The organism is Sphingopyxis sp. sgz302558 (genome assembly GCF_057220455.1).
The window spans coordinates 902334-959599 of sequence record NZ_JBXPUZ010000002.1; the positions used below are offsets into that span (position 1 = coordinate 902334).

The 57266-nt window shown below is 61.3% G+C and carries 55 protein-coding genes and 4 tRNA genes (2 of these 59 cut by a window edge); 15 read left to right on the top strand and 44 right to left on the bottom strand.

Features of this window, described 5'->3' with window-relative positions; translation table 11 throughout:
* The 3 genes from AC2TC0_RS09850 to ettA form a co-directional block, all read right to left on the bottom strand.
* Nucleotides 1-475 carry the 5' portion of a DUF1579 domain-containing protein gene (locus AC2TC0_RS09850; RefSeq protein WP_484717323.1) on the bottom strand. It extends 95 nt beyond the left edge of the window, so 475 of the gene's 570 nt are visible here — the first part of the coding sequence; its start codon is at nt 473-475; the stop codon falls past the left edge of the window.
* A 69-nt stretch (nt 476-544) separates the two neighbouring features.
* Nucleotides 545-949 carry a PaaI family thioesterase gene (locus AC2TC0_RS09855; protein WP_484717324.1) on the bottom strand — a complete coding sequence of 135 codons (405 nt, stop codon included), beginning with the start codon at nt 947-949 and terminating at the stop codon, nt 545-547.
* A gap of 42 nt (nt 950-991) precedes the next feature.
* Nucleotides 992-2671: an energy-dependent translational throttle protein EttA gene (ettA, locus tag AC2TC0_RS09860; RefSeq protein ID WP_484717325.1), complete on the bottom strand. Its 1680-nt coding sequence runs from the start codon at nt 2669-2671 to the stop codon at nt 992-994.
* A 311-nt stretch (nt 2672-2982) separates the two neighbouring features.
* On the opposite strand from ettA, the gene AC2TC0_RS09865 reads away from it, so the two are divergent.
* Both AC2TC0_RS09865 and AC2TC0_RS09870 read left to right on the top strand, forming a co-directional pair.
* Nucleotides 2983-3240 carry a hypothetical protein gene (locus AC2TC0_RS09865; protein WP_484717326.1) on the top strand — a complete coding sequence of 86 codons (258 nt, stop codon included), beginning with the start codon at nt 2983-2985 and terminating at the stop codon, nt 3238-3240.
* Nucleotides 3241-3369: 129 nt separating this feature from the next.
* Nucleotides 3370-3446 (top strand) — tRNA-Pro (locus AC2TC0_RS09870).
* A gap of 122 nt (nt 3447-3568) precedes the next feature.
* Here AC2TC0_RS09870 and AC2TC0_RS09875 read toward each other — a convergent pair.
* The 3 genes from AC2TC0_RS09875 to AC2TC0_RS09885 all read right to left on the bottom strand — a co-directional run bounded on the left by AC2TC0_RS09875 (nt 3569) and on the right by AC2TC0_RS09885 (nt 6171).
* A tRNA-Ile gene (locus AC2TC0_RS09875) sits at nt 3569-3645 on the bottom strand.
* Between the two features lie 22 nt (nt 3646-3667).
* Nucleotides 3668-4696, bottom strand: a complete 1029-nt coding sequence (locus tag AC2TC0_RS09880) for a polysaccharide deacetylase family protein (protein ID WP_484717327.1) — start codon at nt 4694-4696, stop codon at nt 3668-3670.
* 20 nt (nt 4697-4716) lie between these two features.
* The gene (locus tag AC2TC0_RS09885; protein ID WP_484717328.1) at nt 4717-6171 is read right to left on the bottom strand and encodes a histidine kinase dimerization/phospho-acceptor domain-containing protein; all 1455 of its coding nucleotides are present in this window, start codon (nt 6169-6171) and stop codon (nt 4717-4719) included.
* A 338-nt stretch (nt 6172-6509) separates the two neighbouring features.
* Here AC2TC0_RS09885 and AC2TC0_RS09890 point away from each other — a divergent pair, with 338 nt between their 5' ends.
* On the top strand, nt 6510-6983 hold the full coding sequence (locus tag AC2TC0_RS09890) for an Lrp/AsnC family transcriptional regulator (RefSeq protein WP_484717329.1): 474 nt from the start codon (nt 6510-6512) through the stop codon (nt 6981-6983).
* Nucleotides 6984-8599: 1616 nt separating this feature from the next.
* Here AC2TC0_RS09890 and AC2TC0_RS09895 read toward each other — a convergent pair.
* A complete protein-coding gene (locus tag AC2TC0_RS09895) occupies nt 8600-8914 on the bottom strand; it encodes an Hpt domain-containing protein (RefSeq protein WP_484717330.1) in 315 nt (104 codons plus the stop codon).
* 68 nt (nt 8915-8982) lie between these two features.
* Between AC2TC0_RS09895 and AC2TC0_RS09900 the strand changes: the two genes are divergently transcribed.
* On the top strand, nt 8983-11346 hold the full coding sequence (locus AC2TC0_RS09900) for a coiled-coil domain-containing protein (protein WP_484717331.1): 2364 nt from the start codon (nt 8983-8985) through the stop codon (nt 11344-11346).
* On the opposite strand, the gene AC2TC0_RS09905 is transcribed toward AC2TC0_RS09900, so the two are convergent.
* The 23 genes from AC2TC0_RS09905 to AC2TC0_RS10015 all read right to left on the bottom strand — a co-directional run bounded on the left by AC2TC0_RS09905 (nt 11343) and on the right by AC2TC0_RS10015 (nt 31828).
* Nucleotides 11343-11609 (bottom strand): DUF1467 family protein, encoded by a 267-nt coding sequence (locus AC2TC0_RS09905; protein ID WP_484717332.1) that lies wholly within the window; start codon nt 11607-11609, stop codon nt 11343-11345. The two genes, AC2TC0_RS09900 and AC2TC0_RS09905, sit on opposite strands and share 4 nt — an antisense overlap.
* Before the next feature lie 4 nt (nt 11610-11613).
* On the bottom strand, nt 11614-13248 hold the full coding sequence (locus tag AC2TC0_RS09910) for a ribonuclease J (RefSeq protein ID WP_484717333.1): 1635 nt from the start codon (nt 13246-13248) through the stop codon (nt 11614-11616).
* The gene (locus AC2TC0_RS09915) at nt 13245-14030 is read right to left on the bottom strand and encodes a type III pantothenate kinase (protein ID WP_484717334.1); all 786 of its coding nucleotides are present in this window, start codon (nt 14028-14030) and stop codon (nt 13245-13247) included. Before AC2TC0_RS09915 ends, AC2TC0_RS09910 begins: the two co-directional genes overlap by 4 nt.
* Before the next feature lie 20 nt (nt 14031-14050).
* On the bottom strand, nt 14051-14848 hold the full coding sequence (locus AC2TC0_RS09920) for a biotin--[acetyl-CoA-carboxylase] ligase (protein ID WP_484717335.1): 798 nt from the start codon (nt 14846-14848) through the stop codon (nt 14051-14053).
* Entirely contained in the window at nt 14770-16203 is a 1434-nt protein-coding gene (gene nuoN / locus AC2TC0_RS09925; protein WP_484717336.1) for an NADH-quinone oxidoreductase subunit NuoN, read from the bottom strand. Before nuoN ends, AC2TC0_RS09920 begins: the two co-directional genes overlap by 79 nt.
* Complete coding sequence (locus AC2TC0_RS09930; protein WP_484717337.1) at nt 16200-17729, bottom strand: NADH-quinone oxidoreductase subunit M; 1530 nt, start codon at nt 17727-17729, stop codon at nt 16200-16202. Before AC2TC0_RS09930 ends, nuoN begins: the two co-directional genes overlap by 4 nt.
* Nucleotides 17729-19744, bottom strand: coding sequence for an NADH-quinone oxidoreductase subunit L (gene nuoL, locus AC2TC0_RS09935; RefSeq protein ID WP_484717338.1), 2016 nt, complete (start codon nt 19742-19744; stop codon nt 17729-17731). The genes AC2TC0_RS09930 and nuoL overlap by 1 nt, the downstream gene beginning before the upstream one ends.
* A gap of 3 nt (nt 19745-19747) precedes the next feature.
* The gene (nuoK, locus tag AC2TC0_RS09940; RefSeq protein WP_484717339.1) at nt 19748-20053 is read right to left on the bottom strand and encodes an NADH-quinone oxidoreductase subunit NuoK; all 306 of its coding nucleotides are present in this window, start codon (nt 20051-20053) and stop codon (nt 19748-19750) included.
* Nucleotides 20050-20661, bottom strand: a complete 612-nt coding sequence (locus AC2TC0_RS09945) for an NADH-quinone oxidoreductase subunit J (protein WP_484717340.1) — start codon at nt 20659-20661, stop codon at nt 20050-20052. The genes nuoK and AC2TC0_RS09945 overlap by 4 nt, the downstream gene beginning before the upstream one ends.
* Nucleotides 20662-20673: 12 nt before the next feature.
* Entirely contained in the window at nt 20674-21162 is a 489-nt protein-coding gene (gene nuoI, locus AC2TC0_RS09950) for an NADH-quinone oxidoreductase subunit NuoI (protein ID WP_484717341.1), read from the bottom strand.
* Nucleotides 21159-22202, bottom strand: a complete 1044-nt coding sequence (gene nuoH / locus AC2TC0_RS09955; RefSeq protein WP_484717342.1) for an NADH-quinone oxidoreductase subunit NuoH — start codon at nt 22200-22202, stop codon at nt 21159-21161. The genes nuoI and nuoH overlap by 4 nt, the downstream gene beginning before the upstream one ends.
* Complete coding sequence (gene nuoG / locus AC2TC0_RS09960; RefSeq protein WP_484717343.1) at nt 22199-24211, bottom strand: NADH-quinone oxidoreductase subunit NuoG; 2013 nt, start codon at nt 24209-24211, stop codon at nt 22199-22201. Before nuoG ends, nuoH begins: the two co-directional genes overlap by 4 nt.
* A gap of 5 nt (nt 24212-24216) precedes the next feature.
* A complete protein-coding gene (locus AC2TC0_RS09965; protein ID WP_484717344.1) occupies nt 24217-24414 on the bottom strand; it encodes a hypothetical protein in 198 nt (65 codons plus the stop codon).
* Nucleotides 24415-24448: 34 nt separating this feature from the next.
* Nucleotides 24449-25183 (bottom strand): hypothetical protein, encoded by a 735-nt coding sequence (locus AC2TC0_RS09970; RefSeq protein ID WP_484717345.1) that lies wholly within the window; start codon nt 25181-25183, stop codon nt 24449-24451.
* Nucleotides 25183-25887, bottom strand: a complete 705-nt coding sequence (locus tag AC2TC0_RS09975; protein WP_484717346.1) for a hypothetical protein — start codon at nt 25885-25887, stop codon at nt 25183-25185. The genes AC2TC0_RS09970 and AC2TC0_RS09975 overlap by 1 nt, the downstream gene beginning before the upstream one ends.
* Nucleotides 25884-27170, bottom strand: a complete 1287-nt coding sequence (gene nuoF, locus AC2TC0_RS09980) for an NADH-quinone oxidoreductase subunit NuoF (RefSeq protein ID WP_484717347.1) — start codon at nt 27168-27170, stop codon at nt 25884-25886. Before nuoF ends, AC2TC0_RS09975 begins: the two co-directional genes overlap by 4 nt.
* Before the next feature lies 1 nt (nt 27171).
* Entirely contained in the window at nt 27172-27348 is a 177-nt protein-coding gene (locus AC2TC0_RS09985; protein ID WP_484717348.1) for a hypothetical protein, read from the bottom strand.
* On the bottom strand, nt 27348-28016 hold the full coding sequence (locus AC2TC0_RS09990; RefSeq protein ID WP_484717349.1) for a complex I 24 kDa subunit family protein: 669 nt from the start codon (nt 28014-28016) through the stop codon (nt 27348-27350). Before AC2TC0_RS09990 ends, AC2TC0_RS09985 begins: the two co-directional genes overlap by 1 nt.
* Before the next feature lie 174 nt (nt 28017-28190).
* A complete protein-coding gene (locus AC2TC0_RS09995) occupies nt 28191-29408 on the bottom strand; it encodes an NADH-quinone oxidoreductase subunit D (protein WP_484717495.1) in 1218 nt (405 codons plus the stop codon).
* Nucleotides 29409-29443: 35 nt separating this feature from the next.
* Nucleotides 29444-30289 carry an NADH-quinone oxidoreductase subunit C gene (locus AC2TC0_RS10000; protein WP_484717496.1) on the bottom strand — a complete coding sequence of 282 codons (846 nt, stop codon included), beginning with the start codon at nt 30287-30289 and terminating at the stop codon, nt 29444-29446.
* A gap of 2 nt (nt 30290-30291) precedes the next feature.
* Entirely contained in the window at nt 30292-30924 is a 633-nt protein-coding gene (locus tag AC2TC0_RS10005; RefSeq protein ID WP_484717350.1) for a hypothetical protein, read from the bottom strand.
* The gene (locus AC2TC0_RS10010; protein WP_484717351.1) at nt 30924-31457 is read right to left on the bottom strand and encodes a NuoB/complex I 20 kDa subunit family protein; all 534 of its coding nucleotides are present in this window, start codon (nt 31455-31457) and stop codon (nt 30924-30926) included. Before AC2TC0_RS10010 ends, AC2TC0_RS10005 begins: the two co-directional genes overlap by 1 nt.
* The gene (locus tag AC2TC0_RS10015) at nt 31454-31828 is read right to left on the bottom strand and encodes an NADH-quinone oxidoreductase subunit A (RefSeq protein ID WP_484717352.1); all 375 of its coding nucleotides are present in this window, start codon (nt 31826-31828) and stop codon (nt 31454-31456) included. Before AC2TC0_RS10015 ends, AC2TC0_RS10010 begins: the two co-directional genes overlap by 4 nt.
* A gap of 195 nt (nt 31829-32023) precedes the next feature.
* On the opposite strand from AC2TC0_RS10015, the gene AC2TC0_RS10020 reads away from it, so the two are divergent.
* Nucleotides 32024-32533 carry a YbjN domain-containing protein gene (locus AC2TC0_RS10020; RefSeq protein ID WP_484717353.1) on the top strand — a complete coding sequence of 170 codons (510 nt, stop codon included), beginning with the start codon at nt 32024-32026 and terminating at the stop codon, nt 32531-32533.
* Here the strand turns inward: AC2TC0_RS10020 and AC2TC0_RS10025 are convergent.
* The 7 genes from AC2TC0_RS10025 to tkt form a co-directional block, all read right to left on the bottom strand.
* Entirely contained in the window at nt 32530-33348 is an 819-nt protein-coding gene (locus AC2TC0_RS10025; RefSeq protein WP_484717354.1) for an inositol monophosphatase family protein, read from the bottom strand. The genes AC2TC0_RS10020 and AC2TC0_RS10025 overlap by 4 nt on opposite strands.
* A gap of 9 nt (nt 33349-33357) precedes the next feature.
* Nucleotides 33358-33921, bottom strand: a complete 564-nt coding sequence (efp, locus tag AC2TC0_RS10030; RefSeq protein ID WP_484717355.1) for an elongation factor P — start codon at nt 33919-33921, stop codon at nt 33358-33360.
* Nucleotides 33922-34164: 243 nt separating this feature from the next.
* Entirely contained in the window at nt 34165-34791 is a 627-nt protein-coding gene (gene thiE / locus AC2TC0_RS10035) for a thiamine phosphate synthase (RefSeq protein ID WP_484717356.1), read from the bottom strand.
* Between the two features lie 9 nt (nt 34792-34800).
* Entirely contained in the window at nt 34801-35688 is an 888-nt protein-coding gene (locus AC2TC0_RS10040; protein WP_484717357.1) for a fructose bisphosphate aldolase, read from the bottom strand.
* Nucleotides 35689-35773: 85 nt separating this feature from the next.
* Nucleotides 35774-36979: a phosphoglycerate kinase gene (locus AC2TC0_RS10045; RefSeq protein ID WP_484717358.1), complete on the bottom strand. Its 1206-nt coding sequence runs from the start codon at nt 36977-36979 to the stop codon at nt 35774-35776.
* A gap of 23 nt (nt 36980-37002) precedes the next feature.
* Entirely contained in the window at nt 37003-38010 is a 1008-nt protein-coding gene (gene gap, locus AC2TC0_RS10050) for a type I glyceraldehyde-3-phosphate dehydrogenase (RefSeq protein WP_484717359.1), read from the bottom strand.
* Between the two features lie 28 nt (nt 38011-38038).
* Entirely contained in the window at nt 38039-40012 is a 1974-nt protein-coding gene (gene tkt, locus AC2TC0_RS10055; RefSeq protein WP_484717360.1) for a transketolase, read from the bottom strand.
* A 158-nt stretch (nt 40013-40170) separates the two neighbouring features.
* Between tkt and AC2TC0_RS10060 the strand changes: the two genes are divergently transcribed.
* The 4 genes from AC2TC0_RS10060 to AC2TC0_RS10075 all read left to right on the top strand — a co-directional run bounded on the left by AC2TC0_RS10060 (nt 40171) and on the right by AC2TC0_RS10075 (nt 41967).
* The gene (locus AC2TC0_RS10060) at nt 40171-40380 is read left to right on the top strand and encodes a hypothetical protein (protein WP_484717361.1); all 210 of its coding nucleotides are present in this window, start codon (nt 40171-40173) and stop codon (nt 40378-40380) included.
* Nucleotides 40373-40783: a cell division protein ZapA gene (locus AC2TC0_RS10065; protein WP_484717362.1), complete on the top strand. Its 411-nt coding sequence runs from the start codon at nt 40373-40375 to the stop codon at nt 40781-40783. The genes AC2TC0_RS10060 and AC2TC0_RS10065 overlap by 8 nt, the downstream gene beginning before the upstream one ends.
* A gap of 369 nt (nt 40784-41152) precedes the next feature.
* Nucleotides 41153-41740: a 5-formyltetrahydrofolate cyclo-ligase gene (locus AC2TC0_RS10070; RefSeq protein WP_484717363.1), complete on the top strand. Its 588-nt coding sequence runs from the start codon at nt 41153-41155 to the stop codon at nt 41738-41740.
* Entirely contained in the window at nt 41737-41967 is a 231-nt protein-coding gene (locus tag AC2TC0_RS10075) for a DUF2842 domain-containing protein (RefSeq protein WP_484717364.1), read from the top strand. The genes AC2TC0_RS10070 and AC2TC0_RS10075 overlap by 4 nt, the downstream gene beginning before the upstream one ends.
* A 43-nt stretch (nt 41968-42010) precedes the next feature.
* Here the strand turns inward: AC2TC0_RS10075 and AC2TC0_RS10080 are convergent.
* Together AC2TC0_RS10080 and AC2TC0_RS10085 are read right to left on the bottom strand one after the other, a co-directional pair.
* Nucleotides 42011-42087, bottom strand: a tRNA-Asp gene (locus tag AC2TC0_RS10080).
* Nucleotides 42088-42161: 74 nt separating this feature from the next.
* Complete coding sequence (locus tag AC2TC0_RS10085; RefSeq protein WP_484717365.1) at nt 42162-43361, bottom strand: AI-2E family transporter; 1200 nt, start codon at nt 43359-43361, stop codon at nt 42162-42164.
* 253 nt (nt 43362-43614) lie between these two features.
* Here AC2TC0_RS10085 and AC2TC0_RS10090 point away from each other — a divergent pair, with 253 nt between their 5' ends.
* The 4 genes from AC2TC0_RS10090 (at nt 43615) to AC2TC0_RS10105 (ending at nt 51317) form a co-directional block, all read left to right on the top strand.
* Entirely contained in the window at nt 43615-44562 is a 948-nt protein-coding gene (locus AC2TC0_RS10090) for a hypothetical protein (RefSeq protein ID WP_484717366.1), read from the top strand.
* A gap of 8 nt (nt 44563-44570) precedes the next feature.
* On the top strand, nt 44571-45032 hold the full coding sequence (locus AC2TC0_RS10095; protein ID WP_484717367.1) for a hypothetical protein: 462 nt from the start codon (nt 44571-44573) through the stop codon (nt 45030-45032).
* Nucleotides 45033-45097: 65 nt separating this feature from the next.
* Complete coding sequence (locus AC2TC0_RS10100; protein WP_484717368.1) at nt 45098-46150, top strand: hypothetical protein; 1053 nt, start codon at nt 45098-45100, stop codon at nt 46148-46150.
* A 61-nt stretch (nt 46151-46211) separates the two neighbouring features.
* Nucleotides 46212-51317: a DUF7933 domain-containing protein gene (locus tag AC2TC0_RS10105; protein ID WP_484717369.1), complete on the top strand. Its 5106-nt coding sequence runs from the start codon at nt 46212-46214 to the stop codon at nt 51315-51317.
* Nucleotides 51318-51411: 94 nt separating this feature from the next.
* Here AC2TC0_RS10105 and AC2TC0_RS10110 read toward each other — a convergent pair whose 3' ends face one another.
* From AC2TC0_RS10110 to thyA, 4 genes are all read right to left on the bottom strand, one after another.
* Entirely contained in the window at nt 51412-52737 is a 1326-nt protein-coding gene (locus tag AC2TC0_RS10110; protein WP_484717370.1) for a dihydrolipoamide acetyltransferase family protein, read from the bottom strand.
* A gap of 4 nt (nt 52738-52741) precedes the next feature.
* Nucleotides 52742-53746 (bottom strand): alpha-ketoacid dehydrogenase subunit beta, encoded by a 1005-nt coding sequence (locus AC2TC0_RS10115; protein WP_484717497.1) that lies wholly within the window; start codon nt 53744-53746, stop codon nt 52742-52744.
* A gap of 14 nt (nt 53747-53760) precedes the next feature.
* Nucleotides 53761-55056: a thiamine pyrophosphate-dependent enzyme gene (locus tag AC2TC0_RS10120; RefSeq protein ID WP_484717371.1), complete on the bottom strand. Its 1296-nt coding sequence runs from the start codon at nt 55054-55056 to the stop codon at nt 53761-53763.
* Nucleotides 55057-55156: 100 nt separating this feature from the next.
* Nucleotides 55157-56083 carry a thymidylate synthase gene (gene thyA / locus AC2TC0_RS10125; RefSeq protein WP_484717372.1) on the bottom strand — a complete coding sequence of 309 codons (927 nt, stop codon included), beginning with the start codon at nt 56081-56083 and terminating at the stop codon, nt 55157-55159.
* A 177-nt stretch (nt 56084-56260) separates the two neighbouring features.
* On the opposite strand from thyA, the gene AC2TC0_RS10130 reads away from it, so the two are divergent.
* Complete coding sequence (locus AC2TC0_RS10130; RefSeq protein WP_484717373.1) at nt 56261-56635, top strand: JAB domain-containing protein; 375 nt, start codon at nt 56261-56263, stop codon at nt 56633-56635.
* Nucleotides 56636-56733: 98 nt separating this feature from the next.
* A tRNA-Pro gene (locus AC2TC0_RS10135) sits at nt 56734-56810 on the top strand.
* A gap of 160 nt (nt 56811-56970) precedes the next feature.
* On the opposite strand, the gene AC2TC0_RS10140 is transcribed toward AC2TC0_RS10135, so the two are convergent.
* Nucleotides 56971-57266 carry the end of an N-formylglutamate amidohydrolase gene (locus AC2TC0_RS10140; protein WP_484717374.1) on the bottom strand. The gene runs 541 nt beyond the window's last position, so the window shows 296 of its 837 coding nt (coding positions 542-837); the start codon falls outside the window, past its right edge; its stop codon occupies nt 56971-56973.

Genomic DNA, 57266 nt, shown 5'->3' on the forward strand with positions numbered 1-57266 from the left:
GCCGTTCGAACGTCCCCGTTTCGCGCCATGCGCCGCCTGAAACATCGGCCTTATACTTAATCGTTGCACCGCCGGGTCCCGGTGTTTCCCAGTCAAATCCGTCGGCGCGTGGAACCAGTGGAAATTTGCCCGTTCTGCTGTTGCTCCAGCTGGTAATCCAGTAGCGATCGGCGTCGCTGTCATAGGAAATGACAGCAAAGGCATTGAACGCTTGTTTGCCATCTGCAGCATATCCCCCACCCTCAATTACCAGCACGGTACCATCCAGCATCGGCCCTGCACGCTCGGTCTGGATGAGCTCGGCGCCGCCACCGGGGCCCCTGACCGTTGCCGTGCCGCGCCATTCGCCTTGCAGAAAGGCCAGCTTCGCCATGGCGGCCTTTTGCTCCGCCACGGCCGCGCTATTGTCCATGCCCTGCGCCACTGCCACAGGCGCAGCACCCAGCAAGGCAACTGCGACGATCAATGTCCGCATGTCGGCTCTCCCCCAAATTCCCGCTCTGAGAATTAGCAGGGGATAGCGACCATGCAAAGCCACCTCGGGTCAAGGGATGGCGTAAGTCACCGTCGCCTGCCCCGCCGGACGGGGGTCGCCGCCACCGAACAGGCGCACATCGATGACCGCGAGCCGCTTGCCGAGCCGCAACAAGCGCGCTTCAGCGGCAATGGTGCCCGGCAGGCATGGTCGCAGGAAGTGATAATTGAGCGCACTGGTGACCGCCATGGCCACCGGCCCTATGTGCGCCAGCACCATCGCATAGGCCGCTGTGTCCGCGAGCGCCATCTGTGTCGGCCCAGACACCAGCCCGCCGGGACGCAGATGGCTATCCCGGCTGATCAATTCCAACCGAACCTCGCCCGGCGCGACGTGAGTGATGGTGCCGCGACCCTGTGCCGTGCTGCCTGGAAAGGCGGCATCGAGGAATCCATTGAGGGCAGCTGCGTCCATGCGCAATGCATCGGCGCTGGGACTCCCCTCCCCCGCCACGGCTCAGCGCGTCAGTTTCTTATAGGCGAGCGCAGTCGGTCGGTCGGCGGCATCGCCAAGGCGGCGACGCTTGTCCTCTTCATAGGCCTCGAAATTGCCTTCAAACCATTCAACATGGCTATTGCCTTCAAAGGCGAGGATATGGGTGGCCAGGCGATCGAGGAAAAAGCGGTCGTGGCTGATGACCACCGCGCAGCCCGCGAAGTTTTCGAGTGCCTCTTCGAGTGCCGCCAGCGTTTCGGTGTCGAGGTCGTTGGTCGGTTCGTCGAGCAGCAGGACGTTACCCCCCGCTTTCAGCATTTTCGCCATATGCACGCGGTTGCGTTCGCCACCTGAAAGCTGGCCAACTTTTTTCTGCTGGTCGACGCCCTTGAAATTAAAGGCACCGACATAGGCGCGGGTCTGCATCTCGTGCTTGCCGATCGACATCATGTCGTGGCCGCCCGAAATTTCCTCCCACACATTCTTATTGGGATCGAGCGCGTCGCGGCTCTGGTCGACATAACCGAGGCGCACGGTGTCGCCGATGCTGACGGTTCCGCTATCGGGCTCTTCTTTACCCGTGATCAGCTTGAACAGCGTCGACTTACCCGCGCCGTTGGGTCCGATGACCCCGACAATGCCGCCAGGCGGTAGCGTGAAGGACAGATCCTCGAACAACAATTTGTCGCCATAGGCCTTAGAGATATTGTTGACCTCAATCACCTTGCCGCCGAGGCGTTCGGGGACCTGAATGACAATCTGGGCCTTGCCTGGGGTGCGGTTTTCCTGTGCCTCGACCAGCTGGTCAAAGCTCTTGATGCGCGCCTTGGATTTGGCCTGCCGCGCCTTGGGGCTTTGCCGGATCCATTCGAGCTCGTCGCGGATCGCTTTCTGGCGGCCCTGATCTTCGCGCGATTCCTGTTCGAGGCGCTTGGCTTTCTTGTCCAGATAGGTCGAATAATTGCCTTCATAGACAAAATAGCGACCGCGATCGAGTTCGAGGATCCAGCCGACCACATTGTCGAGGAAATAGCGGTCGTGGGTCACCAGAATGACGTTGCCGGCGTAGTCGACCAGGTGCTTTTCAAGCCAAGCGACGCTTTCCGCGTCCAAATGGTTGGTGGGCTCGTCAAGCAGCAGGATCGAGGGTTTTTCCAGCAGCAGCCGGGTGAGCGCGATGCGGCGCTTTTCACCGCCCGACAGATTCTCCACGCTCCAGTCCCCTGGAGGGCAGCGCAGTGCCTCCATCGCGATTTCCAGCTGGTTGTCGAGCGTCCAGCCATCGACCGCGTCGATCTTTTCCTGCAGCGTGCCCATTTCCTCCATTAGCGCGTCGAAATCGGTATCCTCGGGCGGATCGCCCATTATGGTGCTGATTTCATTGAAACGGTCGATCATGTCGGCAACGCCGCGCACGCCGTCCTTCACATTTTCGAGCACCGTTTTGGCCGGATCGAGTTCGGGCTCTTGCGGCAGATAGCCCACCGAAACCCCGTCGCCCGGCCAGGCCTCACCCGAAAATTCGGTATCGATGCCGGCCATGATCTTCATTAGCGTCGATTTGCCGGTACCGTTCGGGCCAACGATGCCGATTTTCGCATCAGGATAGAATTGAAGGTGGATGCCATTGAGCACTGGCTTTTGCGCGCCTGGAAAGGTCTTGGTCAGCCCCTTCATTACAAAACTATATTGCGCGGCCATGGTGCGGTCTCCGGGCGGAAAAGGATTTGCGGTGGACCCGAAAGGGTACCGGACTGCGCGCCGGTTAGCGAAGGCGCTGGCCAAGTGCAATCGGCGAACAACTGGTTTTTTCTGGGTTCAGGCGCGATTCTTGCGGCGCTAATGGCTTAAGGGCTTGTCTCACCTTGCACGAATAATGAGCCAAATCCTGCGCGTTGCAGGCAACTCAATTATTTTTGTTGACCTTTGGATGCGATTCTCTAAATCCCGCGGCTCGCTAAGGGAGAGTTTCTTCTGATGCGGAGTTTAAGTCTCTTAGGGAGCCAAGAGCCATGAAGAAGTTTGCTGTTATTGCCGCTGCTGCCGGCATGTTCGCCCTCGCCGCTTGCGGTGAAAAGGCTGCTGAAGAAGCCACCACCGAAGCTCCGGCCACCGAAGCTGTTGCTGAAGAAGCCGCTCCGGCTGCTGAAGGCGCGATGACCGAAGCTGCTCCGGCTGCTGAAGGCGCGATGACCGAAGCTGCTCCGGCTGCTGAAGGCGCTGCCGAAGCTCCGGCCGCTGAAGGCGCGATGACCGAAGAAAAGAAGTAATTCTTCTTCGGCCCATTCGGGTCTAGAAAAAGAGGCGGTCGACCCTAGGGTTGGCCGCCTTTTTTCATGAACGATATCGTGAGGACCGGCATAGACAGCGCGCTATGCCTTGGCTAAGGCCGCCCGCGTCGGGGAGTAGCGCAGCCTGGTAGCGCATCTGCTTTGGGAGCAGAGGGTCGCAGGTTCGAATCCTGTCTCCCCGACCATTTTTCTATTCCACCTGCGGAGAAGCGACACCGATCCGCAAGCCTACCCGTCCGCCCACGGAGTATGCTGGTTTGGACGGTTGTTTGGTTGTGCGGGCCGACGTGGCGCCAGTCAAAAAGTGTGGTGGGCCCGGAGGGACTCGAACCCCCAACCTAACCGTTATGAGCGGTCAGCTCTAACCAATTGAGCTACAGGCCCCCGTCACCAGGTCAAGCGCGCGTTAGCGGACAGCGGCGGCGCTTGGCAAGTCCGGGCTGTGCCCTGTCACTGCCAGCACCTCGGCAACTGAGGTGGCCCGCACGCTGCGCCGTTGAAGGTGCGCCAGTATCTGTTCCCACCAGCCATAGAAAGCCTCAAGGTCGGCATCTGTGCGGACATAGGGCGTGTGGCCCGGCGCCAGCGATGGCGAATGAAAGGAAAAATTCAGGAGGGGCAGTCCCTGATCAAGCGCCGAGTCAATCGCGGCGCAAGCACGCGCAGCCGGGATGCCCTCGGGCGTCAAAGCAATCCGCTCAACCAACCCGAGTCGCGTCGCAAGTGACAGACTGGTCCCGCCCAGCCGCGCTAGGCGGTGGTAAGCCCTCTCCCCCAATGGTCCGAGGAACAAGCTGGTCAACGGGACTTCAAGCAGCGCTGCGTCCACCCACCATGGCCGCAGAGGAAATTGGCGGTAATTGGGGCCATGGCCGGCGCGATAGTCAAAGCCCGGGCGCACCGACGTGTCACAGCGGAACCCCAGATCGGCCAAAATGCCCGCCGTTGCCTGGCCGAGACCATAGCGACCGGCACGATAGACCAGCGGCGCCACCCCTATTGCTTCGGCAATGCGATCGCGCAGCGCACGTGTCTTGGCCAATTGCAGCGGTTCCGGGAGGTTTCCTGTATAACTGTTGCGGGAATTTACTACCTCTTCAAATGGCGGCGTGACCCATGGGTGAAGCTGCGCGCCCACCTCGGCCACGCCGCGCGCGACGGCGTCGCGCAACAATGCTGTTGCCGCTGATTTGCTCAGCACCGGCCAGTCGACCAGATAGATTGGCGAAACTCCGCGCGTTTCGAAGTAAGTCTGGCAATCAGCCAGCCGCGACAAAGAAGACAGCCCATGATGGACCCGCGAAAAGGGCTTATCCCAGTCGAAGTCCTCTTCGGTATCGATCGTAACCCAAAAGCGGGTGCCAAAATCGGCAGGAAAATGCGCAAGCTGGTCGGCAGCTGGCGGGACCAAAATGTCCGCCCCCGTTGCTGTCACACCTTATCCCCCCGCTGCGCTCAGCCTTCCTGAACGTCGCCTTGCATTTGGACATGCCTAGCGGGCAAATGCAAGGTCAAGGCGTTCGCACCAATGTTGAGCGCACCACCGCAACCACGCGCCAGGTTATCGACCAGCCGCAGCGAGAACCCGAGGCTGAGCAGCGCTGCCGCCGGAGCGTCACCATGCGGGTCGAAGCCGGGGTCAAGCAGCTCGCTGACCTGACTATGCCGGATGGCGCGCGGCCGCACGACCCGCAATTCTTTGCTGTGTGCATTTTCGCCCGGATCGATCAGTTGGGCCATCACCGTTTCGCCATCTTCTGCGACATCGATAATGGCCGTCAGCAACCGGCCGATCATCCGTTTGGCTTCTGCATGCGGCAATTGCGCGAGGAAGGAAGAGCCAACGCGGGTAACCGACCAGCTGATCGCGCGTTCCGCGATGACTGGCGCCAGTTCGGCCTCAATGGAGGTCAGCAATTGGCCAAGGTCTAAGCGCGCGCTGGTGCTGGTGTCCACCGCAACCACGCCGCGAGCCGACGTATCGAGATCATCGATAATTTGCTGCAATATGGCAGCATCGTCCACAATGGCACTCGCCATCGCACGGTAGCGCTGGTTGACCGGCCCGAACATCTGCTCAGCGATAATCTGACTGAAGCCCGAAATGGCATTGAGCGGCGAGCGCAGTTCATGAATCAGCTGGCGCACCGTGTCCCCACCCGATGTTCCGACCGGAGTGCCATAAGCAACCTCGTTGCGGCGCGGGCGGCGCGCGCTACCGCGATAACCACGAAACTGGCCGGTCGATCGGTCGAAGCACGGCCAAGCGGACAACCGCCAGTCGCGACCGATGCCGGCATCATGCCCTAGGCTGAGTCGCGCATTGATTATTTCGCTGCGACGACGAAAAGCCCCCGCGACGGCGCCATCAACGCCCGGCTCATCCCCAATCGCGGGCTGCGCCAGCGTAATGCCAATAACGGCGCCGCGCGCGATGCCCTCGGTCCAGCGGATCAGCCCGTCCGCCCCGGTTTCAAAGATAAAACTGGACGAGGCGGCAGGTGAGGCCTCGCGCTGGTGGCGGCTGCGAAACGTGTCGATACGGCGCACGAGGTCGCGGATCTGGTCATTGCCTGCCGCGGCAACCGGTTGATGATCATTGGCGACCGGCGGGACTGGCATGCTGTCAATGCCAGACGGTGCCGCGGGCAGAGCCGGCTGCGCCGATCCCATGCTGCCAAGGGCACGGCGAACGGCGGGCGACAAATCCCGACGCTGCGCCAAGATGTTGCGCGCGACCGCATTCGTCGAGGGAAGTAGAGCCAGCCAGTCGTCATCGCCTAACTGGGCCTCGGAGAGCATAGCCGCAGCCACCGGGGGGGTATCAGCTGAATAGAGCGCAACAAGCGGTGCATAGCGGCATTGCCCGGCCAGCGTTGCAGCGGTGTCGCGGCGGACGCCCTCACCCACTTTCGGACGAAGCAGTGCAAGTGCATGCAACGCGCGACGGACGTCGGATTCAGCAAGTTGATTCCCACGTTGGGCAAGGATATCGGATAGCTGCCGCCACGCCGCGCTTCGCGTCCTGTCGTCGGCCGGCTTCTGGCGCATTATCGTGGCGATCATCATGTCGTTATGCACGCCAGCAGGCTCCGCCAGATAAATTGGTTACGGACTTGTTACCGGCTAGCGTGAATCTAGCGGTCATGAAAGCCATCGCAAAACTGGCGTTGCAATGTGGGACAATTGCATTAGCCTGAAATAATATTATGCGTGATGGCCATTGAAACCAAAGGAAGTTGCCCCGAATGGCACCCAGTAAATTTGATATCATCGACCTGCAAATCTTGCGCGAGCTGCAAGAAAATGGACGAATGACCAATGTCGATCTGGCCGAGCGAGTCGGACTGACCGCACCTCCATGCCTACGCCGAGTGCGCGCGCTAGAGGATGCCGGGGTCATCAAATCTTATCATGCCGATCTGGATGCATCGAAACTGGGATATAGCATCACTGTTTTCGCCATGGTGAGCCTGCGCAGCCAGGCCGAGAGCGATTTGCGGCAGTTCGAGGATTATGTTGGCACGCTCCCCGAAGTGCGGGAATGCTATATGCTGAACGGCGAGATTGATTTCATCCTGAAGGTTGTCGCGCGCGACCTGCAATCCTTCCAAAGCTTTTTGACGACCCACCTGACCGCTGCACCCAATGTATCGAGTGTAAAAACCTCGCTGACCATTCGCACCGCCAAACAACTGGCCGGCGTACCAGTCGAAGGTTGACCGCAACAGCAACGGAAAAGGGGCCGGAGCAACGGATGCGCCGACCCCAATCATGACCCTTGGCCTTGCCTACCGTCCGGTAGTTACCGGCGCAGCCGCCGCGGCGGCCTTTGTATCAATGTTGACGAGCCACAATTTGGCGAGTCGCTGACGCGGGCCAGCCACGCCAGCCAGCGTTGTTTTGCCCAAGTCGGTCATTCCCGCCAAGTGTTGCGACACGCCAAGGCGAAGCTTGACCAAGTCGGGCTCAGCGTCGCCCTTGTCGAGCGCTATCTGGTACAGCGCGGCAGCCTTGGCATAATCGCCATAGCCAAACAGCGCATCGGCAGTACTGCGTGCGCGGCGGGCCGAGGGCAGCGCGGCGCCGGTCGCTGCGTCTTTATCGAGCGCAGCCTTGTCCCCGACCGTGCGAGCCTTTTGGCCGGCATAGATTTCATTGAATTTCGCATCACTGGCCGGAACAATGCCTTTGGCGCGCGCTTCGTCGATCAGCGCCAACACTTCGCCCGGCAGGCCACCTTCGGTGGCAATGGCGGCATATTCAAGAACTTCACCCTTTTCGCTCATCGCACCTGCGTGCCGCATCAGCCGTAGCGTATCGAGCGTCATATCCTTGTCGGCGCCCTGCATGACTATGAACAGCGTGTTCCGCCAGATCGCGGGCTGGGGATAATCCTGCACGCGCATTGTCAGCAGGTCGAGCAAATCTTCGCGGCGACCGGCGGTCTGCAACGATTTCGCTGGCCGCACATAATAATCCTCTGCCGGCCGGGCCCCCGCGGCACGCTGTGCCGCAATTTCGGCGCGCGCAACGGCGAGCGCTTCGTCAATCCGGTTGGTGCGCAAATAGCTGTCCATCAACAGCAACGGCAGATCGCGTTCCTTGCCGCCAGCCGCCTGCGCTGCTGTCAGCCGCCGGATCGCCTTTTCATAGTCTTTGCCATTGTAAGCGAACTGGCCTGAAAAAAAGTTGAACTTGGCAATGTCGGCTGCAGGTGCCAGCCCCGAATCAATCATGCCGTCCAGCGCGGCGGACTGGAGCGCCTGGTCCGATTTCATAATGCCCAGCTGAAGCCGGAATTGCGATTGGAGATATTTGTCCTGCGGAGTCGTTGCGAACGCATCTGCAGCAGCGAGCGCCGCTTCGAGCGCCACGGCATCTTTGGCCTGGAACGCTGTCTGCACCTTGCGTGCTTCGGGCAGATATTCCTTGCTGGGCGCAATAGCCGGAGCCGCAGCCGCTGCTTCTGCTTCCTTTTCCTTCTTTTTCTTTTGCGCGAGCGCGGGGGGGGNTGCTTCGGGCAGATATTCCTTGCTGGGCGCAATAGCCGGAGCCGCAGCCGCTGCTTCTGCTTCCTTTTCCTTCTTTTTCTTTTGCGCGAGCGCGGGCGATGACGTCATCGCCACCGCACCAAGAACCAGCGCGAGCGTCGCGCGCGAAACCAACGGAATGACCCGCATCTTGTCTCTCCTGTCTCCGATTCGCGCGAACCAAGCTGCGCTACCGGGGATTACACCACGCAAAAACGGCTAGCGTCTGCCCGTCCGAAAAACAAGCAGCGCGCTCGCCCGATGCGACGAGCGAGGCCAATGGCCAAGTGCAGCTGAACGGGAATTTAACTGTCGAACTGGTTAATGTTCAGGTCGTTTATTAGCGCGCGTATGTCGCGCATAATGGCGGGGTCGCCGGGCACTCCGGCCATGGCCTGTTCGGCAAGCTGAATAAGTGGGACCACCCCGAAGGTAGCTGCCAGGCTTTTTAGACGCAGCGCGGCCATGGTCCAGTTGGCGTCGCAGCGCGAGCGTTGCAGCAGGTCGAGCAGATGTTCGACACTTGCAACAAAGGTAGCATGCAGCTCTGCCGCAAGTGCAGGGTCGTCACCGACCGCGCTATGCAAATATCGGTCGAGGGGGCCACTATCAAAAGACATGCCCCCGTATGCCCGTCGCCGCGTTAACTTTTCGTTCCCCAAGCGGCAAAAGCTGCTAGAGTGTGACAATGGCTGGGGAAAAGAAAATCGTCGGATTGTGGCAAGGCCGCACAACAGAAGATATTAGCGAAGCCGCAGTGGCACCGCCTGTCGCGGTGGACGCCGAGTCGGCCCCAAGCGCTATCAATACAACGGCGACAGAGCGGGGCTGGCTTGATCCGTTACCGGCAGCAACTGACGACACGCCTTTTGAAATTGCGGACAGTGAGGCCAGCGGCGGAACTGACGGTTTGTATGCTGCGGTGTTGATGCTGCTCGGCCTGGCCTGGACCGCATTTATTGGCTGGATGGCCAGCGGCGGCGGCGTGCGGGTGCCCCCGCTATCAGAGCTGCCAATGCTCGTGCTCTCGCTTGCTGGGCCGCTTACCATTCTCTTGTTGCTGTGGATCATGCGGCTGCTGTCTGGGCGGGTTCGCACCAAACAATTTGCCCGCGTAGCGGCGGCGCTGCGTGCCGAAAATGCCGCGTTGCAACAATCAGTAGCGGCGCTGGCCGAACAGCTGGAAGGCGCGCGCAATGCAATGCGCGATCAGGGCCAGAGTTTGCAGCAGCATGGCCTGGATGCCGCCAAGCGGATGCAGGATAGCAGCGTCAAATTGTCGGCAAGTGTTGACCGTATCGTTACTGCTAATGCCAACCTGGCGCAGTCGGGCGAAACGGCGATGCAGCGCATGGACGGGCTGCTGGCCGGATTGCCGCGCGTCGATGACGTAGCTCAACGGCTGACCGAGAATTTTGCCCGCGCCGGGCTTGAGGCCCATCAACATGGCGCCAATCTTGAAGCGCAGCTCGCATTGCTCACCGAGCGCGCGGTTGCAGCGGACACTGCAGTGCAGGCGCTAATGGAACAGCTTGGCGGCGGTTTCCGGTCCATGGAAGGTCAGGTCGAGAAACTGTGCAACACGGTCAGCCTGCGGTCGGACGCCGCTGCGGCGGTGCAAAAGCGCGCGCTTGGCCTGATCGCCAAGGAACAGGAAGCCATCGAGGCGCGTGTGGCGGAGGCGCTGGCATCGCTGCAAAGTGTGACAACCGAGGCGCGCGAGCGGCTTGCTGCCGGGACCGAAGAGAGCGTTACACAACTGGAAGCCCGACTGGCAGCCGCCACCGCAACCAGCAACGCGCTTGCAGCCCAATTGGCCGACCATGCCGGCGTAGCAGAACGCCTTGTTAGGGGACTTGAGAATGCGGTTGTTGATGTGGACAACCGGCTCGGCGCCCTTGACGCGGCAGTAAAGGTCCGTTCGGACGCGATCAGCGATGCACTCGCTGGACTCGGATCGGCCGTGGACAGCTTTGGTTCACGCAGCGAGCGCGGTCAGGACGAGGTCCGCAAATTGCTGGAAGGCAGCGAGTCCCTGCTAGTCGCGCTCGACGCAGTTACGCGCGAGCTGGACGACGGCTTGCCCGCTGCCTTTGCGCGGGTCAGCGAGCAAGCCGACTTGGCACGCGGGCTGGTTGCCGGGCTGTCGGAACCATTGTCATCGAGCGCCGAATTGACTGCCAAGGTTGAAGCCGGCCTTGAACGCACTGGCGAACAGGCCGCCAGGGTTCAGGCGATGCTGGGCGGGGTGCACGAAGAAAGTGGACAGCTGGAGGACTTGCAGGCTGCACTGCGTGAAGCCGAGGTACAGTTGAAGGCGCTGGCGCTGGAGACCGGCCAGTTCACCCGCAACGGCGGAGCGGAAGTTATCGCCACTATGTCCGAAGTGCGTGATGCAGCAGCGAGCGCGGCGGGCGAGGCCAGGCGGCTGATTGAAACGGCCGTAAGCGAGGCAAGCGGCGCACTGCGCGAGCGGGCCGCCGAGGCACTTGATGCATCACTTAAGAGCGAAATTGATGCGCAGTTGAGCGCAATTGAAGCCGCCGCCGACCGCGCCGTAACCGCCGCCAATGGCGCCGCAGACAAACTGATGCGCCAATTGATCACAATCATGGATACTAGCGCGCAGGTCGAGCGACGCATTGCCGAAGCCGAATCAGCCATCGCTGCGACGGATCGCGATACGCTTGCAAAGCAGGTCGTGGTGCTCACCGATTCGCTCAAATCCTCGGCCATCGACATCACCAAGATTTTGTCGACCGAAGTGAGCGATGCTGCGTGGGAAGCCTATCTTAAGGGAGACCGCGGCGTATTTTCGCGCCGTGCCATCAAGCTGATTGACAACAGCGAAGCAAAAGAAATCCTGCGCCGCTATCAGGACGATGCCGCGTTCCAGCGCCATGTGAACCAATATATCCATGACTTTGAAGCCATGCTCCGCGCACTGATGGGAACGCGGGACGGTTCGGCGATGAGCGTGATCCTGTTGTCGTCGGATGTAGGCAAGCTATATGTCGCGCTCGCTCAAGCGATTGACCGGTTGCGGACCTAAAGTCCTGAAACTGCTTCGCTGAGCGCGCGGGCATCGACCCAGCCTTGCGTGTAAATCACATAATAGGCTGCAAAGAAGATGGTCGCAACGACGGTCGTCTGGCGCATGATCGCTCCAACACGAAATGTCGCTGGAGCGCCGCGCTCCGCGCCCGCAACGTCATGATCGGGCTGCTCCGCTGGCCGCCCGTGAAAAGGCAGCACGAAGAAGGCGCAGAGCACCCAAAATAGCAAATAGATGGCGAGGGCAGACGTCCAGGCCACAGGGTCAACTGCCCAAAATCAGAACATCGACCATCGGCTTCTTCCCGGTCCATTGGGTTGCGACGCGGCGCACCGCCAGGCGAATGGCTTCGCGCAGCTTTTCGCGGTCGGCCGGTCCGTCATTGGCGGCATCGAGTGCGGCGGTGCTCATTTCGCCGATGAAGTCGTCACGGTCGTCTTCCACCGGCACGCCACGATAGCGCACGTCGGCATCGCGCGCCCTGCCCTTGCTGAGCGATACCGCCACCGAAATCATGCCATAAAGACCCAGCCGACGACGCTCGGTGATGGTTTCGCCATCAGCAGGCAACAACACATTGCCGTCGAGCGCGAGTCGCCCTGAGCGAACCCGGTCGATGCGCTTGGCTTTGCCCGGGGCGAGCCGGATCAGGTCACCATTGGTCTGGTTGAGCGCCGCGGGCACTCCATGCGCCAGCGCAAAACGCGCCTGTTCGTGCATATGGCGGATTTCGCCATGCACCGGCACCAGCAGCTTCGGTCGGAGCCAATCATAGAGTGCGGCGAGTTCGGGTTGGCCGGGATGGCCGCTGACGTGGATATGCGCCTGTTTTTCGGTGACCGTCAGCACGCCTTTCGCCGCAAGCTGGTTCATGATGCGGCCAATGGCGAGTTCGTTCCCCGGGATCTGCTTTGAGGAAAAAATGACGCTGTCGCCCTCTTGCAGTTTGATCGGGTGGTTGTCGTCGGCCATGCGGGCCAGCGCCGCCCGCGGTTCACCCTGCCCGCCTGTGGCAATGACCATGAGGTCGCCGCGGGGCAAGGTCATCGCAGTGTCGAAATCAACCGTTTCAGGAAAATCGGTGAGGAAACCATTGGCCTGCGCCACGCCCAGGATCCGATCGAGCGAGCGCCCGGCAACGCACAAGGTACGCCCACATTCGCGCGCTACGTCGCCTAGCGTTTGCAATCGCGCGGCATTGCTGGCGAAGGTGGTGACGATCGCGCGGCCAGGTGCTTCACCCACGGCCTTCATCAGCCCAGCGCGGACACTGCCTTCGCTGCCCGAGACCTGCGGGTTGAAGGCGTTGGTGGAATCGCAGACCAATACATCAATGCCCTCGTCGCCCAATTTGCGCAGCGCAGCCTCTGCGGTTGGCTTGCCAAGGACTGGATCATCGTCGAGTTTCCAGTCACCGCTGTGAAAAATGCGGCCATAGGGCGTGTCGATGACAACCGCGCTCATTTCCGGGATCGAATGGGCCAGCGGGGTGAAGCGCAGGCCGAATGGGCCGATTTTGAATGCCGCGTCGATATCGACAGCATTGAGCTTTACCGCATCGGCGATGCCCTGTTCGGCCAGTTTGCCCGCGATCAGCCCGGCGGTAAAGCGGTTGGCATAGAGCGGGACGCCTAGGTCGGCGGCGAGATAAGGAAGCGCCCCGATGTGGTCCTCGTGCCCGTGGGTCAGGACGATGGCGAGCAAATCGTCGATCCTGTCCTCAATCCATTCCATGTCAGGCATGATCAGATCGATGCCAGGATATTCCTGTGACCCAAAAGAAACCCCCAGATCGAGCAAAATGAACTTGCCATCGCACCCATAAAGATTGGCATTCATACCAATTTCGCCCGAGCCGCCGAGCGCGAGGAACAGCAATTCCTTGGCAGCACCGCTCATGCTGACAGGGTCCGCTGCGCATAGAGGCGCGCAAGGCCGTTGAGCGTCAGATCGGTATCAACAATATCAAACAAGTGGCTATGCTCCTGAAACAATCCGGCAAGGCCGCCGGTAGCAATCACGATCAAGGGTGCGCCGATTTCTGCCTTCATCCGTGCGCTTAGCCCCTCCACCATGGCGACATAGCCCCAGTAAATGCCGATCAGCATCTGGCTTTCGGTGGTGCGACCGATGACGGTATCGGTTGCGGGGGCTTCGATGGCGATGCGTGGCAATTTGGCAGCAGCAGCAACAAGGGCCTCGAGCGACAAATTGACCCCAGGCGCAATGATGCCGCCGCGATAGCTGCCGTCGGGACCAATATGGTCATAAGTGGTTGCAGTGCCGAAGCTGATCACCAACTTGTCCTTGCCCGGTACCAGCGCCTGCGCCGCGATGGCGTTAACGGCGCGGTCGGCGCCAACGGCGTGCGGTTCATCGACTTTCAGCTGGATACCCCAACTGACGTTACCGCGCCCGGCGACCAGCGGCTCGACACCAAAATATTTGCTGGCAAGCAATTGCAGATTGTGAAGTGCCCGCGGAACGACCGTGGCAATGATGACGTCGGTGATATCGCTGCGCTCATGCCCTTCCATGCGTAACAGCTGGTGAAGCCACACCGCATATTCGTCTGCCGTCCGGCGATCATCAGTCGCGATACGCCAGCGCGCAACCAGTCTGTCACCCTCAAACAGAGCAAATTTGGCGTTGGTGTTGCCGACATCAACAGCGAGCAACATGGCCGCCCTCCCCCTTTTTCCTATTTGGCAAGTGACACATCGCCCGCGTGGACGATTAACCGCCGCCCGTCAGCAAGCACCAGTGCTAAACTGCCGTCCCGCTCTAGGCCATCGAAACGGCCCGTCAATCCAGCATGCTCGCCTTCGCTGAGCGTCAGCGCGGTTCCGCGCGGTAGCGCGGCGGCATGCCACCGCGCCAATATACCATCGGGCCAGCCGCCACCCCGCCAGTCGGCAAGGGCCTGTGTGAAATAGGAAGCCAGCGTTGCGGCGACTGTGTCGCGATCGATTGCGCAACCCAGGGCAGCAAGATGCGTCGTCATTCGTCCGGCAATGTCGGGGGCGCTGACCAGATTGACGCCGACACCGACAACGACATGGTCGCCGGCGCGTTCGAGCAGAATGCCGGCCAGCTTGGCCCCGTCGACGAGCAAATCATTTGGCCATTTGATTACCAGCCCCTCAGGCGCACCGAGGCTGCGCAGCGCATCATGCACCACCAGCGCCGTGAGCAACGCCAGGCCAAGCGGCGGCGGGTCGTCGGCACGCAAGGCTACGGTGACTGACCCCATGAAATTGCCAGCACCGTCGCTCCACGATCGTCCCAAGCGTCCCCGGCCCGCCGACTGGCGGTCGGCGACCAACCAGTGGCCTTCGGGCCATGGCGCTTCTGACGCGACCGCCGCCAGCAAATCAGCGTTGGTAGATCCGGTCGCCGCGACGACAGTAAACGCGCTGTTCAGAATAGCACCGCCGCAGCATGGGCCGTGGCCCCGGCAAGAGGCTGGATGAACAAATAGCCCACAACCGACAGCCAAAGTGCGCTGCCCGTAATCAAGCCGCGCTCTAGCCAGGGCCCCTGCCCGCCCCACTGCACATCGGCGACATCGTCGAAATACATCGTCTTGATGATAGCGAGATAATAAAAGGCGCTGATGACCGAAGCGACAATCCCGACCACTGCCAGCGGCACCAGATCGGCCAGTACGGCGGCCTCGAACACCAGATATTTGGGCCAGAAACCGAACAATGGCGGAATGCCTGCAATGCTGAACAGGAACACCGCCAGCGCCGCGGCTAGACCTGCCTTGCGTTCGGAAAGACCGGCAAGCGCGCTGATTTCCTCGACCGGCTGGCCGTCGCTGTCGCGCAGATTGAGCACGACCAAAAAGGCCCCGAGCGTAGTCACGACATAGACCAGCAAATAGGTCAGCACCGCCTGAACGCCCGCCGGTGTTCCCGCAGCGAGGCCGATCAACATGAAACCGATATTGTTGATCGAACTGTAGGCCAGAAGCCGTTTGACATTCGTCTGTCCAATGGCGCCAACCGCCCCAAGAAGGATTGAGGCGAGCGCCAAAAAGATAATGATCTGCTGCCAAGCGGCAGTACCCGGGCCCATCGCCTCAACGACCAACCGCGTGGTAAGTGCCATGGCCGCAACCTTGGGAGCACTGGCGAAGAAAGCGGTGACCGGCGTAGGCGCACCTTCATAGACGTCGGGCGTCCACATATGAAACGGCACCGCGCTGATCTTGAACGCCATGCCAGCCAAGACGAAGACCAGGCCCAGGATCAGGCCCATATTGGTCCCGCTGGCAAAGGCCCCTGCAACTCCGTCAAAACTGGTGGTGCCACTAAAGCCATAAAGCAGTGAAATGCCGTAAAGTAGCATCCCGCTAGCGAGCGCGCCGAGGACGAAATACTTCAACCCCGCTTCGGCCGAGCGGCCATCGGTACGCATGAAGCTGGCAAGAACATAAGCAGCGAGGCTGTTGAGTTCGAGCCCGATATAAAGCGTCAGCATGTCGCGCGCAGACGCCATCATCCCCATTCCGAGCGCCGCAAAGACAATCAGCACCGGATATTCACCGCGCATCCCAGGCCCGAAAAAGCGCGGCGCAATTAGGATGCAGAGGATGCTGGCGCCATAAATCAGCAGTTTGGCGAAGCTGCCGAATGCATCGACGGTTACTGTGCCCATAAAGGCAGTTGCAGGCGCGTGGCCGATAGTTGCGGTTACCGCCGCAATCGCGGCAGCCAGCGTCAGCACCGCTGCACCCTGATAGAGGGCGACAGCACGGTCGCTGGCAAAGGTAGCAATCATCAGCGTGACAAGGCCGCCGACGGTCAGCAGAATTTCGGGCAACACAAGGGCGAGGTCGGCGTTCAATGGGCTTCTCCCGCATGCGCTTTGGCGGGCTTTGGTGTCGGTTTGCCGGCGGTCAGATCAGCATCGCTAGGGGCGCGACTGTCGGCGACCCGCGCCACCAGCGTCGCCACGTCACCCCGCATCGGCGCGAGGAAGCTTTCAGGATAGACGCCCATCCATAAGGTAACAGCAGCTAGTGGGGCCATGATTGCCCATTCACGCGCGTTAAGGTCGGGCATGGCGCGGACATCATCTTTGGTTAGCTCGCCGAAAACGACGCGGCGGTAGAGGTAGAGCATATAGGCCGCGCCCAGGATGATGCCGGTTGTGCAGACAAAGGCCGCCCAGCTCGATGCCTCGTAAATGCCGGCAAGGCTCAAAAATTCGCCGACGAAGCCGCTAGTGCCCGGCAAGCCAATCGACGCCATGGTGAAGAGCATGAAAAGCATCGCATAGCCCGGCATGTTGATGGCAAGGCCGCCATAGCGGTCAATCTCGCGCGTATGCAGCCGGTCGTAAATGACGCCAACGCAAAAGAAGAGTGCGGCGGAGACAAAGCCGTGGCTGAGCATGACGATCAGCGCGCCTTCGATGCCTTGCTGGTTCATCGCGAACAGACCGGCGGTAACGATGCCCATGTGCGCGACCGAGCTGTAGGCGATCAGCTTCTTCATATCGCCCTGCACCAGCGCGACCAGGCTGGTGTAAACCACGGCAGTCATCGACAGGCCGAACACCAACCACATCAGCTGCGCCGAGGCATCGGGGAACATCGGGATGCTGAAGCGCAGAAAGCCGTAACCGCCCATTTTGAGGAGCACGCCCGCCAGAATCATCGACCCGGCCGTCGGCGCCTGCACATGCGCATCGGGAAGCCAGGTGTGCACCGGCCACATCGGCATTTTGACCGCAAAGCTGGCGAAGAAGGCCAACCACAGCCAGGTCTGCATGTCCTTCGGGAAGTCGTAATTGAGCAGCGTCGGAATGTCGGTCGTTCCCGCCTGTCCGATCATCGCGATCATCGCGACGAGCATCAGGACCGAACCAAGCAAAGTGTAGAGGAAGAATTTGAATGCTGCATATTTGCGGTTCGCCCCGCCCCAGATGCCAATGATGAAATACATCGGGATCAAGCCGGCTTCGAAGAAAAGATAGAAAAGGATCAAGTCCTGCGCGGCAAACACGCCGATCATGATCACTTCCATGAGCAAAAACATGCTCATGTAGAGCGGTACGCGCTTCGAGATCGCCTCCCAGCTGGCGAGGATGCAGAGCGGCATCAGGAATACGCTGAGCAGGATCAGCATCAATGCCATGCCGTCGATACCAAGCGCCCAGGCGAAGCGTCCGAACAGCTCGGCCCGCTCGACATATTGCCATTGCGCGCCGCCGATATCGAAGCCGAACCACAGCTGGATGCCGAGCACGAGGTTGACTAGCGTCGCTGCCAGCGCGGTCCAGCGCGCGGCGCGAGCATCAACGAACAAGCAGGCGATGGCCGCGACCAGCGGCACGAGCAGCATAAGGGAAAGCATGGGAATGGACATCACTGAAACTTCACCATCGCCCAGCTGAGGATGCCCACAAGGCCCAGCAGCATTACAAAGGCATAGCCATAGACATAGCCCGACTGAAATTTGATCGCGAGGCGCGTGCCACCCTGCACCAGCGCCGCGGCACCGTCTGGACCGAACCGGTCGATGGTGCCTTCATCGCCGCGCTTCCAGAAAAAGCGACCGATGGCGAACGACGGCTTTACGAAGAGGAGGTCGTATAGCTCATCGAAATACCATTTACGGTAGGCGAAGTTGTGTACCACACCGAATTGTTCGACAAATTTGGCCGGGAAGTCGGGACGGCGGATATAGGCATACCATGCTATGGCGAGACCAATGGCCATGACCGCGAAGGGCGTCCATTTGACCCACAGCGGTACTTCGTGCGCGAGATGCATGAGATGCGCGTCAAACGCGATGCTGCCGGCCCAAAAGGCCGTGCCTTCCTCGGCATAGATGAAGGGCTTGTAGAACAGGAAACCCGCTAGCAATGCACCGACCGACAAGACGCCGAGCGGAACCAGCATGGTCCACGGGCTTTCGTGGGGGTGGTAACCTGCAGTGCCATCGCCGGGGACGGCATGGTGCGCGTCGCCATGATGATGATCATCGTGCACCGCATGCTGGATATGCTCGCTTGCTTCCCAACGGGCCTTGCCGAAAAAGGTTAGGAAAACCAGTCGCCACGAATAGAAGCTGGTGAGCAGGGCCACAAAAATGCCCGTCCAGAACACCACGACGCCGCTGCCGCCGCTGGCGAAAGCTGCCTCGAGAATTCCGTCCTTTGAGTAAAAGCCAGCGAAGCCAAACACGCCATAGATTCCGACACCGGTGATCGCGAGTGTCCCCATCATCATGGCCCAATAGGTGAGCGGGATATGTTTCCTGAGGGCACCGTAATAGCGCATGTCCTGTTCATGGTGCATCGCGTGGATGACACTGCCTGCACCCAAGAACAGCAACGCCTTGAAAAATGCGTGGGTGAAAAGGTGGAACATGGCAGCGCCATAGGCACCAACACCCGCCGCAAAGAACATATAGCCCAGCTGTGAACACGTCGAATAAGCGATGACGCGCTTGATGTCCCACTGCGTTGTTCCAACGGTGGCCGCGAACAGGCAGGTCGCAGCGCCAACGAAGGTGACAACGCCCAGCGCGATATCACTGGTTTCAAACATTGGCGACAGGCGGCACACCATGAACACGCCCGCCGTCACCATGGTCGCGGCATGGATCAGCGCGCTGACCGGCGTCGGGCCCTCCATCGCGTCGGGCAACCAAGTGTGCAGGCCCAATTGCGCTGATTTGCCCATCGCGCCGATGAACAGCAGCAGGCACAATATGGTCATGGTGTCGAGGCGCATGCCGAGGAAGGTGATGGTCGACCCCGCCATGCCCGGTGCGGCCTCAAGAATCTCAGGGATCGAGACGGTGCCAAACACCAGGAAGGTGCCGAAAATTCCGAGCATGAAGCCCAGATCGCCCACGCGATTGACGACGAAAGCCTTGATTGCGGCGGCGTTGGCACTGGGTTTTTTGTACCAGAAACCAATGAGCAGATAGGACGCAAGGCCGACCCCTTCCCAGCCGAAGAACATCTGCACCAGATTGTTCGCCGTCACGAGCATCAGCATGGCGAAGGTGAAGAGCGACAGATAGGCAAAGAAGCGCGGCTGGTCCGGATCCTCCTCCATATAGCCCCAGCTATAGAGGTGGACGAGCGCCGACACGGTCGTGATCACGACCAACATGACGGCCGTCAGCGTGTCGATCCTGAGTTCCCAGTCGAACGACAGCGCGCCCGATTGTACCCACTGCAGCACCGGCACCACGCCCGCCTCGCCCGTGCCCGCAACAAAGGACAGGAAGATGGGCCAGCTGAGCGCACAGCTGGCGAATAGCGCGCCGGTAGTAACCAGCTTTGCCGCCGTAACGCCAATCCAGCGCTGGCCAAGGCCAGCAACCAGCGCCGCGAGCAGCGGCAGGAAAACAATCGCCTGAAGCACCGGTTACCCCTTCATCCGGTTGGCGTCATCGACCGCGATGGTCCCACGGCCACGGAAATAGATCACGAGAATCGCCAGCCCGATGGCCGCCTCACCTGCCGCGACGGTCAGCACGAACATTGCAAATACTTGCCCCACCAGATCGCCCAGCGCCTGGCTGAACGCGATTAGGTTGATGTTCACCGCCAGCAAAATCAGCTCGATCGACATCAGAATGACGATCACATTCTTGCGGTTGATGAAAATGCCGAGCACGCCCAGTGTGAACAGCACCGCCGAAACCGCGAGATAATGGCCAACACCAATCACAGCTCAACCCCCTGCCCGACCGGCTGGTTGACGAGGCGCGTCGCGTCCTCCGGACGCCGCTGGTTCTGCTGGTTGATGTCTTGCAGCCGCACGCCGCCGCGCTGCCGGTGGGTGAGCACGATCGCGCCGATCATCGCGACCAGCAGGATAATACCCGCCGCTTCGAACAGGAAGATGTAGCGGGTGTAAAGCAGCTCACCGACCTGTTCGATGTTGCTCTTGTTATCGACAATCGGCGCAGCGCGCTGAGCCAAATCGATCCCGCCAGCCTGCCACGCCCCCAGCGCGAACACCAGTTCGGCCGCCAGCACGACGGCGACCAACAGGCCGACCGGCAAATATTTGACAAAGCCGCTGCGTAGCTCAGCAAAATCAATGTCGAGCATCATCACGACAAACAGGAACAGCACCGCGACCGCGCCGACATAGACGATCACCAGCAGCATCGCGATAAACTCGGCTCCCGCGAGCAGCATCAGCCCCGCCGCGTTGAAAAATGCGAGGATCAACCACATCACGCTGTGCACCGGATTGCGCGCGGCAATCACCATCAACGCCGAGGCGATCACGATGGTGGAGAAGAGGTAAAAGGCAACCAGCTGAATCACGTTGCGCGCCCCCTATCGATACGGCGCATCGGCGGCAAGGTTCGCGGCAATGGCGCGTTCCCATTTATCGCCGTTGGCGAGCAATTTCGCCTTATCGTAGAGCAATTCTTCGCGCGTTTCGGTGGCGAATTCGAAATTGGGCCCCTCGACAATCGCATCGACCGGGCAGGCTTCCTGACAGAAGCCGCAGTAGATGCATTTGGTCATGTCGATGTCGTAGCGCGTGGTGCGCCGCGACCCGTCTTCGCGCGGCTCAGCCTCGATGGTGATCGCCTGCGCCGGGCAAACCGCCTCGCACAGCTTGCACGCAATGCAACGTTCTTCGCCATTGGGATAGCGGCGCAGCGCATGTTCGCCGCGAAAGCGCGGTGAAATCGGGTTCTTTTCGAACGGATAATTGACCGTCGCCTTGGGCTTGAAGAAATATTTCAGCGTCAGAGCGTGCGCCTTGACGAATTCCCACAGGGTGAAGGTTTTGATGAGGTGCGCGATGGTGGTCATGAATATCTCGTCAACATCAGATAGCCACTCACTAAGAACACCCAGAGCAGCGAAATAGGCAGGAACACCTTCCACCCCAGCCGCATCAGCTGGTCATAGCGATAGCGCGGCACGGTCGCCTTCACCCAGCTGAAGACGAAGAAGAAGAACAGGATTTTGGCAAACAGCCAGATCACGCCCGGCACAGCATAGAGCGGTGCCCAATCGACTGGCGGCAGCCAACCACCCCAGAAAAGGATGGCGTTCAATGTGCACATCAGGATGACATTGGCATATTCGCCGAGCCAGAAGAGCGCGAAGGCCATCGAGCTATATTCAGTCTGGTAACCAGCAACGAGCTCGCTTTCCGCCTCGGTCAGGTCGAACGGCGCGCGCGCGGTTTCGGCGAGGCTGGAGATCAGGAACATCACCGCCATCGGAAAGAGCAGCAGGTTGAAGCCGAAGGCGTTGACAAAGCCCAGGCCGTGGCCCTGCTGCTGTTTCACAATTTCGTTCATGTTGAAACTGTCGGCGAACAGAACGACCGAAATCAGGATGAAGCCGATCGAGACCTCATAGCTGATCATCTGCGCCGACGCGCGCATCGCGCTGAAAAACGGATATTTCGAGTTGGAAGACCAACCCGACAGGATGACGCCATAGACCCCAAGCGAACTGATAGCGAGGATGTAGAGCAGCCCGACATTAATGTCGGCCAGCACCGCGCCCGAATTGAAAGGGATCACAGCCCATGCAAGCAACGCAACGGTGAAAGTGATGATCGGCGCAATCAGAAACAAGCCGCGGTTGGCGCTCGACGGGATAATGGTTTCCTGAAGGAAGACCTTCAGGCCATCGGCGAAAGACTGGAGAATGCCGAAAGGTCCCACCACGTTGGGCCCGCGCCGCAGCGCCATCGCCGCCCAGATTTTGCGGTCGGCATAAATGATCAGCGCGACTGCAAGCATGACGGGCAGCGCGATAAGGAGGATGCCCGCGATGGTCGCGGTAAACCATGCGGCTTCGAACGACATGCCAAGGCTTTGGAAAAAAGCGGTCATTCCGCCGCCTCCGCAAACGTAACGCCGTGCAATATCTCTTCCGAGCAACGCGTCATCGTCGGCGAAGCGCGGCAGATGGCGTTGGTGAGGTAGAAATCCTTGATCGGCGACGGAATTGGGCCGCTTTCAACCTTGGCGGGCAGCTTGGGTGCAGCCCAGCCATAATCGGCCAGCCCCTCAACGCCGAGCGCAGGCACCGCCGCGATCATCGCCGCGCGGCATTCTTCGAAACTGTCAAAGCCAACCGTCACCCCCAACGCATCGGCGAGCGCTCGGAAAATGCTCCAATCCTCGCGCGCGTCGCCAGGGGCGAAGACGGCCTTTTCGCTGCGCTGCACCCGGCCTTCGGTGTTGACCGTCGTAAAGGCCTTTTCGGTCCAGGCAGCGGCGGGCAGAATGACATCGGCGGCGTGCGCGCCCTTGTCGCCATGATGGCCGACGTAGACGTTGAGTGTTTTCTTGAACGCGGTGAAATCAACTTCATCCGCGCCCAGGAAGAAGGCGAGCTTGGGCTTTGCCGTCACAATATCCGCGATTCCGCCAGCTTGTGCATAGCCGAGCATCAGCCCGCCCATGCGGCTGGCCGCCATGTGTACGACGTTGAAGCCGTTCCAGCCGTCTTTGACCGCACCAATCTTTTCCACAAGCGCCAGCGCCGCGCCATGCACGCCCGGAACCGCGAGCGCGCCGCCGCCGAGGATGATCATCGGGCGTTCGGCCTTGGTCAGCGCTTCGATCACCGCCTTGGGCAGCTTGGTGACCAGCGCGGCATCATTGCCCAGCCATTCGTGGCGGTAGGTGAGGTCAACCTCTGCGCCGATGGCGAACACCTTGGCGCGCTTCTTCCACACCGCCTTGCGCAAGCGCGTGTTGATCAGCGGCGCTTCCCAGCGCAAATTGGTGCCGACGAGCAAGATGACGTCAGCGCTCTCCGCGTCGGCGATGGTCGTGTTGAAATTGACCGCCGCCAGGCTGGTGACGTCATAGCTTAGGCCGGTCTGGCGGCCCTCAAGCATCGTGGAGCCGAGCGCGTTCACCAGCGCCTTCGCCGCGAACATCGTTTCGCAATCGACCAGATCGCCTGCGATGGCGGCGACCGATGATCCGGCATTAACGGCGGCAATGGCAGCAAAGGCCTCCTGCCAGCTCGCGGGTTCCAGCTTGCCATCCTTGCGCACAAACGGCTGGTCGAGCCGGCGACGGGTAAGGCCGTCGACATGGTGGCGCGTCTTGTCGCTTGCCCATTCCTCGTTCACGTCATCATTGACGCGCGGCAGCACGCGCAGCACCTGCCGCCCGCGACTGTCGATACGCACATTGGTGCCGACCGCGTCCATCATGTCGATGCCCAGCGTTTTGGTCAGCTCCCACGGCCGCGCTTCGAACGCATAGGGTTTGCTGGTCAGCGCGCCGACGGGACACAGGTCAATGACATTGCCGCTGAGCTCGCTTTTGACCGCATGCTCCAGATAGCTGGTGATCTGCATATTTTCGCCGCGATATATGGCACCGATATCCTCAACGCCCGCGACTTCCTCGGCAAAGCGAACGCAGCGAGTGCACTGGATGCAGCGCGTCATCACCGTCTTGACGATGGGACCCATATATTTCTCGGTCACCGCGCGCTTATTCTCGTCATAGCGCGACGCTCCGCGGCCATAGGCAATGCTCTGATCCTGCAAATCGCACTCGCCGCCCTGATCGCAGATCGGGCAATCGAGCGGGTGGTTGATGAGCAGAAACTCCATCACCCCTTCGCGCGCCTTTTTGACCATCGGCGAGTCAGTCTTGATCACCTGCCCCTCGGTCGCGGGCAGCGCGCACGACGCCTGCGGCTTCGGCGGGCCGGGCGATACCTCGACCAGGCACATGCGGCAATTGCCGGCAATCGACAGCCGTTCGTGATAGCAGAAGCGCGGGATTTCCTTCCCGGCAAGCTCGCACGCCTGCAGGACGGTCGCGCCTGCGGGAACCTCAATCTCGGTTCCGTCGATGGTGACGTTAGGCAATTGAGTTACTCAAATGTCGCAGCTGGCGAGCGGGTGGCAGGCCAGTCGATAAATGCAAACACCCAATAGGCGATAAGGTTCACTATGGGTACGAACATGAGCAGCGCCCATGCTGGCGAAAAACCAGCCTTCTTCACGATGAAGAAATTTGGAATGAAGAAAATAAGCAGGACAAGCCAGTGCCAGATAGAAAAAGCACCCATCACATCTCTCCCCGATAGTAGATGACAATAGTCATCACACCCCCGCACTCATCCGGTAAAGCGCGTCGGCCACATGGTTGCGGACGTCGCGGATGTTCAAGGAATAAGCGACGCCTTCGGGCATGCACGCCTTTAGTGGCTCGCCGATTGCCAGCATCGCGCGCTTTTCATCGTCGCTGCCGTGCGGCGTAGCAATCAGCGCCACCGACTGCGACGGGGCCGCACCGGCTATGCACTGGCCATAGGCGATGACGAAGGGGCGCGTGCCCGCCGCCGTTTCGCTGATACGCGCGGGTGTCGCACCAACGCGTGCCGCCAACGATGCCAGCCGTGCCGCGTCGCGCAGCAGCGCCGCTTCGGCCAGCGCGCCGCGCATCTCACCGCTGCGCGCGCTGACAAAGGCGCGCCCGCGGGTGCAGCTGTCGAGGCCGACGAACTTGCGCAGTACCTGCCCCTCTTCGCGCGTATTTGGCGTGGTGGCGAGCAATTCGGCGGTCCGCTCCGGTGCTTGGGCCACTGCACAATCGGCAAAATCGGCCAGCGTTGCCTGCTTGTCCTCATAACCCGGCGCGGGCGTGCCTTGCTTCGGCTCGGCAGCGTTCAGCTGGCGCTCGCCATCCAGCCGCCGCTGCTCGTCCTGCCGCGCCCGAAATTCGCCCCAACGGCCCATGCTGCTGGGCGGTGTCGTCGTGGTTGTCGTCGCCCCCTGCGCCATTACCGGCGGTGCAAGCGTCACAAGCAGGCTCGAAGCAATCAGCAGATATTTCATCACACAGGCTCCTTCTGGGGGGACAGACGGTTGTACAGCGGCTCGGCTATGGCAAAGCGCACGACATCGGGGGTGATTTCAATTTCCTGCCCCGCGCTGAGGCAGGCGGAAAGATGAGGAACCAGCTTGCGCATGGCCTTGCCCTGGTCAGGGGTGCTGGTTTCGGATTGGACGAGCTCGACTGCCCCCGCCGTTTCTCTGGTGAGCAAGCAATCGCCCATTTCCATAAGAGCCAGCATCGATTGGTCGATGCGCTTGCGCTCATCGGCCTTCACTTTGGCCATCGGGGCAACGAACCATGGGGCACTGGCGGCAGCCACTGCATCAGGGCCAGTGCTAGCCGCAACGCGGGCGCGCGCCGCCGCAACGCCCAAATGGAGCCGTAACCCTTGCGGATCGAAATAGAGCGTGCGGCCATCGGCGACGAGTTTGTCATCCGACATGCAGATTCCAAACGTGCCTTCATTTGAAATCATCAGTCGGTCTTCTTCATTGCTGCCCGGCAAAGTCGCAAGGATACGTTCGACGATGGCGCCGCGCCGTTTGACCATGCAGGCGGCAATCATGGCACTAACGGTTTCGGCGTCGGCCTTTACGGCGTTGCGGCCCATGCGAGTGCCGGTGCGTTGCGCGAGTGCGTCAGCGGGAACCAAAGTCCCCAACGCGGTAGCGGCCGCCGCCAGAATGAGCGCAAAACGCTTCACTCCGCTGCCTCCATCAGGCCATTGTCGCGGATGCGCCGTTCCAGTTCAGGCCGGAAATGCCGGATCAGGCCCTGGATCGGCCATGCCGCCGCGTCGCCCAGCGCGCAGATGGTATGGCCTTCGACCTGTTTGGTGACATCATATAGCGTGTCGATTTCGCCAATGTCGGCGTCGCCGGTGCGTAGCCGCTCCATCACGCGCCACATCCAGCCAGTACCTTCGCGGCACGGGGTGCATTGGCCGCAGCTTTCATGCTTGTAGAAGTAACTGATGCGGCTGATCGCCTGAACAATGTCGGTCGATTTGTCCATGACGATGATCGCGGCGGTGCCGAGGCCTGAACCCTGTTCCTTCAACCCGTCAAAATCCATCGGACAATCGATAATGTCCTTTGCGGGGACCAGCGGCACGGACGATCCGCCCGGAATGACCGCAAGCAGATTGTCCCAGCCACCCCTTATGCCGCCGCAATGTTTTTCGATCAGCTCGCGGAAGGGGATGCTCATCGCCTCTTCGACAACGCACGGCTTTTCGACATGGCCCGCAATCTGGAACAGCTTGGTCCCGGCATTGTTGGGACGACCGAACGACGCAAACCACGGGGCGCCGCGCCGCAGGATGGTCGGCACGACCGCGATGGATTCCACATTGTTTACCGTGGTCGGGCAGCCATAAAGCCCCGCACCTGCCGGGAATGGGGGCTTTAGGCGCGGCTGGCCCTTTTTGCCCTCCAGGCTTTCGATCATCGCAGTTTCTTCGCCGCAGATATAGGCGCCCGCGCCGCGATGGACGAAGACGTCAAAATCATAGCCCGACTTGGCGGCGTTCTTGCCGAGCAGCCCGGCGTCATAGGCCTGCTGGACAGCGGCAAACAGCGTTTCGGCCTCACGAATATATTCGCCGCGGATATAAATATAGGCGGCGCGCGCGCGCATCGCGAACCCGGCGATCAGCGCGCCTTCGATCAGCTTGTGCGGATCGTGGCGGATGATTTCGCGATCCTTGCAGCTGCCGGGTTCAGATTCGTCTGCATTGATAACCAGAAAGCTGGGGCGGTCGGGCGTCGGGTTCTTGGGCATGAACGACCATTTGAGGCCGGTCGGGAACCCTGCCCCACCGCGGCCGCGCAGGCCTGACGCCTTGATTTCCTCAATAATCGCGTCCTGCCCGCGCTTCATCAGCGCCGCGGTTTTGTCCCAATCGCCGCGCGCCTGCGCTGCTTTCAGGCCCCAGTCCTGAAAGCCGTAGACGTTGGTGAAGATGCGGTCTTTGTCGGCGAGCATGTCAGCGGCCCTTTCCGAAGACGCGTTCGGCCAAGAAATAGAGACCCGCAATCATCGCGATGACCAGCGCAATTTGGGCGATGCCGATGGCGAGGCCCAACACCAGCCGGACAATCACCAACACAACGATGATCGCGACGATCAGGCCGATGAGTTGCAGGATCTTGTTCGTTTCCATCACCAGCTCTTCCGGTAATCATGGTTTGCCGACACCATTTCTTTTAGCGTCGTCGGCCCGCCCTCGGGATCGCTGGTGTGGCGGTTCGGGTTTTGTGTCCCCGGCTTAGGCGTTTCACCTGCCGCCAGCGCGTCAAGGATGTGCGTCATGCTGTCGTAGTCGAGGTCTTCATAATTATCATCGTTGATCTGAACCATCGGCGCGTTGGCGCAATTGCCCATGCATTCGACCTCGGTCAGCGTGAACAGCCCGTCGGGTGTCGTCCTGCCCTTGGCCATGCCGCGATTCTTGCACGCCGCCATCACATCGTCCGACCCGCGCAGCAGGCACGGCGTGGTACCGCACACCTGCACATGGAAACGGCCCACGGGGGCAAGGTTGTACATGGTATAAAAGGTCGCGACCTCATAGGCGCGCATGAACGGCATATCGAGCTGTGCCGCGACATATTCGATCACCGGGACGGGCAACCAGCCCTGCGTCTGCGTTTCCGCCCCCACCTGGCGCTGGGCGAGGTCGAGCAGCGGCATGACAGCGCTGCGCTGCCGCCCGGCGGGGTAGCGCGCGATGATGGTCGCGGCCTGCGCGGCATGGGCCTTCGTCCACGCAAAATCGCCCCAGCGCGCGCGGACTTCGGCTTCATCGGGGATGGTGGGTGCGTCAGCCATTGTTAACATTCATTTCCCGACGGGCCGAGAACCAATCAATTAGAATATAAAGTGCAAGAAAAGGCACGATTAAATCCCAATAGGGCTGCACAAAACTGAAGCCAAAAGCGTACTTCAAAACCAGATATGTTAGGCAAAGCAACCCAACGAACGCACCAATAGCTCGTCGCCAATTCACCGGTCACACTCCCCGAACACAATATCCAGCGCACCGATGATGGCCGTCGTATCCGCCAGCATGTGACCCTTCGACATCATATCCATTGCCTGCAGATGCGAAAACGCCGTCGGGCGGATTTTGCAGCGATAGGGTTTGTTGGTGCCATCGCTGACCAGATAGACGCCGAATTCGCCCTTGGGGCTTTCGGTCGCGACATAGACTTCGCCAGCGGGGACATGGAAACCCTCGGTATACAGTTTGAAGTGGTGGATCAGCGATTCCATCGACTGCTTCATTTCGGCGCGCTTGGGCGGCACCACCTTGCGGTCATCACTGCACACCGGGCCTTCGGGCATTTGTTGCAGGCACTGCTTCATGATGCGGATCGATTGGCGCACTTCCTCGACGCGGACCATGAAACGGTCGTAGCAATCGCCGCGCGTGCCGACGGGAATGTCGAAGTCCATCTTTGCGTAAACGTCGTACGGCTGCGATTTGCGGAGGTCCCATGCTAGCCCCGCGCCGCGGATCATCGGCCCCGAAAAGCCCCACGCCAGTGCGTCTTCTTTGCTGACATAGGCTATATCGACATTGCGCTGTTTGAAGATGCGGTTGTCGAGCACGAGGGCGAGGCCATCCTCGAACAACCGCGGCAACCGGTCATCGAGCCAGTCGCCGATGTCGGTGAGCAGCTTCAGCGGCACATCCTGATGCACCCCGCCGGGGCGGAACCAGGCACAGTGCATCCGCGCGCCCGATGCGCGTTCAAAGAAGGACAGACAATCTTCGCGCGCTTCATAGAGCCACAAGCCGGGCGTCAGCGCGCCGACGTCAAGGATGTGGTGCGCGATGTTGAGCAGGTGATTGGAAACGCGCGTCAGCTCGGCGAACAACACCCGCAGAAACTGCGCGCGCAGTGGCACTTCGAGGTTCAGCAGCTTTTCGATGGCGAGCACATAGCTATGCTCCATCGCCAGCGGCGAGGCATAATCGAGCCGGTCGAAATAAGGGAGCGCCTGCAAATAGGTTTTATGCTCGATCAGCTTCTCAGTGCCACGGTGGAGCAGGCCGATATGCGGGTCGAGCCGCTCGATAATCTCGCCGTCCAGTTCCATAACCAGGCGCAGCACGCCGTGCGCCGCCGGGTGTTGCGGGCCGAAATTGATGGTGTAGTTGGTGACCTGCAGATCGCCGGGCGTTTCGGCCGTATCGACCGGATAGCCTTCGAACATGTCGCTGCCATGATTTTTGACGGTTTGGCTGTCGGTCATGCATCACCCTTGGGTTTACGAGGGCTGCGGGGTTTCGCCGCTGGCTTGGCAGCAGCGCCACCACTACGCTTGGCCGCAGCCTTGTTCGCTGCCTTGCCCGCACCGGTTTCCGACGGCTTCTCGGTTACCTTGGGCGTCGGCGGCGGCGAAGCTTTGACTGGCGCCTCATCCTTGCGGGCCTTGTCGGCGGTCTGCGGCGTCGGCGCGCCCTTGCCGGGTGCCTCGCCTGTGCCGCCTGCCTTCTCATCGCCGGGCAGCACATAATCGGCACCCTCCCAAGGGCTAAGGAAGTCGAACTGCCGGAAATCCTGAGCCAGCTTGACGGGCTCATACACGACGCGCTTCTGTTCCTCGGAATAGCGCATTTCGGTATACCCAGTCAGCGGGAAATCCTTACGGAACGGATGGCCTTCAAAACCATAGTCAGTGAGGATCCGGCGCAAGTCGGTGTTGCCGCTGAACAGCACGCCGTACATATCGAACACCTCGCGCTCGAGCCAACCTGCGACGGGCCAGATGCCCGTCACGCTGGGCACCGGTGTGGCTTCGCTGGCAGTAACCCGCACACGCAGCCGGTGGTTGTGCGTCACGCTGAGCAAGTGATAGACCACCTCGAACCGCTCGGGCCGGTCAGGATAATCCACCCCGGCGATTTCCATCAGCTGCTGATAGTCCAGCCGGTCACGCAGCGCGATCATCACGCCGTCGAGCGCATCACGCTTCACGGTGATGCTGTCTTCGTCGTTGGCAAAGACGTGTGCGAGCAAATCCTTGCCCAGCGCGCCCTTGAGCGCTTTAGCAAGGTCCTTGCGCGGGGCGATGGCAGGGGCGGCGTGGAGGATGCTCATTCCACAAACTCCAGCGAAGAAAGAAAGCGATCGGCTGCAGTGTCGGCCTCCTCACGCGTGCCAGGGAAATCTTCCAGAATGTCTGCTGTCAGCAAAATGATCCCGTATCGCCCGGCCTCAACCACAACAACCTTGCTGCGGCGATCCGCCTTTTCGATGGTGTTGGTAATCGCTCGGCGCCCTTTGAAGGTCGTCTCGGGAATGCCCTTATTCACACCTTGCTGCACAAAGGCCGTGAACATGTCTGGCACCCCCCTAAGGAGGTCATCCGGGGGCGTTGCATCATCCGGCAAAGCAGAGAAACCAACCAAGGTGGCACTGAAACCAGCCGCGGCCTTCATGCAAGAGCGAGTATTGCTGGCCGGAAATTTCGCTCTGGACATGGCTAGCAATTGGCCGAAAGCATCGGCCTGCTTGCCATTACACGGAATTTCAACTGAAAATCCGCCCACCCGCGGTTCAAACCGCTGCCAGGCCCACTGCGCCGGCGGCGCGTCGCAGCCATCGCCATGAAGTGCGCAAAGAGGCTTGGAATCGACCTTGGCAGGCGCAGATTCCTGCGCAGAAGCAGACGCACAAACCGCGCCGATCGCAGTCAGCGCTGAAAATATGATAAGCCCTGCGCGCATTACCGCTCCACCGTCCCGACGCGGCGGATTTTGCGCTGGAGCTGCATGATGCCATAGAGCAACGCTTCGGCGGTCGGCGGACACCCCGGGACATAAATGTCGACCGGAACGATACGGTCGCAGCCGCGCACCACCGAATAGCTGTAATGATAATAGCCGCCGCCATTGGCGCAGCTGCCCATCGAAATCACATATTTGGGGTTGGACATTTGATCGTACACGCGGCGCAGCGCCGGGGCCATCTTGTTGCACAGCGTACCCGCAACGATCATCACGTCCGACTGGCGCGGGCTGGCGCGGGGCGCGATGCCGAAGCGTTCAAAATCATAACGCGGCATATAGCCGTGGATCATCTCGACCGCGCAGCAGGCCAGGCCGAAGGTCATGGGCCACAAGCTGCCAGTGCGCGCCCAGGTGGTCAGGTCCTCGACCGACGTGACCAGAAAGCCCTTGTCGCCAATCTCGGCGGTCAAGTCGTTGAAGAAGGCCGGATCGGGCTGGGTGCCGGGCGCAAGAATGGTTGAATTGCTCATTCCCAATCCAGCGCTCCCTTTTTCCAGGCATAGACCAGGCCCAGACCCAGTTCGGCCAGGAACACCATCATCGTGACCCAGCCGGCCCAGCCGATTTCCTCAAGGCTGACCGCCCAGGGAAACAAATAAGCCGCCTCCAGGTCGAAGATGATGAACAAAATTGCGACCAGATAAAATCGCACATCAAACTGGCTGCGTGCATCCTCAAATGCCGGAAAGCCGCATTCATACTCAGTCAGCTTGGCAGGGTCGGGTTCATGCGCCCCGGTCAAACGCGATACCGCCATCGGCAGGAAGACGAACAGGCACGAAATCCCGAGCGCGACCCCCAAAAACAGGAGGATGGGGAGATATTGCAAAAGGTCGGGCATTTCCGGCTCTTTTTCTCGTTGGCTGGCGAGTCCGGTGGACCCGGTCAATGGGCGCTTTAGGCGACGCAGCACAGGGTCGCAAGCCGATGAATCGGGGAATTTTGCATGGCAAGCGTGATCGCCGCTTGCCATGCGGCATCGCGCCGTCAATGATGAGAAAGCAGGCTAGACATAGCGTTTGGGGGAGAATGGTTGATGCGCAATTTTGCTTTCATGGCAGTTCTGGCGGCAGCCATGTCGGCCTACGCTGTCCCCGCACACGCCGAACTGGTTGGCGCGGGTCGGGCTTCGGTGATTGCCGACATCGTCAAGGCGCAAGGGATGAAGGCCGACATCAAGCAGACCACGGGTGAGCCCGACTATATCGAGAGCAGCCATGAGGGGCTGAAATACCTGATCCTCTTTATGAATTGCGATGACAGTCAGCGCAACTGCAAGACCATCCAGTTCTACATGGGTTATAATGATGCGAAGGACACGACACTCGACGAATTGAACGTGTGGAATCGCGAGAAGCGCTTCGCACGCGCCTATCGCGATGACGAAGGCGACCCGGTACTGGAAATGGATCTCGATCTCGATTTCAATGGCATCCCGCGCGAAAATGTCGGCGAGGCACTAAACACGTGGAAGGCATTGATGGAGGCGTTCCAAACGCACATCCACGGTGACGAGAGCAGCGCCACCAAATCCAGCAGCAGCTAAGCTCCCCGCAGTGCACCCGCGACCAGCTTCTGCAGCTTGCTGTGGACCGCCGCGCTGCCGGCGAGGTATTCGCTGCGCTCAATCGCCCTCTCGCCGCCACGAAAATCGCTGACGAAGCCGCCGGCCTCACGCACTAGCAACATGCCGGCGGCGACGTCCCAAATCGCAAGGTCGCTCTCCCAGAAACCGTCGAAACGTCCCGCCGCAACCCAGGCGAGATCAAGGCTAGCTGCTCCGAAACGGCGGATACCTGCAACTTCCGGAGCAACGGCCCCAAAAATCCGGCTCCACTGGGCAAAATCGCCATGGCCCATATATGGAATGCCGGTGGCAACCAGACATTCGTTCAACTGCCGGCGCGCACCGACGCGCAGCCGCCGATCGTGCAGCCAGGCGCCACGCCCGCGCTCGGCCCAATAGCTTTCGTCGGTCACGGGCTGATACACCAGCGCCGCAGTCACGTCTCCCCAGCCGCCGCCCGGCTTTGGTTCCTGCACCGCAATGGAAATGGCAAAATGCGGGATGGCGTGGAGGAAGTTGGACGTGCCGTCGAGCGGATCGACGATGAAGCGCGGCTTGCCCGGCTCCCCTTCAATCACCCCAGCTTCTTCCATCACGAAGCCCCAGCCGGGGCGCGCGTAAGTGAGTTCGTCGTAAAGCGTGCGTTCGGCGGCCTGATCGGCCTTTGACACGAAATCGGCGGGCCCCTTTTGCGACACCTGCAAATGTTCGATCTCGCCGAAATCGCGGCGCAGCTTCGTGCCGGCCTTCCGCGCGGCGCGCTCCATGACGGTGATGATGCCGGAAACGGCCATGAGTCAGCCTTAATCCGCTCGCCGCACATATTCGCGGTCATAGACGTTGACCACAATGCGGGTGCCACTGGTAATATGCGGCGGAACCATGACGCGCACGCCATTGTCGAGCAGCGCGGGTTTGTAGGACGACGACGCGGTCTGACCTTTCACCACAGCATCGGCCTCGACAATCGTGGCTTCGACCTGTTCGGGCAGCTCGACTGAAATGGGGCGTTCTTCCCACAGTTCCAGCACCACATCCATGCCATCCTGCAGGAATTCGGCAGCTTCCCCGACAATGTCGGTGGCAATGGTGATCTGCTCGTACGTATCCTTGTCCATAAAGACCAGATCGCTGCCTTCGGCGTACAGATACTGGAAATCCTTGGTGTCGAGACGGACTTTCTCGACCGTGTCGGCGCTACGAAAGCGCACGTTGGTTTTGCGCCCATCGATCAGATTCTTCATCTCGACCTGCATATAGGCGCCGCCCTTGCCCGGCTGGGTGTGCTGAATTTTGGCGACCTTCCAGATACCGCCCTCATACTCAAGGATATTGCCGGGACGGATTTCAACGCCGCTGATTTTCATGTGTGCACACTCGTCTGAATAAGGAAGAAAGAGCATGGAGGCGTCGCATGCCCGCGCGCTCCGTGGCGCTGGCCCCTAGCCTCGCACTCGCAAAAGCGCAAGCGCTGGCGATTTTGGCGACTTTATCCTATGGCGATTAGACCGTCGCCAGATACAAGGGTGGTTATGGAAACGGCTCAACTGAAGAAACCGCAATGCCTGCCGCCGGCAGCAGGGCTTTTTGGCCGGACCGAGGAAAAGGCGTCAGCCGCGCACCGCGGCGAGCAGTTCGCGCACAGCGACGTCCGGCCCGGCATCATGGGCCCAGACAGCGCCGGAAACAGCGAGAAAGTCGGCCCCTGCATTAGCTAGCGCGCGCGCATTGGCGGCCGTGATCCCGCCTATGGCAACGCAAGGCAACTCGAATAGCCCTTGCCACCAAGTCAAAATCTCAGGCTCGGCAACATGATCGACATGCTTGGTTGTTGTCGGGAAAAAGGCTCCGAACGCGACATAGTTCGCCCCTGCCTCACCGGCCTCCATGGCCAAATGGCGGCTGTTGTGACAGGTAACGCCGATCTGGGCGTCGGGCCCGAGCACGCGCCGCGCCTCGCCGGGCTCGCCATCGCCCTGGCCAAGATGAACGCCGTCTGCCCCAAGACGCTTGGCCAGCGCAATGCTATCATTGACGATGAACGCCACGTCATGGTCAGCGCAGATTGACTGCAACGGTTCAGCAAGCCTTGCAGCTTCATGTTGGTCTAGGCCCTTGACGCGAAACTGGAATGCGGCGACCGGCCCGGCCCCAAGCGCGCTGCGCAGCTGGTCAGGAAAGCTGCCGCCCGTTTCGAGCGGGGATACCAGATAAAGTTGGCAATCGGGACGCGGCATGATGACCAACTATGCCACCGATGCGGCGTAAATGTCATCAACGGCAACACCCAAAGCCGCGTCAAATTCTGCCTCGCTCATTTGCGCCCGCAAATCTTCCAGCAGCGCACGGCTGAAACTGGCGATGACGCCTTGGTTTTTGGCAAGTGCGGCGCAAGCCTCGGGCCGGTTGTAGCCGCCAGACAGCGCGACCACCCGCAGCACCGCAGGATGCGCCACCAGCTCGTCGAAATGGCCCGGGACCACCGGCAATGACAGCTTCAGCATCACCTTCACCGTATCCGGCAAGGCATTCACCTGCTTCAGGATTTCTTCGCGCAGCATCGTGTCACAAAGTGCGCGCGTCGCGCTTTTGATGTTCACCTCTGGCTCGATGATCGGCATCATTCCATGCGCCATGACCTGCTGTGCGACGGCAAATTGCTGTGCGACCACCGCTGCGATTCCAGCGCTGTTGGCCGAATGGATAACCGAACGCTCTTTGGTGCCGAAAACGCCGAGTGCTTTCGCTTTGGTCAGCAACGCGTCGAGGTCGGGCATGGGCTTGAGCAGCTGGACGCCATCAGCCTCGTCTTCCAACCCCTTATCGATCTTGATGAAAGGGACTACGCCCTTGGCGATCAACGCCGCCGGAACGCTTTGCCCATCGACCATGCCGTCCATCGTGCGTTCGAACAGGATTGCGCCAATGACCTTGTCGCCATTGAAGGCTGGCGAGCGGATGATACGGCAGCGCATCTCGTGGATGAGATCATACATGCCTGCCTCATCCGACCATGCATCCTCACCGATGCCATATCCCTTCAGCGCCTTCGGCGTTGAACCGCCAGATTGGTCAAGCGCGGCTATAAAGCCCTTTCCGTCAGCGATTTTGGCAGTCATTTCGGCGATATTCATGGGGACCCCTGTTGCGGTGCATACGTATGCTGACCGCGCCATAACCGGCACGAAATGACGGCGCAACCAGCGTTAACAACGAAAATCAGGACGCCTTTTCGAGCGCGATGACGCCGGGCAGCGGCTTGCCTTCCATCCATTCGAGGAAGGCGCCCCCTGCGGTAGAAACGAAGCTGAAATCGCCCGCTGCGCGTGCATGATTGAGTGCGGCGACCGTGTCGCCTCCCCCAGCCACCGAAACCAATGATCCATCGCGGGTGAGCGCAGCGGCGGTGCGCGCAAGCGCAACGGTGGCGGTGTCGAACGGCGGCAGTTCAAATGCGCCCAGAGGGCCGTTCCAGACCAGGGTGCGACAGATTTTGAGCACATCGGCGAGCGCCTCGACGGCGGCGGGGCCGATGTCGAGGATCATTTCATCTTCACCAACTTCGTGCACATTGCAGGTGCGCAGGCTGAGAGGATTGGCGGCGAATTCGCGTGCCACCATGACGTCATAGGGCAGATGGATGGTGCAGCCCGCCGTATCAGCGGCATCAAAGATGGCCTCGGCGGTTGGGATTAAATCATGTTCGCACAGGGACTTACCGACATTTATTCCGCGCGCTGCGAGGAAAGTGTTGGCCATCCCGCCGCCGATAATCAGATGGTCGACCTTACCCACCAAATTGGTCAGCACATCAATCTTGCTCGACACTTTGGCACCGCCGACCACGGCGGCGACCGGATGCGCCGGATTGCCGAGCGCGACGTCGAGTGCCTTGAGTTCGGCCTCCATCGCGCGGCCCGCAAAGCTGGGCAGATGGTGCGTGATGCCCTCGGTCGAGCCATGCGCGCGATGCGCCGCAGAAAAGGCGTCGTTGACATAAAGATCGCCAATTTCCGCAAGCGCGGCGGCAAAGGCAGGATCATTCTTTTCCTCGCCGGGGTGGAACCGGGTGTTTTCCAGCACCGCGACATCGCCCGGCGCGAGCACCGTCAGCCCCGCCTTGGCCCCCTCGCCCACGCAGTCGGAGATGAACATCACCCCGCGCCCGAGCACGTCGGCCAGCGCATCGATGACCAGCGACAGCGATTGGGTGGGGTTTTTCGCGCCCTTGGGCCGCCCGAAATGCGCCAGCAGTAGAACAATCGCGCCGCGATCGGCCAATTCGCTGATGGTCGGCACCGCGGCGGACAGCCGCGTCGTGTCTGTAACCGCGCCGTCCGCCATCGGCACATTAAGATCGACACGGACCAGCACGTGCCTGCCCGCGACATCGCCCATATCGTCCAATGTTTTGAAGCGCGTCATTGCCATCACTCCTGAAGTGTGGGTCAGAGCAGCTTGCCCATCGCTCCTGCGGTATCAACCATGCGGTTCGAAAAGCCCCATTCATTGTCGTACCAGCTCAGCACGCGCACCAGCTTGCCATCGATGACGCTGGTTTCCAGGCTGTCGATGGTCGAGCTGGCCGGGCAATGGTTGTAATCGGTCGACACCAAAGGTTCGTCCGAATAAGCAAGAACGCCCTTGAGCGCGCCTTCGGAGGCAGCCTTGAGCAGCGCGTTAATCTCGTCCTTCGTGGTGTCGCGCTTGGGCTCGAAAGTCAGATCGACCACCGACACGTTGGGCGTCGGCACGCGGATCGCCGAGCCGTCGAGCTTGCCCTTTAGCTCGGGCAGCACTTCGCCCACTGCGCGGGCAGCGCCGGTGGTGGTCGGGATCATCGACATAGCAGCGGCGCGCGCGCGACGCGGGTCGTCGTGGATCTGATCGAGGATTTTCTGGTCGTTGGTGTAGGCGTGAACCGTGGTCATCAGCCCGCGTTCGATGCCGACACTGTCATTCAGCACTTTGGCAAAAGGCGCGAGGCAATTGGTGGTGCATGACGCGTTCGACACAATGACATGATCGGCCGACAGCTTGTCATGATTGACACCAAACACGACAGTCAAATCAACATTCTTGCCCGGTGCTGAAATCAGCACGCGCTTGGCCCCGGCAGCGAGATGCTTTTCGCAACTTGCGCGGTCGGTGAAGAACCCGGTGCATTCCAGCGCAATATCCACGCCATTGGCGGCATGCGGCAGGTTGGCGGGATCGCGCTCAGCGGTCACCTTGATACGCTTGCCGTTGATGACGAGGTCGTCGCCGTGGACATCGACCGTGCCCGCAAAAGCGCCGTGCACCGAATCGCGCTTGAAGAGCATCGCGTTGGCCTTCGCCGAGGCGAGATCGTTGATCGACACCAGTTCGAGATCATGGTCACTGCGCTCGAGAATGGCGCGCGCCACGTTGCGGCCAATGCGCCCGAAACCGTTGATGGCAACCTTGATAGCCATAGCGAAAAACTCCTGCTTCTTGTTTGTCTTAGCCGAGGGCGGCGAGAATTTGCGGGGTGATTTTGGCCTCGGTAAGGCCAAAATGATCATATAGCGCATCAATGGGGGCAGATGCACCGAAACCGTCAATGCCAAAGCGCAAGCCGCCGCGCCCGGTGTAGCGTTCCCAGCCAAATGTCGTTCCGGCCTCGATTGAAACCCGCAATGTGGGATCGCCGCCGTCACCCAAAATATCAGCCTGATAGGCGGCGGGTTGTTCGTCGAACAGCTCGGTCGAAACCATCGACACAACATCGGCACCGACACTTTGCGCTTCCAAAGATTTGGCAACGTCAAGCGCCAGCGACACTTCCGAGCCCGTGGCGATCAGCACGACGCGGCGGGCATTTTCGGCAGCTTTCAAACGATATCCGCCCTTGGCCGAGCGATTCTCGGCGATATCGGTGCGCAGCGGCGGCAGATTCTGCCGCGTTAGCGCCAGCAAGCTGGGCCGATCGGTTTGCGCCAGCGCCAGCGCCCAGCATTCGGCGGTTTCCACCGCGTCGGCGGGGCGCATCACCAGCAAGTTGGGCATGGCGCGCAGCGATTGCAGATGCTCGATGGGCTGGTGCGTTGGTCCGTCCTCGCCCAGCCCGATGCTGTCGTGCGTCATGACATAGACAACGCGCTGCTGTTGAAGCGCCGACAGGCGGATCGCGGCGCGGCAATAATCGGCGAAGACCAGAAAAGTGCCGCCATAGGGGATGATCCCGCCGTGCAGCGCCATCCCGTTCATCGCCGCCGCCATGCCGAATTCGCGGATGCCGTAGTAAATGTAACGCCCGCCATAATTGCCTTTGGTGAGCGGCCCGGTCGCGGCGGTTTTGGTGTTGTTCGAGCCGGTGAGGTCGGCGCTGCCGCCGATCATCATGGGGATATCCGCGGTCAGGGCAGTGAGCGCATTTTCGGACGCTTTGCGGGTTGCCACAAGGGGCGGTTTGTCTGCCAGCGACTGAAGATAATCGGCGAAGGCGGCGCCGGGCTTTGCCTGTCCCGCGAGGCGCGCAGTCAATTCGGCACCCTTGGCGTTGACGGCCATGCGAGCCTGCCAGGCCTTGTTGGCTTCGGCCCCGCGCGCGCCAAAGGAGCGCCACGTGGCCGCGATGTCGGCCGGAATTTCGAACGGGCCCGCAGTCCAGCCCAGCGCTTCGCGCGTCGCCGCGACTTCGTCCGCGCCCAGTGGCGAGCCGTGCGTCGCCGACGTCCCCTGCTTGTTGGGCGCGCCATAACCGATCAACGTGCGGCAGGCGACCAGCGACGGGCGCGGATCGGCGACGGCCGCAGCCAGCACGCGGGCAATATCGGCTTCGTCGTGGCCGTCGCAGCTTGTCACATGCCAGCCGGTGGCAGCATAACGGGCCTTTACATCTTCGCTGGTCGACAGATCGGTGCTGCCGTCGATGGTAATGCGATTGTCGTCCCACAGGACGATCAGCCGCCCCAGCCCCAGATGCCCCGCCAGACCGATGGCTTCGTGGTTGATGCCTTCCATCAGGCAGCCATCGCCGGCAATCACCCAGGTGCGGTGATCGACGAGTTCATCGCCGAAATGGGCGTTGAGGTGACGTTCGGCGATCGCCATGCCGACGGCAGTGGCAATCCCCTGCCCCAACGGCCCGGTCGTCGTTTCAACGCCTTCTAGCTCGAAATTTTCGGGATGCCCCGCGCAGGGGCTATGCAGCTGGCGGAAATTGCGAATGTCTTCGATGGTCGGGCGGGCGTAGCCTGCCAGGTGCAGGGTCGCATAAGCCAGCATCGAGCCATGGCCGGCCGATAGCACGAAGCGGTCGCGGTCAGGCCATCTGGGGTCGGCCGCGTCGAATTTCAGGAAATCGCGGTAGAGGACGGTCGCCACATCGGCCATGCCCATCGGCATGCCCGGGTGGCCGCTGTTCGCCGCCTGCACCGCGTCCATCGCCAGTGCGCGAATGGCATTCGCCAGCGAACGGTCGGCGAGCGTCATGGAACCTCCATTTTTGGCCGGGTGCGGGTAAAGCAGTGACCCCGCCGCGATGCACCGCCCCATTGCGACACTGCCCCGCAGAGTCAACCGCCCGCATCGGAAAAATAGACGGCGCTGCACAATTGCCGATGGCCATCGGCGCTGCTATTCGCAAGGCCATGGAACTTGACGCAGCCAGCCTGGCCATCGGGCGTATCGAACGGGCGCTGTCCCGCCTGGAGCGGGCGAATCTGCCCTCTGGCAATGTGCCGCGCCAGGGCGATTTGCTGGCTCCACCCGCCCCGCCGGCCAACGATGCGCTGCGCAGCGAGGTTCGCGCTGTCATCGCCGAGCTCGACAAATTGATTGCGGAGGCGGGCCGTGGCTGATGTGCGCCTGACCATCTGCGGTCGCCAATATGACGTGAATTGCGCCGACGGGCAGGAAGCGCAGCTGGAAAAGCTGGCTGCACTGGTGGACGAAAAGGCGCGCAGCGTCGGCGGCGGCACCGAGACACGGCAGTTGCTTTATGCCGCACTGATGCTGGCAGATGACGCTTTCGAGGCGCGCGCCAAATCAGGCGAGACCATAGCGGCAGCGCTGCGCAGCGAGGCTGATGCGGCCAAAGCGGCCGAGGCGGCGGCCCGCGAGGCATTGCAACTGGCCGAGGCGCGGATCAAATTGCTAGAGAGCAGTGCGGCGGGGGCCACCGGCGCATCCGCGCCTGCCACGCGCGCGCTGGAACAAATTGCCGACCGGATTGAAGCGCTCGCCGCCAAGCTGGTTCCGTAGAGTCGGGACCCTGGGGGTTGAGCATCGGCGCCGCCGCGCCTACATAGGCTCTGGCGGGTACTGCCCTGCACGAGCCTTTGCGAAAATCCCTGAGGCGATACATCATCCAAGGGGGCTGTCCCTGCCCGGACCCTGGTCCGACGCACATGGTTCCCACCTGACGTTACTGGCGTCAGAGGATCTTCGGGCAAACGACACTGGCGGTCCCGCCAACCTGTTGCAGGCTAAGGTCAGGACCCATGAAATGCCCGTTCGAGGTTTGAGGCCATTGTTCTCAGTGCGCGGCGGCGGGGCACAGGAATATGTCGATATTTCCAGCCCTGCCAACGAAGCAATGGGCAAAATGGGTCGAATCTGCAGGACGCCAAAATGGCCGACCAAATCGCCGCGCTGAAGGCTGAATTGCGCGCCAAATTGCGTTTCCGGCGCGATCAATATGTCCGGAACCTGCCCGATCTGGTCCACGCCATCGCCTTTCGTGCGCCGCCGTCACCACTCCGAACCGTCCTCACATCAGCGCGCTGCGTTGGCGGTTATGTTGCCGCGAGCAGCGAGGTGACGGTAGAAGCGCTGCTCACATCGGCATGTGACGCTGGTACTGCGGCAGCGCTGCCCTATTTTGCCGGGCGCCATGACCGGATGGCATTCGCGGCCTGGCAGCCAGGCGACGCCATCGTGCCCGGGCCATGGCGCGTCGGGCAACCTGCCAATTGCCAATCGGTTGTGTTCCCCGACTTGCTGTTGTGCCCGCTGTTGGGCTTTGACCGTGCGGGCGGGCGCATCGGCCAAGGCGGCGGTCATTATGACCGCTATTTTGCTGATTACCCCGATGCACTGCGCATTGGCGTGGGCTGGTCGGTGCAGGAGGTTGACGCCATTCCGCTGGAGCCCCACGATCTTGCGCTTGACGCTGTGCTGACCGAACAGGAATGGATTGTGACCGGAGACCGGCTGTGATTGTAAACCCGCCGCCTGAGCCCAGCTGGCGCAAGCCCGCTGGCATGGCGCTGATCCTGCTCCTTATTGCGCTGTGGGCGGGGCTGGTGCTGGCGGCATCGCCGCTGATCGGCACCTGGCCGATTGCCGTGCAGTCGGGCGTCTATCTGATCGCCGGAATTGTCTGGATTTTTCCGCTGCGCCCATTGCTCCTATGGATGGAGACCGGGAAATGGCGCGAACCCTGAAACAGTTCATCCAAGCGCGGGGCCATTCTTCCGAAGCGGAGAATGGCGCGAGTGACGGGGCTCGAACCCGCGACCTCCGGCGTGACAGGCCGGCACTCTAACCAACTGAGCTACACCCGCGTGTGCTTGGGAGCAGCGCCATTATTGCGGGGCAGCCACCCTGTCAACCGCTGTTGCCTGTGCCCCACAAAAAATCAGCGCGGGGACGGCGGGTCGTCGTCGGGGTCGTGGGTCAGCGTGCCACGTTCAAACAGGAACCCCGCCAGATCGGGGGTGCCGGTGGTCGCCAAAACCGTCTGGAAAATCAGCAACAAGGGCACTGCGAGCAGCGCCCCGGGCGCGCCCCACACCCAGCCCCAGAAGCTCAAAGACACCAGGATCAGCAGCGGATTGATGGTCAACCGACGCCCCAGCACCAATGGCGTCAATATATTCGCCTCCACCAGATGCGCGATAATGAAAATCAGCGCGGGCATCAGCGCCCATAAGATAACATCGAACGTCATCAGCCCGCCCAGGCCCAGCAGGAATGCGGCGACAATCGGCCCCAGATAGGGAATGTAATTGCACAGCGCGACCAGCCCGCCCCACATCAGCGGCGATGGCATGCCGATGGCCCACAGCAAGATGGCGACCAGTACGCCCAACATCACGTTGATCAGCGTGATCGTGCCCAGATAATCGGCGGTGGCATCGACCACATTCTGGATCAGCCGCGCCGTGCGCAGCGCACCGTCAAAACTGCCCCGGCGGCGGATTGTGCCGCGCCGCAGCCGCGTCCAGCTGCTCAGGAAAAAGAACACGACCAGCAGGGCGAAAAACAGCTGGATCGCCGCAGCCGGGGCGGAGGAAATGAAGTAATCAACGACCGAGGTCGGCGCCTGCGCCGCCATGGCCTGTGCCGTCGCCTCGGTACCGGATGCTACGGATTGCAAAGTTCGGTCAACAAAGTGCTGAAATGATTTATAAAAATCAATAAGCGGTGCAATATTTGCCTGAATTCTGGGCAATGCATCGGGCAGCCGGGCGAACCAGCCGGCGGCGGGCAATATGACGATTGCCAGCGCCGCATTCACGATCATCACGAAGCCGAGCAGCGAAACCAGCGCCGCCATCATCGATGGCAGGCCGCGTCGCTCGAGCCATTCGAGCACCGGCACCAAGGCAATTGCGGTGACCACAGCGGCGGTCAGCGGCAGAAAAAATTCCGCACCGGCCTTTAAAGCAAAGGGCATAAGCAAGCAAAAACCGCCGCCCAATATCAATGTAAGCGCCGCCAGCAGGCGATCGCGGCGCAAATCGTCCTGCGCGATGCGCGCAAGGGTGCGCTGCGCGGCGAGGGCATCCTCGTCGGCCGCGGGTCCGTCCCCCTGCGCTGCCCCAACCTGTTTCATCGCCGTCAATACCCTGAAAACCATCCCAGTTTATTCAAAACCCCGCCCAGATACTAGCACCAAAACGGAGCGACCGGAGCGCGCCTCGCCGAACAACCTTATCGGCGGAATTCGTACCTTATGCAGCGGCGCGTTAACCGGAAATTATCCTATTTTTGCCATTTCAGTTCCGAATTGGACCAGAATTCAGGAATTTTTGATGCAACGTCAGTCTTCAAGGCTCGCCGTCTCGCGCGCTTGCCGTTGGGCAATGTTGAGCGGTGCAGCATTCGCCGCAATCTCCAGCCAGTCCGCATTGGCCGCGGGAACACGCGCCGGAACGACCATCAGCAACACGGCAACAGCAACGTACGATGCTGGCGGCGGTCCGCAAAACATCAATTCGAATACGGTCGATCTGCTGGTCGATGAACTGCTGAACGTCACCGTTGCATCGAACAACCCTTCCGACGTCCCCACCACGCCCGGCGCAACCAGTCAGGTGCTGAGCTTTACCGTTACCAATACCGGCAACGGTGTGGAAAGCTTTGGGTTGACCCCGATCGCCAACGGCGGCGGCGATGATTATGATCCCTCGGTGACGTCGATCGTAATCGACAATGGCAACGGAATTTATGAGCCCGCCATCGATACGGTCTATGTCGCCGGAACCAATGACCCGGCGCTGCAGCCCGACGCATCGGTGACGATTTTCGTTATCAATTCCACTCCCGGAACCGTGACCGATGGCGATCGCGGCATTGTCGCGCTGACCGCAGCGGCCCGCACCGGCACCGGCGCGCCCGGCACCTCTTTCGCCGGACAAGGCGAAGGCGGCGGCGACGCGGTCGTTGGAGCAACCGGCGCGCAGGGTCAGGACGATGGGGCCTTTGTCGTGGCGGCCGCAACGGTGGCCCTGACCAAAGCAGCGGCGATCAGCGATCCACTGGGCGGCAGCGAGCCCATTCCGGGCGCAACCATCACCTATACCATCACCGCCACCATCACCGGTTCGGGTAGCGTCAACGGCCTGGCCATCACCGATGCTGTTCCGAGCAATACGACCTACGTCCCCGGCTCCATCACTTTGGGCGGCGTGGCCCAGACCGACGCGGTTGACGCCGATGCCAGCAGCTTTGGCAGCAACCAGGTCACCGTCACGCTCGGGACGGTCAGCGGCGGAAACACCCGGGTCGTCACCTTTCAAGCCACCATCAACTGAGGATGCAGATGATGCGCCTGTTTCTGCTTGCTATTCTGGGCCTGATGGCGGCTCCGGCCGCCGCCAACCCGGTCGCCCTGTCAAACAGTGTATTTGTCGAGCGCGTCTCGACCGACGCCAATGGCAACCGCAAGGTCGTTCTGGAAGAACCCAAAGTGGTGACCCCCGGCGACCGACTGGTATTCGTGCTGAATTACCGCAACGCGAGCGCCAAACCGGCCGAAAAATTTGTTGTGACCAATCCGATGCCCGCTGCGGTGCAATATGCCGAGGCAGGCGATGGCAATGCTGTCGTCTCAGTCGACGGCGGCAAGAGTTGGGGCGTGCTTTCGTCGCTTCGTGTTCCAGACAGCAATGGCAGCCAACGCCCCGCCCGCGCGGAAGACGTCACGCATATTCGCTGGGCACTGAATGCCCCGATCCCCGCCGGAGGTTCCGGCAAGCTGATGTTCCGGGGCATCGTCAAATGATCCGCAACAGCCGCCGCACGATGCCAGCGGATTGAAATTAGGCATTTTTCTAAAGGAGTTCAGCGATGACCAGCAAGCTGAAATTACTTTCCACCGGCAGCATGGCCGCAGCGCTTCTGGCGTCTGCGGCGCCTGCCTTTGCCGCCGGGACCACCGCCGGCACGGTGATTACCAACAATGTTACCGTCGATTATCAGGTCGGCGGTGTTGCGCAAACGCAGCGCACGGCTTCGGACAATTTCACCGTTGACCGCCGGATTAACTTGACAGTTGCCGAAGTGGGTGCGGTGACGACTTCCGTGGTGCCGGGCCAGAACGGAGCTTCGGTTGCATTTACGTTGACCAACACGTCGAACGCGCCGCTCGATTTTTCCCTTGCGGTATCGCAGCAGGCCGGGGGCACTGCAGCCCATGGTGGAACCGACAATTTCGACGTCACCGGCCTGTCGCTGTTCCGCGATGTGAATGGCAACAACAGCTATGACGCGGGCACCGACACGGCGATTACCTTCGCCGATGAGCTGGCGGCCGATGCATCGATCACGCTTTTGGTTGTCGGCAACATTCCGGGCACGCGGTTGAATGGCGATGTCGCCGGCGTCCGGCTGCTCGCTACCGCGCGCGAGGCAGGGACCGCTAGTTCGCTGGGCGCCGCCATAACGGAAACGGTCGGAGCCAATACCGCCGGGGTCGACACCGTGTTTGCCGACGCGGCAGGCGTCACCGACGCAGCACGCGATGGCGCGCATTCAGACGATGACGACTTTACCGTGGTCACGGCGACACTGAATGTGACCAAAACCAGCCGCGTCATTTCGGATCCCGTCAACAATACGACCAATCCGAAGATGATCCCCGGTGCCGTCATCGAATATTGCATCGCCGTGGCCAACACCGGCAGCGCGGCAGCGACCAACGTGGCGATTAACGACCCGGTCCCGGGCCAGCTGACGTTCAGCGCGGGCACGATCCTGCTGAACGGCACAGTAACCGGCGCGGCCTGCAATGCCGACGGCGTCTCGGGGGGCAGCTATACTGCGCCGAACGTGTCGGGAACGATTGCGACCATCGCTGCTGGCGCCACGCGCACGCTGGTTTTCCGCGCAACGGTCAATTGAGGACATGGAAGGGGGCGAAGGCATCGTCCAGCAGGATGATGCCTTCGCCCTTTTCTGACAGATGCGTCTGTTAACCAAGTCCTTTGGTGCGATATGCACCGCATTTGGTGCCGCAGCCCTGCTGCTGGCGGCCCCGGCGGCTGCCCAGACAACGATCAGCAACACCGCCACCGCGGACTGGCAGATTGGCAGCAACAGCTTTACCACGGCCAGCAACCGTGTTGACACCATTGTCAGCTCAACGCCGCCCAACCGGCCGGTCATTTCGACCTATCGACTGGTCGCCAATGGCGGAAATCTGGTGGCAGATTTGCCGCCGACGCGATGTGCCAGCACCGCCGGGCCGATTCTGCTGCAGCCCGAGGGTGTTTACGCGGCTTTGCCCACAAACCCGGCGCAATTGCTGCAATCAAGCCAGTTTCACGCCGGCGACGTCATCGTCATCGGGCTGTTGCTGCCCGGTGCCAATGCCGATCCGGGTGCGCGCGAGACGATTGATGTCAACATCACGCTGGCCAATGGCGACGCGGAAGAAATCCGCCTGATCGAAGATGCTGCGAACAGCGGACGGTTTGTTGGCATGATCAACAGCCAAGGGGTTCCGCCCGCGATTGCCGCCAATGATTGCACGCTTTCAGTGACACCGGGGTCGGCCATCACCGTCACTGTGGCCGAGGTCGGCAATGGATCGCTCGCGGCCACAGCCGTGATAGATTTTCTGGTCGATCCCTTTGGCATTGTGTTTGACAGCGGCGACGGCACTCCGGTGCCTGGCGTCCAGATAACCATCGTTGACGCTGCGACCGGACAGCCCGCGCAAGTCTTTGGCGATGATGGCGTTTCCACATACCCATCGACGATGGTCACGGGTCAGAGCGTGACGGACAGTTCGGGCACGGTGTATAACTTCCCGCCGGGTGATTACCGCTTTCCCTTTGTGGCGCCCGGGACTTACCGCTTGGTGGTTACGCCGCCTGCGCCCTTTACCGCGCCCTCGGTCGTCCCGCCCGCCGACCTGGCGGGCTTCGCGCGTCCCGACGATGGATTGCCCTTTGTTATCAACGGATCGAGCTATGGTCAGCCCTTTACGCTGAGCACCCCCGAACCGGTACGCGTCGATATTCCCATTGACCAGCCGGGAACGCCCGTCACGCTGCGTAAGACGACGTCCACGCAAACCGCTGTGCCGGGCGACGTGGTGCAATATCGCATTGAAGTCGCCAACGCCGACGCCCGCCGCACCACTGGCGTGGTAACGGTACGCGACCAACTGCCTGCGGCGATGCGCCTGCGGCCGGGCACCGTCCGGGTGGACGGCACAGCCGCAAGTCCCGTCATCGCGCCCGATGGCCGTTCCTTCGAGGTCACCGTGCCTGCCCTTGCACCCGGTGAGCGGCGTTCGCTGACGTATCTGGCCGAGGTGGTGACCACAGCGCAGCCGGGCAGCGCGCTCAATATTGCAACTGCGACCGACAGCCGCGGCGCGTCGAGCAATGTCGCCGAGGCCATATTGGCGATCAAGCGCGACCAGCTGGGCGATCGCATGACGATCATCGGCCGCATTACCGAAGGCGGCTGCCCGACCAATCCGGCCACAGCCAAAGGCATAGGCGGCGTGCGCGTAATGCTGCAGGATGGCAGCTACGCCGTGACTGACGCCGATGGCCGCTACCATTTCGAAGGCGTGCGCCCGGGCACCCATGTGGTCCAGATTGATCCGTCAACGCTGCCGCTGGACCAGACGCCGGTTGACTGTGCGCAATCGACACGCAGCGCGGGCAGCGCCATTTCGCGCTTCGTGGAAGGGCGCGGCGGATCGCTGCTACGCGCCGATTTCCGGGCCCAAAAAGCAACCACGGTGCGCGCCGATACCAGCATCGCGCGTCCAGCCCGGCCCGAAGTGGCTAGTGAAGCCGCCGCAGCGGGCGCGGGCACCAACTGGTTCGCCGATGAAACGCCCCTGCCCGCCTGGGTCTTCCCTGCCGAGGGCCATAATCCGCGGACAAAGGCCATTCGCATCGCCGTGCGGCACCTGCCCGACCAGCGCGTGCGCCTGACCGTCAATGGCAAGGCGGTTGATGGCCTGCAGTCCGACGGGACACAGAAGTCGCCTGGCGGCGGCGTGAGCGTCAGCCTGTGGCGCGGCGTGCCCATCGAGGACGGCGCCAACGCGCTGGTCGCCGAAGTATTGGCGGCGGATGGCAGCGTGGTGGAAACGCTGCGCCGCTCGGTCCATTATTCGATCACGCCAGCGCGCGCCGAATTGGTGCGCGCGCAATCGGTGCTGGTGGCCGACGGCATCACCCGCCCGGTGATTGCCATTCGCCTGACCGATCGCGACGGCCGACCGGTCAAGCACGGGCTGACCGGCGATTTCAGCGTTCCCCCGCCCTATCTGGCCGCTGTTGAGGTTGAGGCACAGCAGGTACGGCAGCTTGCCGGACTTGAACGCGCGGCAACAGTTTGGCGTGTCGAGGGCGATGACGGGATGGCCTATATCGAGCTGGAGCCGACCACGGCTTCGGGCACGCTGTCGGTCGATTTCCGTTTCCGCGAGGACCAGACCGAACGCCGCCAGACGCTGCAGATGTGGCTGGAGCCCGGCAACCAGCCATGGACAGTCGTCGGCTTTGCCGCGGGCACCGTCGGCTACAACACGCTGGACGACCGGATGGAGCCCGTCGCCGAGACGCTGGACGACTGGAACGCCGATGCCCGCCTCGCGCTCTATGCCAAGGGCCGCGTTAAGGGCAAATGGCTGATGACGCTGGCCTATGACAGCGACAAGGACGAGGATGATGCGCGCTTTGGTGGCGTCATCGACCCGGGCGCCTATTACACCATCTATGCCGACCGCGCCGAGCAGCGGCACGATGCCGCCAGCGTCCGCAAGCTGTATCTGCGGCTCGAACGCCCGCAATTTTATGCGCTGTTCGGCGATTTCGAAACCGGGCTGAACGAAGCGCAGCTGACGCGCTACAACCGTTCGCTCAACGGCGGCAAAGCCGAGTATCGCGGGCGCAATCTGGCGGCCACCGCCTTTGCCGCCGATACCCCCTATCGCTTTCGCCGCGACGAGATTCAGGGCAATGGCCTGACCGGACCCTACCAGCTGGGCGCGCAGGTGGTCATCCCCAACAGCGAGCGGATCATCATCGAAACCCGCAGTCGCCTGCGCAGCGAAATCATCGTCGACCGCAAGCAGCTGACGCGGCATGTCGATTATGACATTGATTATTCGCTGGGCACGCTGCGTTTCCGCGAACCCGTCCTGAGCCGCTCGTCAGCGCTCGACCCGCAATTCATCGTGGCTGAATATGAGGTCGAGGGCGTCGGCCAGCGCGTGTTGAATGCAGGGGGACGAGTTAGTTTCACGAGCGATGACGAGAGCCTGCGCGTTGGCGCGACGCTGATCCGCGATGACAATGGCACGTCAGAAAGTACGCTGGCGGGCGTCGATGTGCGCTATCGCCCGGCGGTGGATACCGAGATCCGCGCCGAATTCGCCGGTAGCGAGACGGAAAGCAAAGCCGCCAGTGCGGCCAAGACCGATGCGACGGCTTGGCTGGTCGAAGCCGAGCACCACAATAGCGCGCTCGATTTGCTGGCCTATGCGCGCGAGCAAAAGAGCGGCTTTGGCGTGGGACAGCAGAATGGCGCCGAAAATGGCACGCGCAAGTTCGGGGTTGATGCCCGCCTGCGCGCGGGCAAGCGCCTCGCTGTGACTGGCAGCGCATGGCAGCAGGAACAGCTGGGCAGCGGCGCACGGCGGCGCGCGGCGCGCCTTTTGGCCGAGTATAATGCGGGCTCAACCCGTGGACGCGTTGGACTGACCCATGCTGACGACCGGCTGGCAACGGGCGACCGCAACCGTTCTACGCTGCTGCAACTGGGGCTAACCCAGCAATTGTTTGGCCAAAAGCTGGAACTCGACGCGCAGACCGAATTCGCTCTCGGCGGCGATGACGCCAGCGTCGATTTCCCCACGACGCACCGCTTCGGGGCCCGCTGGAAATTGACACAGGACGTCAATCTGATCGGCAGCTATGAGATCGCCGATGGCGACACAGTGAAGGCGCGCACCGCGCGGCTGGGGTTTGATCTGGCGCCGTGGGCAGGTGGCCGCTTGCTCGCAACGGCGAACCAACAGGATATCAGCGAATATGGCCCGCGCAGCTTTGCCGCCTATGGCCTCGCGCAATCGCTGAAGCTGGGCGAGCGCTGGACGGTGGACTTGTCCGTTGATGGCAACAAGACGCTGGGCGGGATCAGCGCGGGCGATATTGTCAATCCAGGGCAACCGGTCGCATCGGGCGGCTTTCTGGGCAACGCCGGGCAAATTACCGAGGATTTCGTGGCAATCAGCAGCGGCGCGACCTATCGCGACGATTGGTGGACGATCACCAGCCGCGCCGAATATCGCGATGGCGAGCTGGCGAACCGTTTTGGCGTGCAAGTGGGGGCGCTGCGCCAGTTGGGCGAGGGCCGCGCGGTTGGCGGGCTGGCCAGCTGGACCAAGGCCAATGGGGCACCGGGCAGCGCCAGCACCGAATCGATGCAAATCGAACTCAGCTGGGCGCACCGCCCCGCGGATTCGCGCATCGGCTGGCTCAACAAGCTGGAGTTCCGCCGCGATGCGGTGACCGACGCCGTGCTGGGCCAGCCCGGCCCGATCGGCGGCCCTGCCCTGTCGGTCAGTGGTAATGTCACATCGGTGCGCGCAATCAACAGCCTGTCGGTCAACTGGACGCCGCTGGCGGACCGCGAACAGCGGCGCTTGCCGGGCAGCGACGTGCAAAGCTGGGTCGAGGCGGGCGAATTTGGTTTCTTCTGGGGAACGCGGTTCAGCTCGGACAAGTTCGGTGTAGATGACGTCAAAGGCTGGTCAAATCTGCTGGGCGTCGACGCACGCTTCACCATTTCGGATATCGCGGACATTGGCGCATCGGGCAGCGTGCGGATCAGCACCGGCGGCGATACGGTAAGCTATGCCGGGGGCCCGACGCTGACGCTTGCCCCGTTCAAGAACGCCAATCTGACCCTCGGCTATAATTTCGCGGGCTTCCGCGACTATGACTTTGAAAGCGAGCGCTTCTCCCGGTCGGGCGTCTATGCGACGTTTAAGCTGAAGTTCGACCAGACGACGTTTCAGGGGTTGGGGCTTTAAACGCTGCGATTATGCACCGCAGCCCTGAGCCTGTCGAAGGGCGTGACGCATCCACGCGCCACGGGCTTCGACAAGCTCAGCCCTACGGTGAAAATCAATCCGCAAACAGCAGCACCGGGGTTTCCAGCAATTTTTTCAGGGCCTGCACGAAACTCGCCGCATCCCAGCCGTCGACGACGCGGTGGTCGCAGCTGATCGACAGGTTCATCAGCTTGGCGCGGACGATGTCGTCGCCGACAAAAATTGGCCGTTCGACAATCTTGTTCGGGCCGATAATGGCGACTTCGGGCTTGTTGATGACCGGCGTCGTCGCGATGCCGCCCAGCGGACCGAGCGAAGTGATGGTCAGCGTTGAGCCGGACAATTCCTCCGGCTTCGCCTTGCCGCTGCGGGCAGCGTCAGCCAAGCGACTGATCTCGCTTGCCAATTGCCAGACATTCTTGTCCTGCGCGTCGCGGATCACCGGTACCATCAGCCCGGCGTCGGTTTGGGTTGCCATGCCCAGATGGACTGCGCCGTGACGCGTTACGACACCGGCATCGTCATCATAGCGCGCGTTGATCATCGGAAACTGCGGCACCGTGCGGCAGATGGCGACGATCAGCAGCGGCAGCATGGTCAGTTTGGGACGGTTGCCGCGCGCTCCGTTGAGGTCGGCACGCATCGCTTCGAGCGCGGTGACGTCGATTTCCTCAACATAAGCAAAATGCGGAATGGCGCGTTTCGACGCGCTCATATTCTCTGCAATTCGGCGGCGCATGCCAACAACCTTGATGGCTTCGTCAGCGCGTGCGCGGCGGCTGTGCGGCGCATGATAGCCCTGTCCGGTGCTGTAACGCAGATAGGCATCAAGGTCGGCATGGCGCACGCGTTCGCCATCGGCGGGGTGAACCTGGGCAAGATCGATACCGAGGTCAGCAGCGCGGGCGCGAACGGCGGGGGATGCGAGGGTTTTGGCGCCTTTCTCCGCTGGTCCCGATGGGCTCAACCCATTTTCAAACTCCGTCTGCCCTGTCTCCCGATGGGGCGATGTCGAAGGACTGTCCTTTTTTTGCTCCGGTGCTGAAGAGGAGGATGGCGCTTCGACAAGCTCAGGGCGGGCGGTTTGGGGGGGAGAAGAGGGTGTTTCTGCTTCGACCACTTTGGTCGGTGACGCAGGCTCCTCAATCTGTCCTTCCCCCTCAACCTCGATCACCGCCAGCGTCGAGCCGATGGCGACCATGTCACCGACTTCGCCTGCCAGCTCGACCACCACGCCCGTCACTGGCGATTCCATTTCGACGGTCGCCTTGTCGGTCATCATATCGGCGAGTTGCGAATCTTCCTCGATCCGGTCGCCGACCTTGACGTGCCAGGCGACAATCTCGGCCTCGGCAATGCCTTCGCCAATATCGGGCAAGCGGAATGAAAAGCGGGCCATGGCGTCAGTCCTTCAAGATTTTTTCGAGCGCAGTGGCGATGCGCACCGGCCCGGGGAAATAGGCCCACTCCAAACTATGCGGATAGGGGGTGTCAAAGCCGGTCACGCGCTCGACCGGGGCCTCGAGATGATAAAAGCAGCGTTCCTGCACTAGTGCCGCCAGTTCGGCGCCAAAGCCCGATGTCCGCGTGGCTTCATGGATGACAAGGCAGCGCCCGGTCTTTGCCACTGATGCGGCAATGGTGTCGATATCGATGGGCATCAACGAGCGCAGGTCGATGACTTCGGCATCGATCCCCTGCTCTTCCACCACGGTCAGCGCGACATGCACCATGGTGCCATAGGTCAGCACCGTCAGCGCCTCGCCTTCGCGCGCGATGGCGGCCTTGCCAAGGTCGATGCGGTAATAACCCTCCGGGACCGCGCTGGCCGCATGTTTGGCCCAAGGCTCGACCGGGCGGTCGTAATAACCGCTGAACGGGCCATTATAGATACGTTTGGGCTCAAAGAAGATAACCGGGTCATTATCCTCGATCGCAGCGATCAAGAGCCCCTTGGCATCATAAGGGTTCGATGGAATCACCGTTTTCAGCCCGCAAACATGGGTGAACATGCTTTCGGGCGACTGGCTGTGCGTCTGGCCGCCGAAAATACCGCCGCCAAAGGGCGAGCGCACCGTCATCGGCGCGATGAAGTCGCCGGCCGACCGGTAACGCAGCCGCGCCGCTTCGCTCACCAGCTGGTCCAGACCGGGGTAGATATAGTCGGCAAACTGGATTTCGGGTACGGGACGCAGGCCATAGGCCCCCATGCCCACCGCAACCCCGATGATGCCGCATTCGTTGATCGGCGTATCGAAGACACGGGTTTTGCCATATTTGCGCTGCAGGCCTGCGGTCGCGCGGAACACGCCGCCGAAATAACCGACATCTTCGCCCATCACGACGACGCTGGGGTCGCGCGCCAGCATAACGTCCATCGCGCTGTTGATCGCCTCGATCATGTTCATGGTTTCGGTGGTCATCAGCGCGGGCTCCAGTCGGGGCCGAATTTGGCGCGCTGCTCGGCCAGCATCTGCTCGCATTGTTCTTTAAGGTGCCAGGGCATGTCTTCAAACACATCCTGAAACATGGTCTCAAATGGCTGGTGCATACCGTGACCGAGGATGCCGTTCTTTTCGGCTTCCTTTTGCGCAACTTTCACCTCGGCATCCAGCTCGGCGGCCTGTGCGTCATGCCGCGTCAAATCCCAGTTGCCCTCCGCAATCAAATGGTCGCGCAGCCGCAGCACGGGGTCGCCCAACGGCCACGCGGCAAATTCCTGCGCGGCCCGGTAGGCGCTGGGATCGTCCGAGGTCGAGTGGCCTTCGGCGCGGTAGGTGAAATATTCGATCAGCGTTGGACCGTTATTGGTGCGCGCGCGGTTCGCCGCCCACTCCATCGCGGCATAGACGGCGAGCGGGTCATTGCCGTCGACGCGCAGGCCAGCGATGCCATAACCCACGGCGCGTGCCGCAAAAGTTGTGCGCTCGCCGCCGGCAAAACCCGAGAAAGACGAAATCGCCCATTGGTTGTTGACGACATTGAAGATGACGGGCGCATTATAGACGGCAGCAAAAGTGAGCGCGCTGTGGAAATCACCTTCAGCGGTCGAGCCTTCGCCGCACCAGGTCGCGGCAATGCGGCTGTCGCCTTTGGCCGCCGAGGCCATCGCCCAACCGACGGCCTGCGGATATTGTGTCGCCAAGTTGCCGGAGACGCTGAAAAAACCATAGTCAGGCGCCGAATACATGATGGGCAATTGACGGCCCATCAGATGGTCGCCGCGGTTCGAATAAATCTGGTTCATCATCTGGACGAGCGAATAGCCGCGCGAAATGAGGATGCCTTGCTGGCGATAGCTGGGGAAACACATATCGTCGCGGTTCAGCGCCATTGCGGTCGCCACTGACGTTGCCTCTTCACCGGTCGATTTCATGTAGAAGCTGGTCTTGCCCTGTCGCTGGGCGCGAAACATGCGATCATCAAAGGCGCGCACCAGCATCATTGTGCGCAGCATGGCAAGCTTGCGCTCGGTCGACAGTTTCGGATCCCACGAGCCGCGCGCGGTACCATCAAAGTCGAGCACGCGTACAAGACCATAGGACAGATCGCGCATCAATTGCGGGGCGACATCTTCACCCGGGCGGGCAATGGCGTCGACCGGTGGCACGTTGATGTCCGAAAAATCCGCGGTATCGCCGGGCCGGAATTTCGGCTCGGGCACGTGCAGTGACAGCGGCTGCAAATTGGTGGTGGGCCGCGCAGTTTTATCGGACATTCGGCATCCTCTGGTTCCGCCGGTGCTTCCCAAGCGGTTTAGTTATCTTTCAACCGGGCGACACATTATTTCAAAAGCCATCGAATAGCAATCACCCACCCTAAACCGCGACGGGGGCCGCGATATGCGCCTGCGGGTGATAGTCATGAACCGCGAAATCTTCGAACCGATAGGCAAAAATATCCGCTGCCTTGCGCAGAATGTGCAGCGTCGGCGCGCCGGCAGGCGTGCGGGACAGTTGTTGTTCGACCAGTTCGGCGTGATTCAGATAGAGATGCACATCGCCGCCGGTCCACACCACCTCGCGCGCGCGAAGATCACATTGATCGGCGAGCATCCTGGTGAGCAGCGCGGCTTCGAAAATATTGAAGGCAAATCCCAGTCCCAGGTCGCACGAGCGCTGGAACAACAGGCAAGACAAACCGCCATCGCTGCGGACGTGGAATTGGTAGGTCATATGACAGGGAGGCAGCGCCATCCGGTCCAGATCGGCGACATTCCAGCCCGTGAAGATATGACGCCGCGAGGCCGGGTTGGTCCGCAACGAATTTACCAGCGACGCAATCTGATTGTGCCCGTCCCCGGCGCGGCGGAACAGTCCGTCGCCTGCATCCTCATAACGCGGCCAATTGACCCATTGCTGCCCGTAAACCGGTCCAAGATCGCCCCATCGCGCCGCAAAGTCCGCATCCTCGACGATGCGAGCTTCGAAGGCCGCTGCATCAATAGCCTCGCCGGTCTGGCTGCGGTAGCGGTCCAGCGGCCAATCGGTCCAGATGCGCACGCCCTGTTCCAGCAAGGGACGGATGTTGGTGTTGCCGGTGAGGAACCACAACAGTTCGCGCACCGCGGTTTTCCAATAAACACGCTTGGTGGTGAGCAGCGGTATGGCATCGTCGACCAGCGAAAAGCGCATAGTTTCGCCGAATAGTGACCGCGTGCCGACCCCCGTGCGGTCAACCCGTTCGTCGCCCTCTGTCCAGATGCGCCGCATCAAATCGAGATATTGTTTTTCATAATGGGGCATCGATGGGGAGACTCAATCCGGCTGGCTTAGTCCCTGCTACGGGCGATATGGCCGGGCGGCAAGCATCCAGTTCGACCGCGAATTGGAGCGTTCTGCGGTTGTTCGCGGCCATGGAAGCGCATCAGAATCCTAGGGATGAAAGCGCTTTCCCAAAGTCGATTCGCGGATCCGGCATTTGTGGCCTGCTGTGACGAAAACCTGCTGGTGACGGCGTTGGTTCGTCCGCATTGCAGTGGGCAGCACGAAACGCTGCTCCTGCTGAGCTTTGACGGCACGGACCGGTTGATGGCGGCGAGCGAGAACCGCGAGGCCCATCGGGCCCGCGCCACCATGACGCCGGCCATGGTGCGTACGGCGGTTAGCACGCCGCCCGGCGGGTTTGTTCTGGTCGCGCACAATCACCCCTCGGGCGACCTGACGCCAAGCCCCGAGGATATCGCCCTGACCCGCAAGATCGCCATGCTGTGTGAGCTCGCCGCGATCAGGCTGGGGGACCACCTCATCCTGTCGGCCGATGGCCATTTCAGCTTTCGTGCAGCGGGGCTGGTGTAGCGCCAATTGCGCCGCTCCAAGTTGGCGCTTGAACAAGGGCGCATTGGCCGCTAGGGGGCGCACCTGCCTTCGCGCTGACCCCGGTCACGCGGCACGGTCGGGGAGTAGCTCAGCCTGGTAGAGCACTGTCTTCGGGAGGCAGGGGCCGGAGGTTCGAATCCTCTCTCCCCGACCAATTTCTTGCGCACCTTGCAACGACCGCGCCTTCGCCTTACATTGCCAGTACGCCAGTTCAGCTCCCCCCTTGCTGTGCTGGCTAGCGTTCCCGCACGACGTGCTGGAACGCGTCCTCCCTGGACCCTGGCCACCTCGTGCCACGCGCACGAGGTGGCTTTTTATTCAGCCGCAAGCGGCCACGATTCGCCCGCACCGATGAACGGCAAACAGCGTCGGACCACCGATACGAGCCAGTCCCCAAGGCGCAGCGCACGATCGGCATCGGGGCGACCGTCCGGATCGAGATAGAGGCTGCGGTCAAATTCAATCTGCAGCGCGTGCACACCGGTTGACGGCGCCCCATAGGTCGCGGCGATGTGGCCACCGGGATAAGGCGCATTGATCGCCGCCGCAAACCCATGATCGGCTGCGTGCGCCGCGACTTCGGCCGCCAATATGGCCGCCGCCGAGCGTC

Excerpts from the sequence above, each read along its gene's own strand:
- AC2TC0_RS10045 (WP_484717358.1), bottom strand. The coding sequence starts at position 36,979 with ATGACGCGCTTCAAAACATTGGACGATATGGGCGATGTCGCGGGCAGG.
- tkt (WP_484717360.1), bottom strand. The coding sequence starts at position 40,012 with ATGACGCTCGCCGACCGTTCGCTGGCGAATGCCATTCGCGCACTGGCG.
- AC2TC0_RS09910 (WP_484717333.1), bottom strand. The coding sequence starts at position 13,248 with ATGAGCGGTGCTGCCAAGGAATTGCTGTTCCTCGCGCTCGGCGGCTCG.
- ettA (WP_484717325.1), bottom strand. The coding sequence starts at position 2,671 with ATGGCCGCGCAATATAGTTTTGTAATGAAGGGGCTGACCAAGACCTTT.
- AC2TC0_RS10070 (WP_484717363.1), top strand. The coding sequence starts at position 41,153 with ATGGCCGACCAAATCGCCGCGCTGAAGGCTGAATTGCGCGCCAAATTG.
- thiE (WP_484717356.1), bottom strand. The coding sequence starts at position 34,791 with ATGCCGCGTCCCGATTGCCAACTTTATCTGGTATCCCCGCTCGAAACG.
- AC2TC0_RS10100 (WP_484717368.1), top strand. The coding sequence starts at position 45,098 with ATGACCAGCAAGCTGAAATTACTTTCCACCGGCAGCATGGCCGCAGCG.
- AC2TC0_RS09995 (WP_484717495.1), bottom strand. The coding sequence starts at position 29,408 with ATGTTCGAAGGCTATCCGGTCGATACGGCCGAAACGCCCGGCGATCTG.
- thyA (WP_484717372.1), bottom strand. The coding sequence starts at position 56,083 with ATGCCCCATTATGAAAAACAATATCTCGATTTGATGCGGCGCATCTGG.
- AC2TC0_RS10085 (WP_484717365.1), bottom strand. The coding sequence starts at position 43,361 with ATGAAACAGGTTGGGGCAGCGCAGGGGGACGGACCCGCGGCCGACGAG.
- AC2TC0_RS10110 (WP_484717370.1), bottom strand. The coding sequence starts at position 52,737 with ATGGCCCGCTTTTCATTCCGCTTGCCCGATATTGGCGAAGGCATTGCC.
- AC2TC0_RS10105 (WP_484717369.1), top strand. The coding sequence starts at position 46,212 with ATGCGTCTGTTAACCAAGTCCTTTGGTGCGATATGCACCGCATTTGGT.
- AC2TC0_RS10120 (WP_484717371.1), bottom strand. The coding sequence starts at position 55,056 with ATGTCCGATAAAACTGCGCGGCCCACCACCAATTTGCAGCCGCTGTCA.
- AC2TC0_RS10020 (WP_484717353.1), top strand. The coding sequence starts at position 32,024 with ATGCGCAATTTTGCTTTCATGGCAGTTCTGGCGGCAGCCATGTCGGCC.
- AC2TC0_RS09900 (WP_484717331.1), top strand. The coding sequence starts at position 8,983 with ATGGCTGGGGAAAAGAAAATCGTCGGATTGTGGCAAGGCCGCACAACA.
- AC2TC0_RS09890 (WP_484717329.1), top strand. The coding sequence starts at position 6,510 with ATGGCACCCAGTAAATTTGATATCATCGACCTGCAAATCTTGCGCGAG.
- AC2TC0_RS09990 (WP_484717349.1), bottom strand. The coding sequence starts at position 28,016 with ATGGCTGACGCACCCACCATCCCCGATGAAGCCGAAGTCCGCGCGCGC.
- AC2TC0_RS09970 (WP_484717345.1), bottom strand. The coding sequence starts at position 25,183 with ATGAAATATCTGCTGATTGCTTCGAGCCTGCTTGTGACGCTTGCACCG.
- AC2TC0_RS09895 (WP_484717330.1), bottom strand. The coding sequence starts at position 8,914 with ATGTCTTTTGATAGTGGCCCCCTCGACCGATATTTGCATAGCGCGGTC.
- AC2TC0_RS10005 (WP_484717350.1), bottom strand. The coding sequence starts at position 30,924 with ATGCGCGCAGGGCTTATCATATTTTCAGCGCTGACTGCGATCGGCGCG.
- AC2TC0_RS09855 (WP_484717324.1), bottom strand. The coding sequence starts at position 949 with ATGGACGCAGCTGCCCTCAATGGATTCCTCGATGCCGCCTTTCCAGGC.
- AC2TC0_RS10060 (WP_484717361.1), top strand. The coding sequence starts at position 40,171 with ATGGAACTTGACGCAGCCAGCCTGGCCATCGGGCGTATCGAACGGGCG.
- AC2TC0_RS10015 (WP_484717352.1), bottom strand. The coding sequence starts at position 31,828 with ATGCCCGACCTTTTGCAATATCTCCCCATCCTCCTGTTTTTGGGGGTC.
- AC2TC0_RS10025 (WP_484717354.1), bottom strand. The coding sequence starts at position 33,348 with ATGGCCGTTTCCGGCATCATCACCGTCATGGAGCGCGCCGCGCGGAAG.
- efp (WP_484717355.1), bottom strand. The coding sequence starts at position 33,921 with ATGAAAATCAGCGGCGTTGAAATCCGTCCCGGCAATATCCTTGAGTAT.
- AC2TC0_RS09915 (WP_484717334.1), bottom strand. The coding sequence starts at position 14,030 with ATGTTGCTCGCTGTTGATGTCGGCAACACCAACGCCAAATTTGCTCTG.
- AC2TC0_RS09930 (WP_484717337.1), bottom strand. The coding sequence starts at position 17,729 with ATGTCCATTCCCATGCTTTCCCTTATGCTGCTCGTGCCGCTGGTCGCG.
- gap (WP_484717359.1), bottom strand. The coding sequence starts at position 38,010 with ATGGCTATCAAGGTTGCCATCAACGGTTTCGGGCGCATTGGCCGCAAC.
- AC2TC0_RS09865 (WP_484717326.1), top strand. The coding sequence starts at position 2,983 with ATGAAGAAGTTTGCTGTTATTGCCGCTGCTGCCGGCATGTTCGCCCTC.
- AC2TC0_RS10095 (WP_484717367.1), top strand. The coding sequence starts at position 44,571 with ATGATGCGCCTGTTTCTGCTTGCTATTCTGGGCCTGATGGCGGCTCCG.
- AC2TC0_RS09965 (WP_484717344.1), bottom strand. The coding sequence starts at position 24,414 with ATGGGTGCTTTTTCTATCTGGCACTGGCTTGTCCTGCTTATTTTCTTC.
- AC2TC0_RS10040 (WP_484717357.1), bottom strand. The coding sequence starts at position 35,688 with ATGAATATCGCCGAAATGACTGCCAAAATCGCTGACGGAAAGGGCTTT.
- nuoI (WP_484717341.1), bottom strand. The coding sequence starts at position 21,162 with ATGACCACCATCGCGCACCTCATCAAAACCTTCACCCTGTGGGAATTC.
- nuoH (WP_484717342.1), bottom strand. The coding sequence starts at position 22,202 with ATGACCGCTTTTTTCCAAAGCCTTGGCATGTCGTTCGAAGCCGCATGG.
- nuoF (WP_484717347.1), bottom strand. The coding sequence starts at position 27,170 with ATGCTCGCCGACAAAGACCGCATCTTCACCAACGTCTACGGCTTTCAG.
- AC2TC0_RS10115 (WP_484717497.1), bottom strand. The coding sequence starts at position 53,746 with ATGAACATGATCGAGGCGATCAACAGCGCGATGGACGTTATGCTGGCG.
- AC2TC0_RS09985 (WP_484717348.1), bottom strand. The coding sequence starts at position 27,348 with ATGGAAACGAACAAGATCCTGCAACTCATCGGCCTGATCGTCGCGATC.
- AC2TC0_RS10010 (WP_484717351.1), bottom strand. The coding sequence starts at position 31,457 with ATGAGCAATTCAACCATTCTTGCGCCCGGCACCCAGCCCGATCCGGCC.